At 57.4% G+C, this 42,315-nt stretch carries 40 protein-coding genes and 1 riboswitch (1 of these 41 only partly in view); of the genes, 8 read left to right on the top strand and 32 right to left on the bottom strand.

Going from position 1 to position 42,315, the window contains the following annotated elements; genetic code table 11:
* Nucleotides 1–839, top strand: an 839-nt coding sequence (locus tag ACQRC0_RS01600; RefSeq protein WP_427727186.1) for a Cof-type HAD-IIB family hydrolase, incomplete at its 5' end; no start/stop codon positions are given.
* A 118-nt stretch (nucleotides 840–957) separates the two neighbouring features.
* On the opposite strand, the gene ACQRC0_RS01595 is transcribed toward ACQRC0_RS01600, so the two are convergent.
* From ACQRC0_RS01595 to ACQRC0_RS01580, 4 genes are all read right to left on the bottom strand, one after another.
* Entirely contained in the window at nucleotides 958–1,752 is a 795-nt protein-coding gene (locus ACQRC0_RS01595; protein WP_427727183.1) for a Cof-type HAD-IIB family hydrolase, read from the bottom strand.
* A 206-nt stretch (nucleotides 1,753–1,958) separates the two neighbouring features.
* The gene (locus tag ACQRC0_RS01590) at nucleotides 1,959–3,779 is read right to left on the bottom strand and encodes an adenine deaminase (RefSeq protein ID WP_427727180.1); all 1,821 of its coding nucleotides are present in this window, start codon (nucleotides 3,777–3,779) and stop codon (nucleotides 1,959–1,961) included.
* A gap of 402 nt (nucleotides 3,780–4,181) precedes the next feature.
* Nucleotides 4,182–5,393, bottom strand: a complete 1,212-nt coding sequence (gene tyrS / locus ACQRC0_RS01585; RefSeq protein WP_427727177.1) for a tyrosine--tRNA ligase — start codon at nucleotides 5,391–5,393, stop codon at nucleotides 4,182–4,184.
* A 96-nt stretch (nucleotides 5,394–5,489) separates the two neighbouring features.
* Complete coding sequence (locus tag ACQRC0_RS01580) at nucleotides 5,490–7,448, bottom strand: U32 family peptidase (RefSeq protein ID WP_427727175.1); 1,959 nt, start codon at nucleotides 7,446–7,448, stop codon at nucleotides 5,490–5,492.
* A gap of 160 nt (nucleotides 7,449–7,608) precedes the next feature.
* Here ACQRC0_RS01580 and ACQRC0_RS01575 point away from each other — a divergent pair, with 160 nt between their 5' ends.
* Nucleotides 7,609–9,801 carry a transglycosylase domain-containing protein gene (locus tag ACQRC0_RS01575; protein ID WP_427727173.1) on the top strand — a complete coding sequence of 731 codons (2,193 nt, stop codon included), beginning with the start codon at nucleotides 7,609–7,611 and terminating at the stop codon, nucleotides 9,799–9,801.
* Between the two features lie 172 nt (nucleotides 9,802–9,973).
* On the opposite strand, the gene ACQRC0_RS01570 is transcribed toward ACQRC0_RS01575, so the two are convergent.
* The 23 genes from ACQRC0_RS01570 to yqeB all read right to left on the bottom strand — a co-directional run bounded on the left by ACQRC0_RS01570 (nucleotide 9,974) and on the right by yqeB (nucleotide 25,037).
* On the bottom strand, nucleotides 9,974–10,411 hold the full coding sequence (locus ACQRC0_RS01570) for an arginine repressor (RefSeq protein WP_154516043.1): 438 nt from the start codon (nucleotides 10,409–10,411) through the stop codon (nucleotides 9,974–9,976).
* Nucleotides 10,412–10,543: 132 nt separating this feature from the next.
* Complete coding sequence (locus tag ACQRC0_RS01565) at nucleotides 10,544–11,704, bottom strand: glycosyltransferase (RefSeq protein WP_427727171.1); 1,161 nt, start codon at nucleotides 11,702–11,704, stop codon at nucleotides 10,544–10,546.
* 35 nt (nucleotides 11,705–11,739) lie between these two features.
* Nucleotides 11,740–12,564, bottom strand: coding sequence for a tRNA pseudouridine(38-40) synthase TruA (gene truA, locus ACQRC0_RS01560; RefSeq protein ID WP_427727169.1), 825 nt, complete (start codon nucleotides 12,562–12,564; stop codon nucleotides 11,740–11,742).
* Nucleotides 12,565–12,656: 92 nt separating this feature from the next.
* Nucleotides 12,657–13,139: a 50S ribosomal protein L17 gene (gene rplQ, locus ACQRC0_RS01555; protein ID WP_427727167.1), complete on the bottom strand. Its 483-nt coding sequence runs from the start codon at nucleotides 13,137–13,139 to the stop codon at nucleotides 12,657–12,659.
* A gap of 30 nt (nucleotides 13,140–13,169) precedes the next feature.
* Nucleotides 13,170–14,111 (bottom strand): DNA-directed RNA polymerase subunit alpha, encoded by a 942-nt coding sequence (locus tag ACQRC0_RS01550; RefSeq protein ID WP_154516055.1) that lies wholly within the window; start codon nucleotides 14,109–14,111, stop codon nucleotides 13,170–13,172.
* Nucleotides 14,112–14,143: 32 nt separating this feature from the next.
* Nucleotides 14,144–14,740, bottom strand: coding sequence for a 30S ribosomal protein S4 (gene rpsD / locus ACQRC0_RS01545; RefSeq protein WP_006235275.1), 597 nt, complete (start codon nucleotides 14,738–14,740; stop codon nucleotides 14,144–14,146).
* 19 nt (nucleotides 14,741–14,759) lie between these two features.
* Nucleotides 14,760–15,164: a 30S ribosomal protein S11 gene (gene rpsK / locus ACQRC0_RS01540; RefSeq protein WP_006235274.1), complete on the bottom strand. Its 405-nt coding sequence runs from the start codon at nucleotides 15,162–15,164 to the stop codon at nucleotides 14,760–14,762.
* A 14-nt stretch (nucleotides 15,165–15,178) separates the two neighbouring features.
* Nucleotides 15,179–15,553 (bottom strand): 30S ribosomal protein S13, encoded by a 375-nt coding sequence (rpsM, locus tag ACQRC0_RS01535; protein ID WP_154516058.1) that lies wholly within the window; start codon nucleotides 15,551–15,553, stop codon nucleotides 15,179–15,181.
* Nucleotides 15,554–15,567: 14 nt separating this feature from the next.
* Nucleotides 15,568–15,681 carry a 50S ribosomal protein L36 gene (gene rpmJ, locus ACQRC0_RS01530; protein WP_006363204.1) on the bottom strand — a complete coding sequence of 38 codons (114 nt, stop codon included), beginning with the start codon at nucleotides 15,679–15,681 and terminating at the stop codon, nucleotides 15,568–15,570.
* A gap of 150 nt (nucleotides 15,682–15,831) precedes the next feature.
* Entirely contained in the window at nucleotides 15,832–16,050 is a 219-nt protein-coding gene (gene infA, locus ACQRC0_RS01525) for a translation initiation factor IF-1 (RefSeq protein WP_035137443.1), read from the bottom strand.
* Between the two features lie 232 nt (nucleotides 16,051–16,282).
* Nucleotides 16,283–17,071 (bottom strand): type I methionyl aminopeptidase, encoded by a 789-nt coding sequence (gene map / locus ACQRC0_RS01520; RefSeq protein ID WP_329738298.1) that lies wholly within the window; start codon nucleotides 17,069–17,071, stop codon nucleotides 16,283–16,285.
* Nucleotides 17,068–17,694 (bottom strand): adenylate kinase, encoded by a 627-nt coding sequence (locus tag ACQRC0_RS01515; RefSeq protein ID WP_154516064.1) that lies wholly within the window; start codon nucleotides 17,692–17,694, stop codon nucleotides 17,068–17,070. The genes map and ACQRC0_RS01515 overlap by 4 nt, the downstream gene beginning before the upstream one ends.
* An 18-nt stretch (nucleotides 17,695–17,712) precedes the next feature.
* Entirely contained in the window at nucleotides 17,713–18,999 is a 1,287-nt protein-coding gene (gene secY, locus ACQRC0_RS01510) for a preprotein translocase subunit SecY (protein ID WP_370450586.1), read from the bottom strand.
* Nucleotides 18,993–19,442, bottom strand: a complete 450-nt coding sequence (gene rplO / locus ACQRC0_RS01505) for a 50S ribosomal protein L15 (RefSeq protein WP_006235267.1) — start codon at nucleotides 19,440–19,442, stop codon at nucleotides 18,993–18,995. Before rplO ends, secY begins: the two co-directional genes overlap by 7 nt.
* A 3-nt stretch (nucleotides 19,443–19,445) precedes the next feature.
* On the bottom strand, nucleotides 19,446–19,628 hold the full coding sequence (gene rpmD, locus ACQRC0_RS01500) for a 50S ribosomal protein L30 (RefSeq protein WP_154516067.1): 183 nt from the start codon (nucleotides 19,626–19,628) through the stop codon (nucleotides 19,446–19,448).
* Between the two features lie 2 nt (nucleotides 19,629–19,630).
* Nucleotides 19,631–20,155, bottom strand: a complete 525-nt coding sequence (gene rpsE, locus ACQRC0_RS01495) for a 30S ribosomal protein S5 (RefSeq protein WP_154516070.1) — start codon at nucleotides 20,153–20,155, stop codon at nucleotides 19,631–19,633.
* A gap of 14 nt (nucleotides 20,156–20,169) precedes the next feature.
* The gene (gene rplR, locus ACQRC0_RS01490) at nucleotides 20,170–20,538 is read right to left on the bottom strand and encodes a 50S ribosomal protein L18 (protein WP_118270231.1); all 369 of its coding nucleotides are present in this window, start codon (nucleotides 20,536–20,538) and stop codon (nucleotides 20,170–20,172) included.
* A 75-nt stretch (nucleotides 20,539–20,613) separates the two neighbouring features.
* Complete coding sequence (gene rplF, locus ACQRC0_RS01485; protein ID WP_370450587.1) at nucleotides 20,614–21,150, bottom strand: 50S ribosomal protein L6; 537 nt, start codon at nucleotides 21,148–21,150, stop codon at nucleotides 20,614–20,616.
* A gap of 33 nt (nucleotides 21,151–21,183) precedes the next feature.
* Complete coding sequence (gene rpsH, locus ACQRC0_RS01480) at nucleotides 21,184–21,582, bottom strand: 30S ribosomal protein S8 (protein WP_006235262.1); 399 nt, start codon at nucleotides 21,580–21,582, stop codon at nucleotides 21,184–21,186.
* 119 nt (nucleotides 21,583–21,701) lie between these two features.
* Complete coding sequence (locus ACQRC0_RS01475; protein ID WP_022094280.1) at nucleotides 21,702–21,887, bottom strand: type Z 30S ribosomal protein S14; 186 nt, start codon at nucleotides 21,885–21,887, stop codon at nucleotides 21,702–21,704.
* A gap of 79 nt (nucleotides 21,888–21,966) precedes the next feature.
* Nucleotides 21,967–22,524 (bottom strand): 50S ribosomal protein L5, encoded by a 558-nt coding sequence (rplE, locus tag ACQRC0_RS01470; RefSeq protein WP_154516073.1) that lies wholly within the window; start codon nucleotides 22,522–22,524, stop codon nucleotides 21,967–21,969.
* 665 nt (nucleotides 22,525–23,189) lie between these two features.
* On the bottom strand, nucleotides 23,190–24,233 hold the full coding sequence (locus tag ACQRC0_RS01465) for an XdhC family protein (RefSeq protein WP_427727165.1): 1,044 nt from the start codon (nucleotides 24,231–24,233) through the stop codon (nucleotides 23,190–23,192).
* A 9-nt stretch (nucleotides 24,234–24,242) separates the two neighbouring features.
* A complete protein-coding gene (yqeB, locus tag ACQRC0_RS01460; protein WP_427727163.1) occupies nucleotides 24,243–25,037 on the bottom strand; it encodes a selenium-dependent molybdenum cofactor biosynthesis protein YqeB in 795 nt (264 codons plus the stop codon).
* A 102-nt stretch (nucleotides 25,038–25,139) separates the two neighbouring features.
* On the opposite strand from yqeB, the gene yqeC reads away from it, so the two are divergent.
* Nucleotides 25,140–25,877 carry a selenium cofactor biosynthesis protein YqeC gene (gene yqeC, locus ACQRC0_RS01455; RefSeq protein ID WP_427727161.1) on the top strand — a complete coding sequence of 246 codons (738 nt, stop codon included), beginning with the start codon at nucleotides 25,140–25,142 and terminating at the stop codon, nucleotides 25,875–25,877.
* A gap of 113 nt (nucleotides 25,878–25,990) precedes the next feature.
* Here yqeC and ACQRC0_RS01450 read toward each other — a convergent pair whose 3' ends face one another.
* A complete protein-coding gene (locus tag ACQRC0_RS01450; RefSeq protein ID WP_427727159.1) occupies nucleotides 25,991–26,581 on the bottom strand; it encodes a nucleotidyltransferase family protein in 591 nt (196 codons plus the stop codon).
* Nucleotides 26,582–26,848: 267 nt separating this feature from the next.
* Here ACQRC0_RS01450 and ACQRC0_RS01445 point away from each other — a divergent pair, with 267 nt between their 5' ends.
* From ACQRC0_RS01445 to ACQRC0_RS01425, 5 genes are all read left to right on the top strand, one after another.
* Nucleotides 26,849–27,502: a helix-turn-helix transcriptional regulator gene (locus ACQRC0_RS01445; protein WP_427727157.1), complete on the top strand. Its 654-nt coding sequence runs from the start codon at nucleotides 26,849–26,851 to the stop codon at nucleotides 27,500–27,502.
* Nucleotides 27,503–27,547: 45 nt separating this feature from the next.
* Nucleotides 27,548–28,312, top strand: coding sequence for a hypothetical protein (locus tag ACQRC0_RS01440; RefSeq protein WP_427727155.1), 765 nt, complete (start codon nucleotides 27,548–27,550; stop codon nucleotides 28,310–28,312).
* A gap of 298 nt (nucleotides 28,313–28,610) precedes the next feature.
* A riboswitch (SAM riboswitch) is annotated at nucleotides 28,611–28,701 on the top strand.
* A gap of 8 nt (nucleotides 28,702–28,709) precedes the next feature.
* Nucleotides 28,710–29,132: a hypothetical protein gene (locus tag ACQRC0_RS01435; RefSeq protein WP_427727153.1), complete on the top strand. Its 423-nt coding sequence runs from the start codon at nucleotides 28,710–28,712 to the stop codon at nucleotides 29,130–29,132.
* Between the two features lie 196 nt (nucleotides 29,133–29,328).
* The gene (locus tag ACQRC0_RS01430) at nucleotides 29,329–31,926 is read left to right on the top strand and encodes a hypothetical protein (protein ID WP_427727151.1); all 2,598 of its coding nucleotides are present in this window, start codon (nucleotides 29,329–29,331) and stop codon (nucleotides 31,924–31,926) included.
* Nucleotides 31,901–34,462, top strand: a complete 2,562-nt coding sequence (locus ACQRC0_RS01425; protein WP_427727149.1) for a DUF2357 domain-containing protein — start codon at nucleotides 31,901–31,903, stop codon at nucleotides 34,460–34,462. The genes ACQRC0_RS01430 and ACQRC0_RS01425 overlap by 26 nt, the downstream gene beginning before the upstream one ends.
* A gap of 174 nt (nucleotides 34,463–34,636) precedes the next feature.
* Here ACQRC0_RS01425 and ACQRC0_RS01420 read toward each other — a convergent pair whose 3' ends face one another.
* From ACQRC0_RS01420 to ACQRC0_RS01405, 4 genes are all read right to left on the bottom strand, one after another.
* Entirely contained in the window at nucleotides 34,637–35,851 is a 1,215-nt protein-coding gene (locus ACQRC0_RS01420; RefSeq protein WP_427727147.1) for a type II restriction endonuclease, read from the bottom strand.
* Complete coding sequence (gene dcm / locus ACQRC0_RS01415) at nucleotides 35,829–37,004, bottom strand: DNA (cytosine-5-)-methyltransferase (protein WP_427727144.1); 1,176 nt, start codon at nucleotides 37,002–37,004, stop codon at nucleotides 35,829–35,831. Before dcm ends, ACQRC0_RS01420 begins: the two co-directional genes overlap by 23 nt.
* A 235-nt stretch (nucleotides 37,005–37,239) precedes the next feature.
* The gene (drmB, locus tag ACQRC0_RS01410) at nucleotides 37,240–39,093 is read right to left on the bottom strand and encodes a DrmB family protein (RefSeq protein WP_427727142.1); all 1,854 of its coding nucleotides are present in this window, start codon (nucleotides 39,091–39,093) and stop codon (nucleotides 37,240–37,242) included.
* Nucleotides 39,086–42,315, bottom strand: the 3' portion of a protein-coding gene (locus tag ACQRC0_RS01405) for a helicase-related protein (protein ID WP_427727140.1). The gene runs 61 nt beyond the window's last position; only the last 3,230 of its 3,291 coding nucleotides appear in the window; its start codon lies beyond the right edge, outside the window — the gene reads right to left on this strand; it ends in the stop codon at nucleotides 39,086–39,088. The genes drmB and ACQRC0_RS01405 overlap by 8 nt, the downstream gene beginning before the upstream one ends.

Raw genomic sequence — 42,315 nt, 5'->3', positions numbered from 1 at the left:
TTGTTTTTTCCGATATGGATGGAACACTGTTGACGAGTGACAAGCAGATGAGCGACGCCACCTGGACGATGCTCGACGAGCTCGCACGTCGCGGCATTGAGTTTGTACCGTGCACGGGGCGTCCGCTGTCGGGCGTCTTTGAGGCCATCCTCGCCCATCCTGCCGTGCACTACGCAGTCTGCGCCAATGGCGCTAGCGTCTGGCAGCTCGACGAGGATGTGCCCACCGATGCCTCACGCGCCACGCGCATATTGAGCCGACCGCTCGACCGCGCCATCGCCCACCGCGTCCATAGCATTGCCGCCGGCCACGATGTGACCTTCGATATCTTCGCGGACGGGCGGTGCTTCCTCCCCCGCTCGCTCTACACGCGCCTGGACGAATTCTGCGGCGGAGATCCTCACATCGCGGCTTCGCTCAAGCGCACGCGAACGCCGATCGACATGGATATCGACAGCAAAATCGACGAGGCCGAGGTGCTCGAACGCATCGCCATGTACTGGCACGACTCAGCCGACCGCGATGCTATCGTGGCGGCGCTCGACACGCTCGAAGGCATTGAGGTCACGCGTTCGTACGCCATGAATATCGAGGTCATGGCCGGGGGCGCCACCAAGGGAACGGCATTGGCTTGGCTATGTGGGCATCTGGGCGAGCCTCTCGCCGACGCCTGGGCGTTCGGCGACAACATCAACGACATCCCCATGCTGCAGGTAGCGGGCCACGGTACGGCGATGATCAATGCCGAGCCCGAGGACCGCGAAGCCGCCGGCGCCATCACCGAATACGACAACGACCACGACGGCGTCGCCCGCGCCATCATGGCCGCCCTCGCCTAGCAGCAGCAACCCGGCAGGGTAGCTAATTTGGGACGGGGCTTTTTTAGCTACCCTGGTCACAGTAGTCGTTGGGGGCACTCTTCGCGGGGCGCTGCAAGGACTGTCCCCATCTGCCGAATTAGGCGAGACTCTCCAGCACGCGACGGAGCTCCTGCTGAACGGCGTGGTCGCTGTTGCAGCCTACGACGCGATCAGCAACCGCCTTGAGCGCGGGGCGCGCGTTTTCCATCGCGCAGCCCGTGCCGACAAAGCGAATGATCTCGTAGTCGTTCATCGAATCGCCAAATGCCATGATCTCATCGCGCCCAATGCCGTAATGCTCCGCGAGCTGCGCGATGCCAGAGGCCTTCGACACGCCGGGCTGCACGGCATCGATCCACGCGTTGCCCGAAGGCGCAAAGGTAAAGAACTGGCCGAGCTCGCGCTGCAGTACGTAAGCGCTGTCCATAACGGCACCATCATCGCAAAAGATACTCGCCTTGATGATATTTACGCTGGGATCGGGCAGCTCCCAAATGCGCTCGGCATTGGGAAGGTCCTTATCCACCTCGCGCACGAACTTACTCTCGTCATCGAGCAAGAAGGACTTGGTTCGGTCAAAGAGTGCAAGATGCAGATTGGGAAACGTCGCGACGGCCTGGGCTAGCTTTCGAATCGCCAGGTGCGAATACACCTCACGGCCTACCATTTTGCCGTCGGCGTAGACCTGGGCACCGTTAGCTGCGACAAAGTCCATTTTGTCGCGAACGGGCGCAAAGAACTCGCACAGGCGATCGTAGCGGCGGCCTGACGACGCGGCAAAATGCACGCCATGCTCGCGTAGTGCCAGGATCAGTTCGTAGGTCTCGGGCGGTACCTGGCTATTCTCATCAAGCAACGTGCCGTCCATATCGGATGCAATCAGCTTAAACATAGAAAAGCTCCCCTCGGGCTTGCTGGAATCGAACGTGTATCCGATTCCAACGTACCCAAAGGGAGCTCAAATAAGACCCCGCAGTCATAAACGTTACATAGACCTGGCAAATAGCTCACGCGCGCCAGAGAGCCCACGGTCGCGGCGTCAGGCGACACGCCAAAGAGTGTCCCCAGCGACTAGTCGTTTAAGAACGTCCCCGATGATTAGTCGGCGTAGGTGAAGGTGGTGACGTCGAACATGCCCTCGGGGCGGATGCGGAGCGTCGGGATGACCGGCAGGGGCAGGAAGATGATGCCCATGATGGGGTCGAGCGGCGGCTCAATACCCATGGCGCGCGCCTTGACCATAAAGTCGTCGTGCTGCGCTGCGACATCCTCGGCCGTGCCCTCGCTCATCAGGCCGCCGAGCGCCAGTGGAATGCGCGCCACGACCTCGCCGTTGCGCACCAGCACGTGACCGCCCTGGCCCACGGCCTCAACAGCAGCCATCATATCGGCGGCGTTGTCGCCCACCACGCACACGTTGTGCGAGTCGTGGCCGATCGTGGAGGCAATGGCACCACCGGTGATGGTGAAACCGCGCACCCAGCCGCGACCGATATGCTTGCCGACCAGGCCCAGGCCAGCGGGGCCGTCGCCGTCGACGCCCTCGGCTTGCAGCGACACGCCGCGGCCATGGCGCTCAATCAGCATAATGCGGCGCAGGCCCTCGGCGCTCTCGGGGCGAGCCATACCCGTGATGGCCTTACCCGGCACCACGTCAATCACAGCCTCGCCCGGCTTAAAGGCATAGTCGAACACGTCGAGCGAAAGCTTCGGCAGCTTAACAGAGGCGCGCAGCTCGTCGGCAAGGGCTGCAACCTCAGCCATCTCGGGTGCGATCTCGCCCACAAAGGTGCCATCCTGCGCCACCAGAGCACCGGCGGCATATACGCGATGCGGGGCCGTGGCAAACGTCAGATCGTTGAGCACCAGCAGGTCGGCACGCTTGCCCGGAGCGATGGCGCCGCGGAGCTCATGCGGGTCACGACAGCCGTGGTCCAGGCCAAAGGCCTCGGCCGTGGAAAGGGACGCCATAGAGATGGCGACCACCGGGTCGATGCCGGCCTCGATGGCCACGCGGCAGGCGTTGTCGATCATGCCGGTCGAAAGCGCGTCGGAGGGGGCGCGGTCGTCGGTCGCAAAGCAGCAGCGGCGAGCACGGGCGGGGTTTTCCAGCAGCATAGGCGACAGGTTGGCAAGATCATGGCTGCAGGTGCCCTCGCGCAGCATGACATACATGCCGCGGGATAGCTTGTCGAGCGCTTCCTCGGGAATCGTCGACTCGTGGTCGGCGATAATACCCGCCGCGGCATAGGCGTTGAGATCCTTGCCGGCAACAAGCGGAGCATGACCGTCAACCTGCTTGGACGGTGTCTGGTTGGCAGCATCGATGCGAGCGCAGGTCTCGGGGTCGGCCATAAAGACACCCGGCAGGTTCATCATTTCGCCCAGACCAAAGACGTCGCCCGGATGCTCGGCAAAAAACGCCTGCATATCGGCAGCGGTGATGACGGCACCGGCCTGCTCGTCGGGCAGTGCGGGCACGCACGAAGGCATCATGTACTTGATGGAGATGGGTGCGCGACAACCGTCCTCGATCATAAAGCGCAGGCCGTCTAGGCCGGAAACGTTAGCGATCTCGTGGCTGTCGGCAATAGCGGTGGTGGTACCACGCGTCGCCGCCATGCGCGCATACTCGGCGGGACGGATGTTCGAAGACTCGATATGCAAGTGTCCGTCAATAAAACCGGGTGCGAGATAGCGACCCTGACAGTCGATAACCTCAGCTGCCTCGTACGTGCCAGCAGCTTCATCTCGACCATCGTAGAGAACACCGACGATCACGCCGTCCTTGACGGCGACGTTACCGGGCGCCACGCGCTGACCGTACACATCAACGATCTGTGCGTTGGCAAACAGCGTGTCGACGGGCACGCGGCCCTCGGCGGCATCGATCACAGACCTCATGACCTCAACGGACATACATACTCCTTTAACCGTAGAAAAAAGCTGCGGAGCGGACAGACCTTCACCGCAGCAAGCCAATAGCCATTGTATGCCCAAACGATGGGCCAGCAATACGCCCCTCTGCTTAACGGCACACACCACTTGGCGCAATGGGGACAGGCTGCTTTGCACCAAAAAGAAACGTCCCTAAGTGCCAACCAGGACAACGCCGTAGGTGGAGGACGGACAGCGAGCGGACTCCAGAGCGAACAAATTGGCATGAAAAGAGGACGGCATAGACCTTCTGGTCATGCCGTCCTCTTTGAATGACAAGTTGTCGCTCTGGAGCCCGCGCAGCGTCGACCGGTCCGCCGTTCGTTAGAACGGCGGAACTGAGGGCAGCGTCGAGCTGTTACGCGGTTTGGTAAAACCGCGTAACTAAATCAGCTTAAAGCCCTTGCGCTTGCCCACGGAGAGGGTGTCGCCCAGCTTGAGGGTACTGGGGTCGATGTTGTAGCTCTTGGGAGCCACGGCCTTGCCGTTGATCTTGACACCGCCGCCATCGATGTCGCGACGAGCCTGGCCGGCGCTGGCCGAAAGACCCAGGTCCTTGAGCAGGCCGGCAAGGTAAATCTGGCCCTCGTCGTTTACGGTCAGCTCAATATGCTTCTCGGGGAAGTCGGCGAGCTGGCCCTCCTTGAACACGCGGTCGAACTCGGCCTGAGCCTCGTCGCCGGCACCGGCGCCGTGGTAGGTGTCGCACAGGTCGCGGCCCAGAGCGCGCTTGAGCTCATAGGGATCGGCAGAGCCATCGGCCAGGGCAGCGTCGATCTTGTCGACCTCGGCCGGGGTGAGCGAGCTCGCCAGGCGGTAGTACTTGCCGATCATCTCGTCGGGGATGGACATGGTCTTGCCGAACATATCCTTAGGCGCGTCGGTCAGACCGATGTAGTTGCCATAGGACTTGGACATCTTACGGACGCCATCGGTGCCCTCGAGCAGCGGCATGGTGAGCGCGATCTGCGGCTCCATGCCCATCTTCTCCATGAGCTCACGGCCGGCGAGCAGGTTGAAAAGCTGGTCGGTGCCGCCCATCTCCACGTCAGCCTTGATCATGACCGAATCGTATGCTTGCATCACGGGATACAGGAACTCGTGCAGGGCGATCGGCGTCTGGGACTGATAGCGCTTGGTAAAGTCATCGCGCTCAAGAATGCGGGCGACGGTGAACTTGGAGCACACCTGCAGCAGACCGGCCAGGTCCATCGACAAGATCCAGTCGCCGTTGTGCACGATGGTGGTCTTCTCGGGGTCCAAGATCTTCATGGCCTGGCTCACGTAAGTCTCGGCGTTGGCCTCGATCTGCTCCTGAGAAAGCTGCGGGCGGGTGGAGTTCTTGCCCGAAGGATCACCAATCAGCGCGGTACCGTTGCCGATGATCAGGGTGACGTTATGGCCCAGGTCCTGGAACTGGCGCATCTTGCGCAGGGGCACGGCGTGGCCCAGGTGCAAGTCGGGGCTGGTGGGATCGACGCCGAGCTTGATGTTGAGGGGCTCACCCTTCTCAAGCTTCTTACGAAGGTCGGCCTCGGGGACGATCTTCGCGGCGCCCGAGGTGATGATACGCATTTGCTCGTCAACAGACAGCATTGGGTATCCTCCTTTTGCTATAGCACCCTCGCCGAAAACGGCGGTGCTGGAAGTCCATAAACTCTCATATGATAACAAACTGACGCGACGCGGCACCTACGACAGGAAAATCCTCGTCCTGCCGCATGCGTCGATGGCAACTGGCAGACGTGTACCGTCACGCTCAACCAGATAGCGCGTCTGCCGGCGACGCAAGCAGTCGCGGCAACAGGCCTGTCCCGTCGCATCGGTGGCACAGACGCCCTCTGCGGTCAGCAGGCAGTGCTCGCACACCATAAGCTCGGGACGGTCGGTATCGACGGGGCCCAGGACGCCAGGACAGGCGGCAAGCTCGGCAACGCGTTTCGCATCGTGAGCGACAAGTTCGGCAGGCAAAAACACGCGCTGCGCCCCAAGCCCTCGCAACCAGGCGAGCGTTGCCCGGTTCGCACAGAACACCGGCGCTGCCACGTCAAAGACGACGCGCAGTTCGCGAGCTATCGCCACTTGTCCCAGATTACGACAGACGATGCGGCCGGCGCGCTGCATGAGCGACCGAGTGCGCTCGATATCGCCCACACGGCAGACCTCGTCGAGCACAACAGTCGCATCGGACAGGTCGAGCTCTTCGTTCGGGTCCTGGTCCATCAGCTGCCAGGCAAAGACCAAGCGAGCGGCGACAGACTCTTCAGGTTCTTCCGGCTGCGCGCCACCATCCATCAGAACGCCCGCAAACGGCAGTGTCTCGACAGCGCGTTTCGCAAGCACGACCGCATCGGCCTCGGCCCGCATGCGCTCCAGCGCCGCCGCCGTTTGCTCAAGCACGCCAGCGCTGCGAATCAGATACACTTCGCAGCCCGCGTCGACCTTGCGCTTGCAATGGACAACGATGCGCTCCCCCGCCTCGGCATCCACCGGGCAGGGAACTTGCGGCCAGCGTTTAGGTACATCGGGGCGCGCGTCGGCGCCCGGGTAAAACCTGATCTCGAGCGTATCGCCCGCCGCCACGGCGGCATCGAGCTCGACGGTCACCTCCTCGTGTCCCACGGCAACCAAACGGCCCACACGCACGCCCTGGTTGATCGCGCGTTCAAAACTCATAAGCTCCGCGCCCGAGCGGCCTCGCAGATACGCGTCGGTAAACCCGCGGTTAAACGACCTTCCCAGCTCACGTTCGAGCGCCCGCACGGCATCGGGATCCCACGCGCCATCACGCAGCATATCGAGCGCCCGGCGCCACGCCCGCACCACGTTGTAGACGTAGTCGGGGTTCTTCATACGCCCCTCGATCTTGAGCGACGCCACCCCAGCAGCAACAAGCTCGGGTAAATGAGCAATGCCCAGATAGTCACGCGGGCAGAGCAGACGATCGCCTTCGACGGCAACGACGCTCTCCCCAGCCTCATCCACCAAATCGTATGCCAGGCGGCACGGCTGCGTGCAGTCGCCACGCATCGCCGACCGTCCGCGCCGCAGGGCCGAAAACTCGCACGCGCCCGAATAGCCAATGCATATGGCGCCATGGCAGAACACCTCGATGGGCACACCGGTAGCGCAGAGCGTCGCAATCTCTGCCACGGTCAGCTCACGCGCCGTCGTCACGCGCTCGACCCCCAACTCGTCAGCCGCCAAACGCACGGCCCCCTTGCTATGGACGCCCGCTTGGGTGGACAGATGAATCTCGACCCCCGGAATTGCCGCATGCAGCGCGCGGGCTAGGCCCGCATCTGCCACGATCAGTGCATCGGCGCCTAGCGCATGCGCATGTGCCCCCAGTGCCACGGCTTCGGACAGCTCGTCGTCGAACACGAATACGTTGAGCGTCACGTACACGCGCACACCATGGGCGTGCGCCACGGCACACCCGCGCGCAAATTCGTCGTCACTAAACCCGTGCGCACTCACGCGGGCGTTAAATCCGCTCAACCCGGCATAAATGGCATCGGCACCTGCCGCGATCGCGGCGAGCATCTGATTGAGCCCGCCAGCCGGAGCCAACAGCTCGGGCAGTGCCAGACCCGATGTTGGCGTCCCATTCCCGCATTGTCTGCTAGGCTCCGTCGCCCAAATCGCCATCGGCAAACTCCTTACCAAGGTATGCAATCGCTCTGTTAATTGCCGTCAACCAGCATACACGAGGCTTCGCGCGGCTCGATTGGTTTATCGTGTAATAACTTATGTCCATCCTGCCCGACGCACACCCGCCGCCTGGCACGACATACTTGGAGGTCAACATATGGGTCCTCGCCAACGACAGGGACACGGTCGCTCTAAGACGCACGTCCTGCCCGTCATCCTGCTTTCGCTTTTGGGCTTTTTGCTCATCGCGGGCGTAGCATTTGGCATCGGCATGATCGGCAACGTCAACCGCTGGCTGTCCGACCTGCCCGACTACACCGACGCCAACGCCTATCTGGTCAGCGAGCCCACCGAGATTGTTGACTGCAACGGCAACAAGATCGCCAGCTTCTATACCCAAAACCGCAAGTCCATCACCAAGGACCAGGTCTCCCCGTACGTCCTGCAGGGCACGATCGACGTCGAGGACGAGCGTTTCTACGAGCACGGCGGCATCGACCTCTTGGGCATCGCGCGTGCCTCGGTGGCAACCCTTGCCGGCGGCCACGAAGGAGCCTCGACCATCACCCAGCAGCTGGTGCGCAACACCATCCTGCAGGAGGAGCAGTTCGACTCGACCATCGAGCGTAAGGTGCGCGAGGCCTATATCGCCATCAAGATGGAGGACATGTACTCCAAAGACGAGATCCTCATGATGTACCTCAACACCATTTACTATGGCCACGGCGCCTATGGCATCGAGGCCGCCGCCGAGACCTACCTCTCCAAGAGTGCTTCCGACCTCACCCTGAGCGAGGCCGCGCTGCTCATCGGTCTGCCCAACTCGCCTTCACAGTACGACCCCACGGTCAATCCCGACCTGGCGCTTTCCCGCCGCAATAAGGTGCTCGACAACATGCTGCGCCTGGGCCACATCACGCAGGAAGAGCACGATGCCGCGCAGGCTGAGCCCATCACCCTCAACGTGACCGAGATCTCGGGCAGCGGCGTCGATGTGTACTCACAGCCCTACTTTGTCTCCTATGTCAAGCAGCTGCTCGAGCAGGAGTTCTCCACCGACGTGCTCTTTAAGGGTGGCCTGACTGTTAAGACCACCATCGACCCCACCATGCAGCAGGTAGCCGAGGAGGCTGTGCGCTCACAGCTCGACACGCTTTCGCTCGATGGCCTGGACATGGGCATGGTTGTCGTTGACCCCAAGACCGGCTACATCAAGTGCATGGTGGGCGGCTACGACTACAACGCCGACGAGAATCACGTGAACCACGCTACGGCAAAGCGCCCCGTGGGCTCCACGTTTAAGGCCTTTACGCTGGCAACTGCCATCCAAAACGGCATGAACCCCAACGTCAGTCTCAACTGCAACTCGCCACTCAAGGCCAAGGGCACCACGACCGAGGTGCAAAACTATGGCAACCAGAGCTATGGCAACATCACGCTTAAGCAGGCAACGGCATACTCATCCAACACCGGCTACATTCAGGTGGCCGAAGCCATCGGCAATGACAAGATCATGTCGCTCGTCAAAAAGCTCGGCATCGATCCCGCCAAGGACAATATCGAGGACGTTCCCGTCATGACGCTCGGCACCGGGTCCATCTCACCGCTCGAGATGGCATCGGCCTACGCCGCTTTTGCCAACGGCGGCTATTATCGCCAGCCGATCGCCATCACCGAGATCGACTCGCGTACCGGCTCGGTTCTGTACCAGCACACCGACAATCCCACGCGGGTGCTCACCGAAGGCGAGGCTGCCGCGGTTACCGACGTTCTATCCGGCGTCATGCAGGGCAGCGGCACGGGTGCCGCCGGCGCGCTGAGCGTCAACCAGCCCTATGCCGGCAAAACGGGCACCACTGACAACACCACCAACCTGTGGTTCTGCGGCTATACGCCGCAACTGGCATGCGCCCTGTGGACCGGTTATTCCGCAGGCGAGATTCCCATCCAAAAGTACGGTTCGGACCTGCTGGGCGACAGCACCAACCTGCCTGTCTTTAAGAAGTTCATGAACACCGTTCTTGCGGGCGCCGAGCGCGAGGAGTTCCCGACCGGAACGGCTCCCACGTACAAGAACAATAACGTCTGGAAGTTCTACGGCACAAACAACAAGAAGAAGGAAGAGGGCGAGGATAAGGACGAAGACGAGGAAGAAGAGGAGGAGACCACCGGCGGGAGCGGCAGCGAGGGCGGTAACACCGGCGGCGAAGGCGATGGCGGCGGTACCACCCCTACTCCCAACCCCGACCCCAGCCCCAGCCCCGACCCTGGCCCGACCCCCGATCCCAGCCCTAGCCCGACCCCCGATCCCAGCCCTAGCCCGACCCCCGATCCTTCCACAGGTCAGTAGATAGCAAAGCGCCCGAGCAGCTCAAATGCTCGGGCGCTTTTTGTTGGGACATACATGGCATATCGCGCGCAATCGAGATGCCAAGACAGGACCGCCACAAAAAGGGCGTCGGCTCAAAACCGACGCCCCTGTATTTCTGCCGTCTTAGCTGGCGTTGTTTACGCGCGTAAAGCTATTTACGCGCGGCACTGAGCTTGTTAATCAGCGCTTCGAGGCGTTCGCCATCCTCGGCAGTCTGAGCGATAACCAAAATCGTGTCATTGCCGGCAAGCGATCCGAGCACATCGGGCAGCTCGGCCGCATCGACAGCCGCGGCAATGCCCGAGGCGGTGCCGGGCTGAGCCTTAATCATAACCAGGTTGTCGGTGCGCAACACACCGGTAACCAACTCGGAGACCATGCGCTGCAGGTGCAGGTCCTCAGCCAGAACATAGATGCCCTCGGGCAGTTTGCGCAGCCCCATATCGGCGATGTCACGCGAAACCGTCGCCTGCGTGCAATCAAAGCCCATGGCGCGGAGTTCGTCCACCAGCACGCGCTGCGTACGCACGTCTTTATTGCGCACGATATCTCTGATGGCATCCTGGCGCCCGTTGCGTTTTTTAGCCATATAAAACCTCACTCCATAGATGGCGAAGACAATCTATCAGTGATTGAATAGTTTAGCGCTATTTGAGGCTATTTGTGAATAAGAACGCATTTCGAAACAATTCTATGCAAATTATTTGCGAATATGACACAGCTAGGCTATCCTTGCGCCCGTTCTGTTCAAAAAAGCAGCCAGATGCGCATACATAACGCAGCGCATAGGCTTAACGTTGGCAATCGGCCCAAACAAAAGCCCAAGGCCTCGGCGCTCTCCCTTAAGGGCCACCGCCATCTGGCGGGTCCGCACGTCGTTGAGCATATCACGCAATCGTGCCGTGCGCTCAATTGAAGACACCCCATGGGGGCTCAGGCACAAATTCTCGATACAAGCAACCAAGCGGCCATAGTAAAACCGTTGGCAGGCCAGCTTTAGATGGTTATCGTCATCTATTGCGTCAAATGGCACGCAAAGCTCTTCAAGCGCCTTGGCGTCGTCGGAAAGTCGCGAGAACATGGTGGGGTCGAATGAATCCGCAACCGATGGCGCGGCCGTATGGAAACAAGCTTCGGCGCACCCAAATACGCGTTCCGCATGCGAAAGGGCAGGCGCCAAAAAGGCGATCGCACGATACGACTCGGCATGCTGCAGAGACAACTCAAACAGGGAGCGTTCATACATCACGCCGGAATGTTGACAAACCAGACCGCTCTCGACCAGCTTGGCCAGGCCTAAAGCCCGGTCTCCATCGTCGGCAAGGGCAATGGATTGCGCGTCCAACATACGAGAATGGCGTTCCCGATGCGTATCGTAGCGATCGAGCGACACCGATGGAAATACGATATCTGCCGAGGTCTCACAAGCGACATCGAGCATTGCCAAAAACGCGTGCGGCGCAAACCACTCATCGGCGCTCATTGCGATAATGTGGGCCCCGCGCGAAGCGGCAAAACCCTCGCGAAGGCAAGCTCCGCTCGACGGATCGTCAACGTCTATCAAATCGATGTGAATATCTCTGCCCGCGGCAACATCGAGCGAATGACGAACGCCCGGCGCAGCGTTGCGACATGCAACGACAATCTGCATATCGTAGAGGTCTTGGTTTTGGACGCTTTCGAGTGCGCGCATCGCGTAGCTGGGCGAACCCTCCACAACAAGGATCACCGAAAGTCGCGGAAGCGAGCCACGTCGAAGCAAGTTATCCATCCTCTCGACAGCAATAATCAACTGCCGTTCATGGTACACCCCGGCAATAAACGCAATGAGTCGCCTGATGCGCTGCACGCCAAGAACAGATGTTGCACACGGCTCGCCCACACGAGCAGCATACTTAGATGGCTCTCGCTTCTCCCCTATTCGAGCGCGACGAGCTCGCCGGGGTCATAATCTACGCCCATAAAGGTAAGGCCGCACGCCGGCGCCGTGGGACCCGCAGCAGTACGATCGCAAGCGTCAATCACCTCGCGCATCCACTCGGGATCGCGGCGATGCATGCCGATCTCGACGAGCGTTCCCACGATGGTGCGCACCATCGAATGCAAAAACGCATTGCCTTCGATGGTAAACGTAAGGATATCCTCGCCAAAGGCGACCTCGTGGCCAAACTCGGCACGCATCACGCAACGATGCGTTGGCTTGCCCACGGCAGAAGCGACCTTACAAAAGCTCTTAAAGTCCTGTTCGCCCAAAAGCGCTGGGCAGGCGGCTGCCATCGCATCCACGTCCAAAGGATAACGGTGCCACCATACCGCACCACGCGATAGCACCGGACGCGCATCGCGATCGGCAATGCGGTAGGTATAGGTCCGAGAACGTGCGTCAAAACGCGCAGAAAAGGCCTTACGGGCCTTGTAGACCTCATTAACGGCGATATCTTTGGGCAGCAGCGCATCCATAGCTCGCAGCCACCTGCGGCGCGTTAAAGCGAGCTCTGCGTCCGTAACGGGCACGCTGATGTATTGGGCCACCGCATGCACCCCTGCATCGGTGCGCCCGGCACACGTCAAATCGACTGAACGGCGCAAGAGCGTCTCTATGGCAAGACGCAGCTCTCCGGCAACCGTCGTCTGCCCCGGCTGCTCGGCAAATCCGCTATAGGACGAGCCGTCATAGGCAACACGAAACACCAACGTGGCATCGAGCTCTGGAGTCAAATTGAAATCAGACGGCGCGGTCATGGGCGCTCCCAACAAACAAACAACGATATCGCGACAAAAAAAGAGGGGTACGCGAACGTACCCCTCGAATATAGCCTATGCAGACGAATTGTCTACTCAGCGGTCTCCTCAGCAGGAGCCTCCTCGGCAGCGGTCTCCTCGACAGCCTCGACCTTCTTGGGAGCAGCGGCCTTCTTGGGGGCCGGAGCAGCCTTCTTGGCCTTGGGCGTGCAAGGCTCGGTGACGAGCTCCATGATAACGATGGGAGCGTTGTCGCCCTTACGGGTACCGAGCTTCATGATGCGGGTGTAACCGCCGTTGCGATCCTGCCACATGCCCTGAGCAGCCTTGTCGAAGATCTCGGCAACGAGCTGCTTATCGCCGAGCTTGGCGATAGCCAGACGACGAGAGTGCAGGTCGCCCTTCTTGGCCCAAGTGATGATCGGCTCGACAACCGAACGCAGCGCCTTAGCGCGGGTCTCGGTGGTCTTGATGCGGTCGTTCTCGAAGAGGGCCTTGGCCAGGCTCTTCTTCATGGCCTTGGTGTGGCTCGCATCGGTGCCGAGCTTCAGGCCCTTCTTAACGTTGTGACGCATGGTCTAGTTTCTCCTCAAATATGCGAAGCATTAAGCCTTCAGGCTCAGGCCCATGGACTCAAGCTTGTCCTTCACTTCCTCGATCGACTTAACACCGAAGTTGCGGATGTTCAGAAGATCGTTCTCCGAGAACTCAACGAGCTGACGGACCGAGTGAATGCTGGCACGCTTAAGGCAGTTGTAGGAACGGACAGAAAGGTCCAGATCCTCGATCTGCTTGTCCAGCTCGGCGTTGTCGTTGGTGACCTCGGGAGCGAAGATCGAAACCTCCTCCTCGACCTCGGGGGTCTCGGCAAGGTTCATAAAGGCAGCCATATGCTGGTTGATGATATTGGCAGCCTGGACCACGGCGTCGCGCGGGGCGATGGAGCCGTTGGTCTCGATCTCGAGGACAAGGCGGTCGTAGTCGGTGTGCTGACCGACACGGCAAGCCTCAACGAGCTTGGCGCAACGGGATACCGGCGAGTACAGCGAGTCGACGTGGATCACACCGATGGGATCGTTGTCGCGCTTGTTGGCCTCGCCAGAGACATAGCCGCGGCCATAGCCGATGCGCATGCTCATGGTGAGATGGCCACCCTCGGTGAGCGTAGCGATGTGCTGCTCGGGGTTGACCAACTCAAACTCGGACGGAATAAAGAAGTCCGCACCGGTGACCTCGCAGGGGCCGTCAACCGAGATGGTGGCGGTCGCCTCGTCGGTCGTGCCGAGAGCCCTGAAGACAAGACCCTTGACATTCAGGACGATGTCAGTGACATCCTCGACCATGTTAGGGATGGTCATGAACTCGTGCTGCGCACCATCGATCTGAATAGCCTCGACGGCGGCACCCTCGAGCGAGGACAGAAGAACGCGACGCAGGGAGTTGCCCAGCGTATCACCGTAACCGCGCTCGAGCGGCTCGACGGAGACACGAGCAGACGTCTCGTTGATCTCTTCGACCTGAACCTGAGGCCTAATGAATTCTGACATGTATTACCTCCAGCCTCAGCAGCCCGGATGGACTACTTAGAGTAGAGCTCGACGATGAGCTGCTCGTTGATATCACCGCTGATCTGCTCACGCGTCGGCAGAGCGAGCACGTTACCAGACAGCTTCTCGATATCGACCTCAAGCCAGCCAGGGACCTCAAAGCGCTCGGAGGAAATCAGAGCCTCCTTGATGGGGAGGAGGTCACGGAACTTCTCGCCGACAGCGACGACGTCGCCGGCCTTGACGCGGTAGGACGGGATGTCCACGCGCTTGCCGTTCACGGTGAAGTGACCGTGGCGGACGGACTGACGAGCCTCTTTACGGGTGCGAGCGAAGCCAAGACGGAAAACAACGTTGTCGAGGCGAGACTCAAGGATGATCATGAGGTTCTCACCGGTGACGCCGTTCATCTTACGGGCCTTGTTGAAGTAGCCGTGGAACTGCTTCTCCAGAACGCCATAGATGAACTTGACCTTCTGCTTCTCGCGCAGCTGCATGCCGTACTCAGATTCCTTGCGACGGCGCTTGGGCTGACGGATAGATTCCTTCTTGCTGCTGTAACCGAGCTCAGCGGGATCGATCCCGAGCTGACGGCAGCGCTTAAGAACAGGAGTCCTGTCGATTGCCATATTGATACGATCCTTTCAGTTACACGCGGCGACGCTTCTTGGGGCGGCAGCCGTTGTGCGGGATGGGGGTCTTGTCCTGAATGCTCGAGACCTCGAGGCCAGCAGCCTGGAGGGAGCGGATGGCGGTCTCACGACCGGAGCCGGGGCCCTTGACGAAGACGGAAACCTTCTTCATACCGTGCTCCATGGCCTGCTTGGCAGCAGCCTCGGCAGCCATCTGGGCAGCGAACGGCGTGGACTTACGGGAGCCCTTGAAGCCCACCTGGCCAGCCGACTTCCAGGAAATGACGTTGCCCTGGGGATCGGTGATCGAAACGATCGTGTTATTGAACGTAGAACGGATGTGAGCCTGGCCCACGGAAATGTTCTTACGGTCCGCGCGCTTCAGACGGGCAGCGCGAACGTTCTTCTTAGCAGTAGCCATCTATCTAGCGCTCCTTATTTCTTCTTCTTAGCACCGATCTGACGCTTCGGGCCCTTGCGGGTACGAGCGTTAGTGTGGGTGCGCTGGCCGCGGACCGGGAGGCCCTTGCGGTGACGAAGGCCGCGGTTGCAGCCGATGTCCATAAGGCGCTTGACGTTCTGGTTGCGCTCACGGCGGAGGTCGCCCTCAACCATGATCTGGTTCTTGTCGATATACTCGCGGATGGCGTTAACCTCATCCTCGGTGAGGTCCTTAACGCGCGTATCCACGTTAACGTTGCACTCGACGCAAATCTTCGTCGCAGTGGTGCGGCCGATGCCGTAAATGTAGGTCAGACCGATCTCAACGCGCTTCTCACGCGGGAGGTCGACACCATTAATACGGGCCAACGTAGTCTCCTCTCTTAACCCTGACGCTGCTTATGACGGGGGTTCTCGCAAATGACGAGGACCTTGCCATGGCGCCTAATGATTTTGCACTTATCGCACATCTTCTTGACCGAAGGACGTACCTTCATCGTTCTTCCTTTCGGTAGCGCTCAAACTACTTCCCTACTATCTACTCGCCCAGCCGCAGGCGTTTAAAACTATGGCTGGTCTTCACACACAATCCGACCGTAGGTTGAGCTAAGCCTGCAGTCGGAAATAGAGTGCGTGTATGCGTGCCGCTATTTGTAGCGATAGGTGATGCGGCCGCGGGTCAGGTCGTACGGGGAAAGCTCCACGACAACCCTGTCACCGGGGAGAATACGGATGTAATTCATTCGAATCTTGCCAGAAATGTTGCACAGAACCGAATGACCGTTCTCGAGCTCGACCTTAAACATGGCATTAGGCAACGGTTCCTTTACCGTACCCTCGAGCTCAATTGCGTCTTCCTTCTTCACAAGCAATCATCTTTCTCTAGAAAACGACAGCGATTGAGTATTCTACAACACGTATACACGCATCGTAATAACTTCGTAATGGCTCCACAACTACGTGGAACTTGTTACATTTGAAATGTAAAACAAAGCCGTTCCCTGATGCCCAAGATCGCCTTGAAATGAGAAGGCATAGACCTTGGGGTCATGCCTTCGAAATTGAAAGGCGAGGTTGGGCATCAGGGGGCGGCGACTTTTACATTTCTCCGCCTTGGAGCGAACACCAGGATCCTTGCGCATCGGTGGTGAGAATCACCGGACCGTCATTGGTGATGGCGACGGTGTTCTCGTAGTGCGCGGCGGGCAGGTGGTCGTTGGTGGTGACGATCCAACCGTCGGAGCCCGTGCTCACATGGTTGGAACCCATCGTTACCATCGGCTCGATGGCAATGACCATACCGGCCTGGAGGCGAACGCCCCTCCCCTTCTTTCCATAGTTAGGAACGTTGGGGTCCTCGTGCATCACGCGGCCAATGCCATGACCCACATAGTCACGAAGCACGCCATAACCGTGAGACTCGGCGAGGGACTGGACGGCATAACCAACATCCCCGATATGGTTACCGGGAACAGCCTGCTCAATGGCAGCCTTAAGGCAATCGCGCGTAACCTCGCACAGGGCCTTGGCCTCGGGCGTAGGGGTGCCGACGAAAAACGTCCATGCGTTATCGCCAACCCAACCGTCGACAACGGCTCCCGTATCGATGGAGATGATATCGCCATCGCGCAGGATCATATCGGGGTTGGGAATACCGTGGACCACGGCATCGTTGATCGATGCGCAAATGGTCCCCGGGAACCCGCCGTAACCCTTAAAGGCCGGGGTGCCGCCATGCATGCGGATAATCTGCTCCGCGAGCTGATCGAGCTCAAAAGTCGAAACGCCGGGGCGCACCATGGCTCCAACGTGGCGGAGCGCCATCTTAGATAGCGCTCCTGCTTTCTTCATCTGCTCGATTTGCGTTGCAGACTTAATCTTAATCATAGACCGAGGGCCTCTTTGACATCCCCGTATACGGTCTCGCGAGCCTGGTCACCGTTGACCGACTTGAGCAGACCCTGGCCACGATAGTAATCGACAAGCGGGCTCGTGGACTTCTCGTAGACGTCGAGACGGTTCTTGATGGTCTCGGGCTTATCGTCGTCGCGCTGATACATCTCGCCGCCGCATTTGGGGCAGGTAACATCGGCAGCAGTGCCGGTGTAACCGCAGGCGCGGCAGGTGCGACGCGAGGACAGACGATCGATGATGACCTCGGGGGCCACGTCGACCAGAAGGGCGCAGTCGATCTCGCGACCCATGGTGGAGAGCTCGGAATCGAGCGTCACAGCCTGGGCGGTGTTGCGCGGGAAGCCGTCGAGGATGAAGCCCTGCTGGGCGTCATCGGCGGCAAGGCGCTCCTTGACAAGGTCGATCACGAGCTGGTCGGGAACGAGCTCGCCAGCGTCCATGTACTTCTTAGCCTGAATACCAAGCTCGGTGCCACCCTTGACGGCAGCACGCAGCAGGTCGCCCGTGGAGATGTGGGCGACGCCAAACTCGGCGACGAGCTCCTGTGCAACGGTGCCCTTACCGGCACCCGGAGCTCCGAGCAATACGAGGTTCATGAGCAATCCTCCTCTAGCCTATTTAAAGAATCCATCGTAATCATACATCTTGATCTGGCCTTCGAGCTTGTCGACCGTGTCGAGCACGACGCCGACCATGATGAGGATGGACGTGCCGCCAAATGCCTGGATCAGCTGATTGCCCGTGAAGGAGAAGATGATCGAAGGCACGATGGCGATGAGCGCCAAAAAGACAGCGCTGGGAAGCGTAATCTTGTTGAGCGCGTTCTTGATGTAGGCCGCGGTAGCCCTACCCGGACGAACGCCCGGAATAAAGCCGCCCTGCTTCTTAAGGTTGTCGGCCGTGTCATCGGGATTGAACACCATGGAGGTGTAGAAGTACGCGAAGAACACGATGAGGACAACGTTAAGGACCCAGTTGAGCCAACCGGTCGAAAGCGCAGAGGCAACTGCCTGAATCCAGCCGATGCCGGGGAAGAACACGGCAACCTGAGCCGGGAAGTACAGCAGCGCCGAAGCGAAGATGATCGGCACGACACCCGCGGTGTTGACCTTGATGGGCAGGTAGGTGGTCTGGCCACCCATCATGCGACGGCCCACGACGCGCTTAGCGTAGGAGACCGGAATGCGGCGCTGGCCGCGCTCAAGGAAAACAATCAGCGGGATAACCAGCAGGATGATGGCGCAGATGATCACCATAGTGATGATGCCACCGCCATTGCCCTCGGTGCTGGAGAAGATCGCCTGCGGCAGACCGGCCATGATGTTCGCAAAGATGATCAGCGACATGCCATTGCCGATACCGCGCTGGGTAATGAGCTCACCAATCCACATGATCAGCATGGCGCCCGCGGTGAGCGTGCCGACGATCATGAGGTCGAAGATGATCTCGGGAGCGGCGGCGCCATTAAAGCTGATGCCGAAGCTCTTAAAGAGGAAGAGGTAACCCACGGAGTTGAGGATTGCCAGAGCCAGGGTGAGGTAACGCGAATACTGCGTAATCTTGGTCTGACCGACCTCGCCCTCGCGGGCAAGCTCATGCAGGGAAGGCACAACGGCCTGGAGCATCTGGAGGATGATCGAGCTGGTGATGTAAGGCATGATGCCCAGCGAAAACACCGACACATAGCTCAACGCGCCGCCAGAGAAAAGATTCAGGAGGGCCATAGCACCTGCGGCGACCGAATTGTTATCGGTCGAGAAAAGGCCCAGCATCCCCTGGAAGGGAATGCCGGGCACAGGAACGTGCGCACCAATGCGGTACACGACGAGCATAGCTATGGTAAAAAGAATCTTTTCGCGCAGTTCTTTGATGCGGAAAGCATTCTTAAGACCATTTAGCACGGCAGCTCGACCTTTCCGCCGGCGGCCTCGATCTTGGCCTGCGCAGAAGCGCTGACCTTGTCGACCTTGACCGTGAACTTCTTGGTAAGCTCACCATTGCCGAGCACCTTGACGGGCTCGAACTCGCTCTTGGTGATGCGAGCGGCCTTAAGAGCGGCACCGTCGATCACAGCGCCATCCTCGAACTTACGCTCGAGACGCTCAACGTTAACAGCGGTGTACTCGATACGACGGGGGTTGCGGAAGCCCGGAAGCTTGGGCAGGCGCATAGCCAGCGGAGTCTGGCCACCCTCGAAGCCGGCACCCTTGGTGCCGCCAGAGCGAGAGCCCTGGCCCTTCTGGCCGCGGCCAGAAGTGGTGCCGTGACCCGAAGAATTGCCACGGCCAACGCGCTTGCGGTTCTTGGTGGAACCGGGCGCGGGAGTAAGATCGTGAAGCTGCATTTGCTACTCCTCTACAATCTCGACAAGGTGCTTGACCTTGAAGATCATGCCGCGGACGGACTCGTTGTCAGTAATCTCGCGAACCTCGCGGATCCTGTGGAGACCGAGGGCACGGACAGTACGGACCTGGTCCTGCTTGCAACCGTTGGTGCTGCGGACCTGCTTGATCTTGATGGTGTCAGCCATGCTTAGTTCTCCTTACCGACGAACATCTCGGAGACCGTCAGGCCACGGCGAGCCGCGACGTCCTCAGGGCTGGAGAGCTCCTTGAGGCCCTCGACGGCAGCCTTGATGATGTTGAGGCCGTTGTCGGTACCGAGGGACTTGGACAGGACGTTCTTGATGCCAGCAAGCTCAAAGAGGGGACGCACAGCGCCGCCGGCGATAACGCCGGTACCCTCGACAGCGGGCTTGATGATGATGCGACCGGCACCAAAGTGGCCGATAACCTCGTGCGGAATGGTGCCCTCTTCGGTCACCGGCACGTGGAACATGTTCTTCTTGGCATCGAGAGACGCCTTGGAGATGGCCATGGGCACCTCAGCGGACTTGCCCATGCCAACGCCGACGTTGCCCTTGCCATCGCCAACGACGACGAGAGCGACGAGGCTCATGCGACGACCGCCCTTGACGGTCTTCGACACGCGGTTGATGTAAACGACGCGCTCCTCGAACTCGGAGGCCTCGCGCTGCTGCTTCTGATTACGAGCCATGTGCTACATACCTCCTAGAACTCGAGACCGGCGGCACGAGCACCGTCGGCGAGGGCCTTGACGCGGCCATGGTAGATACGGCCACCGCGATCGAAGGCGACCTTGGTGATGCCGGCCTCGATGGCACGCTTGCCAACGAGCTGACCGACCTTCTCCGCAGCCTCCTTGTTCGAGGTGTGGGTGCCCTTGAACTCGGCCTCGAGGGTCGAGGCAGAGACGAGCGTCAGGCTGGAGCCCTTGCTGTCGTCGATGATCTGGGCATAGATGTTGGCGTTGGTACGGGTCACACGAAGACGCGGACGCTCGGCGGTACCCGAGATCTTGCCGCGAACACGACGCTGACGACGCTTGAGGCCTTCCAGCTTCGCCTTATGCTTGTTCATACGTAAACTCCTAAAAAGGTTGATCTTGCCAGCACCTAACGGGGTGCTGGTCTTATGCGAGTGAGTCGGTTACGACTACTTGGCGGCCTTACCCAGCTTGCGGCGGATGTGCTCGCCAACGTAGTGGATACCCTTGCCCTTGTAAGGCTCGGGAGGACGATGGCCGCGGATCTCAGCGGCGATCTGACCGACCTGCTGCTTGTTGATACCCTTGACGTTCACGTGGGTGTTGTCGGGAACCTCAAAGGTGATACCCTCGGGAGCCTCGACGATCACGGGGTGCGAGAAGCCCAGGGAGAACTCGAGGTTCTTGCCCTTCTGCTGCACGCGGTAACCGACGCCGGCGAGCTCGAGCTTCTTCTCGAAGCCCTCGGAAACGCCAACAACCATGTTGTGGATGAGGGCGCGGGTGAGGCCGTGGCGGGCACGGGTCTCACGCTCGTCGTCGGGACGGGAAACGGTGAGGACGTTGTCCTCGATATTGATAGCGAGCTTCTCATAGACATCGAGCTCGAGCTGGCCCTTGGGGCCCTTGACGACAACGTTGTTGCCGTTGACTGCCACTTCGACTCCGGCGGGAATCTGGACAGGCTTATTACCGATACGAGACACGGTGATCTCCTTTCCTTCTACCTACCGAGCGAATTACCAGACGTAAGCGATGATCTCGCCGCCGACGTTGTGCTTGCGAGCATCGCGGTCGGTCATGACGCCATGGCTGGTGGAAATAATGGCGGTACCAAGGCCACCGCGGACGCGGGGCATGTCGGCAACGCCGGTGTACTTACGCAGGCCCGGCTTGGAAATGCGGCGGATGCCGTTGATGACCTTAGCCTTCTTGGGACCATACTTAAGCGTGATGTGCAGAGTCTTCTGGGGAACGGTGTCCTCGACATCGTAGCCCTCGATGTAGCCCTCCTCGTGCAGAACACGAGCGATCTCGACGAGCTTCTTGCTGCTCGGCATGGAGACCGTGGCCTTGTTCACAGAGTTAGCGTTACGAATGCGCGTAAGCATATCTGCGATCGGGTCTGTAAGGTTCATACAGATTCTCCTTCGTTCTTGATGAACACGTGCTCTTGGTTCTTCGCCGCCCTTAACGGCAAAGCCTAACTAGCACGTTTTCCCTGTTCCAAACGGATGCTTGAAACGCTGGTAGTGACTTACCAGCTGGCCTTCTTAACGCCGGGAAGCTCGCCCTTGAGTGCAAGCTCGCGGAAGCAGACACGGCACAGGCCGAACTTGCGGTACACAGAGTGCGGACGGCCGCAGCGCTGGCAGCGCGTGTACTCACGAGTAGAGAACTTCTGCTTGCGATTGCACTTGACGATCATCGATGTCTTAGCCACTTATATCCTCCTCACATAGAGTATTGTTCGCCCCAAGCGCCGCCCCCTTGTGGGAACGGCGCTTATAGGGCAGGTGAACCTATTTCTTGAACGGGAAACCAAAGGCGTCCAGAAGGGCCTTGGCCTCCTCATCGGTGTTGGCGGTGGTCACGAAAGTGATGTCCATACCACGCTGGTGATCGACGGAGTCAAAGTCGATCTCGGGGAAGATGAGCTGCTCGGTGACGCCCATGGAGAAGTTACCACGGCCGTCGAAGCTCTTGGCGGAGATGCCGCGGAAGTCGCGGATACGGGGGATAGCGACGGAGGTCAGACGATCGAAGAACTCCCACATACGGTCGCCACGCAGGGTAACCTTGCAGCCGATCGGCATACCAGCGCGCAGGCGGAAGGTAGCGATGGACTTGCGGGCACGGGTGATCATCGGCTGCTGGCCGGTGATGGCGCGCAGGTCGCGCACGGCACCGTCGATGGCCTTGGAATCGGTAGCGGCCTCGCCGACACCCATGTTCACGACGATCTTCTCAAACTTGGGGATCATCATGACGTTCTCGTACTGGAACTTGTCCTGAAGCTGCTGCTTGACCTCGTTGTTGTACTTGGCCTTCAGACGCGGCACATACTTCTCTTCTGCCATTGTTCACTCCTTCTTGGGGTTTTAAGCACGGGGCGTGGCCACGGTGGGTTGTCCTCGTGCCTCCTGACTGCATCCGCGCCGCTCATGGCATTTCGCGGTTTGGACTCGACGCAGCAGGAGCCGACAAAACAATCGGTACTATACGCGCATTGGGTACGTATTTCCAGAAAAACATCGTCTGCCTGCACAACTCCACAACTCCCCCGCACAAATGGGTCCCAAAAAGCCGTTGCGGTGAAATAGGGACTGTTTGACGGCTTAACCGGCTTAAACAATCCGTATTTCACCGCAACTCATATATGGGGCGTTATTTTTGGCGAGGCAGGACCAGGTTGAGGACGACGGCGACAAGTGCGGCGACGGCAATGGAGGATCCGCCAAACCTAGGCAGCGGCCCTATGCCGCCCAACGGGCGGACATTATAGGGCATATGGCACAGGTAGCATTTTGACCCGCATGCGGCAGAGGGCTGGGGTAGCTAATTTGGGACGGGGCTCTTTTAGCTACCCAACAGTGAGCGAACGCCTCGAGATGATTTTTCTGGGACGGGGATTAAAAAATCATTGCGTACCTAATGATTTTTTAATCCCCGTCCCAGAAAAATCATCGAGCAGGCAGGGTAGCTAAAAGAGCCCCGTCCCAAATTAGCTACCCCTGGGATGCGACTAGCGCTTGCGGGGGACGAGCTTGGTGCGACGCAGATGGATCATCTCGGCGGCGATGGAGATGGCGATCTCTTCGGGATCCTCGGCCTGAATGGCAACGCCGATCGGCAGGTGCAGCTCGTCGATCTGGTCCTGCGTAAAGCCCTCCTGCTCCAAGCGAGCCCGCACAAAGGCCGTCTTGCGGCGCGAACCCAGGCATCCCAAATAGGCGGGCTTGGCGCGCAAGGCCTGAATCACCACATCGATATCGGACTTGTGACCCGCCGTGGCGACGACTACCAGATCGCGCGGACCGATGGGGCATAACTCGTCCAGGTTCTTGTAGTCGACCAGACGACGGTCGTAGACGCCGGGCACCCATTCGGGCGTCAACGTGCCGGGGCGGTCATCGCACGCCACGACGGCAAAGCCCGCCGCCGTGAGCACGCGCGCCGTCGCGGCGCCCACGTGACCGCAGCCAAAGATGTATGTCAGGCCCTCGGGGCAAAGCGTCTCGATGTGCGCCGGGGGAATCTCGGAGGCGGCGTTGGTGTAAGTGACCTTACTCCCCTCTTCCGTCAGCGAAAGCCCGGGGCAGCCGGCAATGGTGCGGCGCGACTCCTCGCCATGGTATTCGGCAGCGTCGCCTTCGAGCGCGCTTGCGATAAACGGTTCAAAGTCGATGACGAAGTCGCCGATGCGTCGATACGCCAAGACGTCGGCAACCGACTGGAACAACGGCGCCTGCGATGCATCCAGGTGCAGATAGCACAGGCAGATGGCTCCGCCGCAGATCATGCCGGTATCGGAGTTCTCGCCGCCCATGGTGTAGCGGACCAGGCGCGACTGCCCTGCGGCCAACAGCTCGCGCGCCTCGGCCAGCGCAAGGAGCTCAATCTTACCGCCGCCGATGGTGCCCGCTTGGCTGCCATCGGCAAAGACGGCCATCCAGGCGCCCACACCGCGCGGTGACGACCCTGCCGTGCCGGCCACTACCACCAGCTCGCACGTCTTACCAGCCTTCAGAGCGCCAAGCGCAGCATTCACCACATCGAGCTTTTCCATCGTCGCTTCCTATCCCCTAAAAACGTCGGTGAACATGGCGAGTGCCTCGAGTACGCCGCCGCCGACCGACGTCGCCTTGTCCGAAATATAGTTGATATAGCTGGCATCGCCGCGCGGATCGACATCGGCACATTTAAAGCCCTCGGTCACCAGAACGCCGTCGGCCAAAAGGCCGCGCAAGCAGCCGTCAATCTGCGTGACCATGGGAGTGTCGCCCGCATACCCGATCACATCGCCGGCACTCACGATGTCGCCAATCACATGGTCGGACCTAAACACGCCGGCGGCGGGGCTGTGGATAACGCGCTCCCTGCCATAGCCGGCGATGACACCCGGCACGCCCGTATTGGGCTGGGGCGAGCCCTGGGTGATGACGCGGCCGAGGAAATGCCCGCGCATGGTCTCGACCACGGCATCGCAATCGACCGGCGCGGTAAAGCCCGGTCCTACGGCGATGACGACAGGCGCCATATCGCGCGTGGTGCCCAAGTTGCGCTTGGCCAGGATCGCGTCGACCACAGCAGCGGGCTTAAGTTTGCCGAGCATCTTGGCCTGGGGATCCACCACGACGGCAACATCTCCGGCCTGGGTAATTGCAAGCGCCTCTGCCGGCGTCTGCGCCAAGCGGGCGCGAATGCCCTCGACCTGAACCTCGCCCAGGCGAATGGCCTCGCAAAAACTGATTGTGCGGCGGATGCACGTGGGAACCGCGATATCGGCCATGACAACCGACACGCCGGCGCGCACCAAACGGGCGGCGACGCCCGTGGCGATATCGCCGGCGCCGCGAACATAAACGAGCATTTCCGGGGCACCTCCCTGTGCTACGGTTTGAGCAGAGCAAAAGCGGTTCGACCGCTACTCTAATGATTATTTATTATCACAGTATTATACGGCGGTGAACAGATGGAAACGGTTAGCGGCAATCTTGCCTCCGCGCTCAGGATCGAGCCGGGCATTACCGCGATTATCGGCAGCGGTGGCAAGTCGACCTTGCTAAAGGCGCTCGGCCTTGAGCTTATGCGCGCGGGCGGCCGCGTGCTCCTCTGCACCACCACGCATATGTTTCCCGTCGCCGGCGTGCCATGGGACGGGACGGGTCGTCGCCTGGACGCCGCACCTTGGAAGCCGGGCGCCGCACATGTCCCCGGTTGCACCTGCGAGGCCTGCGCGGGCATGCACCGCGGAAGTATTTGCCAGGCAGGCGTCTTGGACCCCGAGACGGGCAAGCTCTCCGCCCCCGCCGAGCCGCTCGGCGAGCTGGCACAGCGCTTTAACTACGTCTTGGCCGAGGCGGACGGCAGCAAGCGGCTCCCTCTCAAGGCCCACGCCGCCTGGGAGCCGGTGATTCCCTCTGGCACGGCCAACATCGTCTGGATCGTTGGCGCCTCGGGGCTCGGCAAGCCCATCAACGAAGCCGTCCACCGCCCCGAGCTCTTTTGCGAGCGTTGCGGCTGCGAGCCCACCGACATCGCCACGCCCGAGCACGTCGCCCAGGTGCTCAATGCCGAGATGCAGGCGCTGAGGCTCGACGCCGCGCACGTCATACTCAACCAAGTCGCCGCGCTCAGCGACCCCACGATGGCCGACCGCTTCGAGGCTGCCCTCGGCCGCCCCGTCGTCGCTACCAGCCTCCAGGGGTAGCTAATTTGGGACGGGGCTCTTTTAGCTACCCCATGTTGAGAGAAAAATCATCAGGTAGGCAGGGTAGCTAAAAGAGCCCCGTCCCAAATTAGCTACCCTGGCGGCACACCCTGCTAGCGAGGCGCGTAGCAGGACGCAACGTGTTCTGAGACGCGGCGCTGGCCCTTGGCGGTGTCGACATCCCACAGCTCGTAGCCACGTGCCTCGACCAACTGGATATCGGCACGGCCGCGCAGCAGCGACGATCCGCCGTCCTTGCCCTTAAGCCCCATAAGGTTAGGAAAGAAGCTCGCGGGGAACAGCACCGGAGAGGCCGGCTCGCCGTTCAGGGCAAGACGCACGGGCGCGACACCGCCGTTGGCCTTAAAAGCACCGGCGAGTGCCTCAAAGGAATCCGAACTCACGAGCGGCTGGTCGCCCGGCAAAAAGAGGCAGCCCCTCCAATCGCGATCGGCTCCCCAAGTAAGGCCGGCGCGCACGCTCTCGCTCCTGAGCGCGCCATCGTGCCGTACGCACGCGCAGCGCAGCTCACGGCAGATCTCGGCAACCTGGGGCCAGCGCGTCGTAACAACAACGTCAAATCCCCTGGGCACCGATTCAATCGTCCGCTGAATCAGCGGCTTTCCACAGATGTCGGCAAGCATCTTGTTAGAGCCAAACCGCTTGCCCTCGCCCGAAGCCATAATGACGCATCCAAGTTTCATGGCGATACCTCCCCAGAAGCCATCGTACCCATAACGCGCGCCGCGGGGCACCTACATCGAAAGCGCTTATCCCGCACGCCCACGATGCAAAAAGGGGGCACCCCGCCGGTTGGCAGAGCGCCCCCTTTACATGGCTTACCTCAACCCGGCTTTAGGCCTGAAACCAACGGACGGCGTTGCGCTTATAACGCTGCGACGCTTTCGTTATTTGCGAACAAGTGGGGTTTATGGCAAAGTGAGCCCAAACTAATTATTAGGAAGGCACCCATGACCCCCGCACAGATTGAGTTTTATAAGCGCCTTGCACACGGCCTGGCGCTCCAGTTTGGCCCTAACTGCGAAGTCGTCGTCCACGATCTGGAGACCGAGGACGTGGACCACTCCATCGTAGTGATCGAAAACGGCCATGTAAGCGGGCGCAAACTGGGTGACGGTCCCAACCATATTGTGTTTGAGTCCATGCACGAGGACACCACCGACGTGCACGACCGCGAGCCATACCTCACCAAAACCGCCGATGGCAAGCTGCTTAAGTCCTCGACCATCTTTATCCGCAACGACGAGGGCAAGCCCGTCGGCATTTTGGGCATTAACTTTGACATTACGCTCATGAAGGCTTTTGAGCGCTCGCTCGATGCCTTTACCGGCACCGGCGGCACGGGCTACACCGAGCCCGAGCCCATTACCAAAACCATCGGCGACCTGCTCGAAGATCTGCTGCGCGAGTGCGAGCAATACGTGGGCAAGCCCGCAGCCCTTATGACCAAAGATGAGCGCATTCGCGCCATTGGCTACCTCGACCGTCGCGGCGCCTTCCTCATTTCCAAGTCGAGCGGGCGTGCCTGCGAGTTCTTTGGCATCTCTAAGTACAGCTTCTATAGCTACCTCAACGAGGCAAAGGCTGCCGCCAGCGACAAGTAGGCAACTCGGCCGGATCGCCCTCCCCTTTTGGGCGTGAGTTCTGGAATGCACGAATCCAAGACTCGGCCGCAAGGCAAGTTCCATATAATCGAAGGACGAGACAGTTCGAAAGGATGGAACAAGATGGGGTCGAGCAACGCATCGCGCAACGACCGCGGAGGCTTCGCTTCTGCAGCCAGGCATGCGAAACGCGCGTTTGACGAGGGCGAAGACGATCTGTTTGCGTTGAGCCTCGACGACGTGATGAGCGATCGCCCCTGGACCGCCGACGAGCACATGAGCGGCAAAACCCATTCGGCAGGCGATCCTTCCGAGACGGCATCGTTTATCGCCGCGGCGCAGCATCTTGCGCCCGAACCGCCCGTTGCAGATCTCGACGACTTTGCGACCCGTCAGCTTGCCTTCGATTCCTGGGCTGATGCCGATCTGGACGAAACATCTGCCGGCGCGCCGACGCTCGGCGAGCCGGTAAATCCACTTGTCGCCGCGTCCGCTTCCGAATACGAGCCGGACGACCATGCGCAAGCTATACCCACATCCTCATACACCGATAGCCACACTGATAACGACGATTATTATGGCGACTACTACGCCGCGGAAGAGGCACCGCGCTTTTTGGATTTCAATCCAGTAGCAAAGATTATCTTTATAGCGATTGTCGTGGTGCTACTTGGGGTCATTGCGTTCGAGGGATTCCAGCTGTTCCGCAGCCCCGTCGATTCCGAATCGGCAACGCAGCAAAAAGAGGACGACAACGACTACTTGGATATCAACAACCTCAAGGGCGACCCCAACGACGGGGACGAGTAGCGGGGGCTGAGGGCGGCTGAAGCGTCCATATGTAGCACCAGCTTCTACGTGCTGTTTTGTTATCCAGTTACACTTTTCCAGATGTTGAGACCGTCAGATTCGACACTTTTCCGTACTTTTGAGGTGCCGATTTCGACACTTTTCCGTACTTTCTTACGGCCGATTTCGACACTTATCCGAATACAGGTCGAATATTCACCGCGTAATCAAGCGCCGTCTGCACATCATTTCGCAGGCGGCGCTTGATTATTGTCCGCGCGTGCTGATAGACTCCATCGTGCCCGAAAGGAGCGGGCGTGTTTTATCCAGAGTCGGGGTAGAGAGTTGGCTCCACGATCCCGACGCCAACCGGCCAAGAGGCACGGTGGCCCTGCCAACATCGATGAAAGGAGTCCGTATGGACAATTTCTCCGTGCGCAGTGAGCGCAACTTCCACAACCTGGCAGCCAAGCCAAAACGAATGCATCTTCTGGACGCACCGAGCGGCTATGCCTCGGCCATGGTCAAGAACAGCCTCTCCCACCAGATGCGTTTTACGGTACAGAAGCTCGAGGAAGAGCTCTGCGCCGCCGGCGACCCTCACGTATTACAGATCAAGCTGCTCGGAGATGACTCGCGTGAGCCGTCGAGTTGGAAGCTCTTCGCCGACGGCGTGTGCGTTGCGGACGGATCTGGCGCCTTTGCCCGCGAGTGCTTCTACGAGGAAGCCGAGGTATTCCTGGACCTGTGCCGCGACGCCGTGCGCGCGGCCGGGCTGCACCAGTGGAGCCAGAGGGAGTACGAGCTGCTGAGTGCCGCGCGCGGGATCGCGATGGTGTAGGCAACATTGGCCACCATGCCGCGCCGGTCTCGTCGAAAGCCCATGCGGCATGACGACAAGTCGATTAACTGACACCTACCTCATATAACCGACCGTTCGCGTAATCGATTTTGTTGCTCAATAAATTGGCAGGTAGCGTCCGTACAATTAATTATTAGTCAGTCATCTGTCTTGGCAGTGTTGAAAGGAACCGCTCATGGGCTTCACACTCGCATCGCGTAAAGTTACGAGTATCTCGGAATGCGTTCGTAAGGAAATGATTACCTACGTGGAGTACGACGGGCCATCTCCAAAACGAGCAATTACCTATCCTCAATACCTCGTAGACGAAGACAAGATAACGCGAATCGATACCACTACCTTCCCCGAAATCGGCGGCCTCCCGGTAACACTCGAAGGCAAAACCAAAGAAGAATACGAAGGTATTTTTGGCCGACTCGTCGTTATGAAAACCAACGTTGATGTCGACCAGTTCATGGATAACAACTACTATCCCCATCTGGAACATCATCGCTACAACTCAATTGCCAATTACAACTGGAAGCCGGGACGCAGCAACATCGACTTTGTCGAGTTCAGAAAAAGCCAAATCTCATCACGCCTTGTTCAGATTATTTCCGCAGACGACGGGCTGATCGATTTCAGCCAACCGCTCGTCAGCACCATTCATCCGTCTGTTTCGCAGGCAATGCCGCTCACCAAGTACATCATGCTGCGCCAGGAAATAGACGACCAGCCTTACCTCTACGGGCCATTCGAGATTGAGCAAAAAGCACCCGGCGTCTATTCCATCAAGGCCGTTCAGTCTTTTGACGAGTACATTTTTGCCGAGAAAGCGTCGTGCTTTACCTTTAAGCTCACCGTAAACGATGGAGAGGGCAATCCCTATGCACGCCTTCTCGACATCGACGAAATCAAAACTCGATTTACATCCAGCAATCGCAAGTATGACTGGATGCCCAATGAAACGGTTTTGAGCGCCATCGCTCGAGTTTCACGCACCACGGAAGTCGGCCTTTCGAAAAACGAAGCCCGTAATCTTAAGACGGCAATCGAGGCCTGCACCGACCTGGAAACGAAGATCGTCACGACCCCAGAGCGACGCAAGCGCATGCTCACCGCGCTGAGCAAGTACGAAGAGTGGTCGACTCTTTCCGACAACCGCAAGCGCGAAATTATCGATACCGTCTCTAGCGAGCAGCTCGCACAGTACGTTCTAGATGACGAGCACTTTGCAGAGTTCTATGACAAGGTCAAAGAGAACGAGCAAATCCGCCAAGAGGTCGCGCGCCGTCAGGCTGACCTGGAAAAACAAATCCAAAGAGCCCAAGAAGAAACTGCTCAAGCAGAGCAGCGAGCTCGTGACGCCAGGGCGGCCGCCGATGAGGCGGAAGCCAGCCGCGACGAGGTCAAAAAACGAATCGTAGCCGAGACGGAAGCGGAACTCACCGGACGCAAAGCGGAGCTCGATAAGACGCTCGAGGACCTCAGGAGCGCGAAAGCAGATCTCGAAAACCTAGAAGAAGGCAAGGTCCTTGCCAAGCGAGCCATTAAAAATGTCGTCGAGTCGTTTAAGGATGAGATGACCGCGAGCGAAAAGCTCCTCGAGTCGACCGTCGTTCGCGAGATTCTGGGAGCGGTCAATCCCGTACCGTCGGGAACCGCCCCCTTGGCAAACCCGCAACAAGCAAATGAAGTAGCCCCCACTTTGACCATGCCCGCCATGCTGTCCGACGATAAGCTTTCAGCTTCGGACCTTTTAGACCGTATGAGCGATACCGTCATCAATCGAGCTGGACGCGACTTTACCCGCAACGATATCGCCAACCTTATGATCTGCCTTACACAAGGCTATATCACTACCTTTGCCGGCATGCCGGGCACGGGCAAGACGAGCCTCGCGGGAATACTCGCCGGAGCCTTGGGGCTTACCCAGCCCCAAGCAAACCGCTTCTGCGAGGTCTCAGTCGAGCGCGGATGGACCAGCTACAAGGACTTCATCGGCTTCTACAATCCCTTTATGGAGCGCGTGGAGCCTGCAAACGCTGCCGCCTACCAGGCCTTTGAGCAACTCGATGCCGAGCAACAGCTCAAAGACCTCACCCCCACCCCCTACATCATGCTCCTAGACGAAGCAAACCTTAGCTCGCTCGAGCACTACTGGTCACCGTTCCTCCTAGCGTGCGACAAGTTTAGGAACCGTCCCACGGTGCTCTCCCTTGGCGGCGGGCACGCCTTTACGACCCCTTCCTGGCTGCGCTTTATCGCGACGGTCAACTTTGACCACACAACCGAAGAGCTCTCTCCCCGCTTCCTCGACCGAAGCTGGGTCATTATGCTCGACGCGCCGGACACTCCCCTGGATATCGATGACATTCAGAGCGAGGAGCACGACTTTTCCGACGAGCCCGCCGTCCCCCTCTCGACGATCGAATCCGCATTTGGAGTCCGCGAAACGCAGATGCCCGCTGGCCTTGCGGCGAAATTCCAGGAAGTGCTCACATGCTGCGCTACATCCAATCATCCCGTAAGCCCGCGCTCCCAGCTCATGATGCGCAATTACATCGTTACCGCGAGCAACCTTATGGATACCTCCTCGGCATCGACCACCTATGATCCGGTCGATTTTGCCGTCGCCCAAAAGGTCCTGCCTCAAATCTGCGGAACAGAGGATCGCGTGAGAAGCCTGCTCGATGGCCTGGGAGCCATAACCGGCCTTCCCAAGACAAAGCAGCGTATCGAGCACATTCTCGAGGTTGGTGGAGACAGTGGCTTCTACCAGTTCTTCGCTTAAAGCCTGCTCGATCCGGCTTATCCTGCGCGACCCCCGTAACCCTTCCGCTCCCCTGTCGTTTGAGATGCACGAGGGTCGCAGGACACCTGGCTTGGGTGAAATAGACTACAGCGCGGCGATCGTCGACCGCGCCCAGTATGAGCTGTCACTGTTTACCGACTGCAACCTGGGCGCAGTCAAGATAATGCTGCGTATTAACGAGGACGAGCACCAGTGGCGCTGCATCATGCCGGAGCAGGCTGGCAGCAGCTATATTTATAGACTGGTCCCCACCAATGAGAATAACAATTGGAGACCGTTCTCGGATACCTACGGATTTGCCACCGTCGAAGCCCGCATTCATTCGTGCCAACGCCTGTTTGAGCCGTTCGCTGTAAAGACAAAAGAAATCCCTTGTTCCAGCACCATAAGCAACCAACGTCAGTATGTCGTGAAATTGTTGGATGAACTTGCCGGACAGGAGCTTGCCACGCCTATCGGGTGGATGCTATCGGCAGGAAACACGCAGGACAGCGACTCTCTTGGCGATGCGGAGGGTTCTGAGGCGAATAGCCTTCAATCGTTCGTTTTGCTCACCGAGACGATCCTTGCTGGTATTGAAGCAGAGCTTCCCAACTTTAAAACACGACCATGCACCAAAACCGATCGCTCGGAGCAGCTCGTCGCTTCCGAAAAGCTGCGACAAATCGGTCGAAACGAAATCGAATGGCTTTACAAAAACCCCGACAGGCTGTTCCCGGTGCGCCAGAACACCGCCATCCGCATGCAGGGACGCAACTGGTATAGCCGCAAAATTCAAACGAAGCAGACCGTCCGCTCGTGCGACACGTACGAGAACAGGGCCGTCGTTTCTTTTATCTCGCATGTTTCCCGCACGCTCGCGCAGGTAATTGCGGGCATCAATCAAAAGCTGGATGCCCTTCAAGAAGCGAAAAACAGGCTGTCTGGGATACAGGGCACCGAGGGGCACCTTATACCTGTCATGATTATCGATGCGCAGATCGAACGCGACCAACCCTTGCTGTCAAAGCTCCAAGCGCAACGCACTCGTGCTCAGCGCTTTTATAGGCTTCTTTCCGAAGCCATGCCCGTCGCCGTTTCCAATACGTTCAGGATGCCCCGCAAAACCAAGATTTTCCAGGAAATACCCCATTACGCACGTCTTTTTCAACTCATGCGCATGTGGGACGCTTTTGGTGAATTTGACTTTGCGCGCGAAGGCCTCATTTTGAGCATGCATCGTGTCTCGCGCCTTTACGAGCTGTACTCGCTCGCCTCGCTGCTACGCTGGTTTGACTGTCAGGGATACACGCCGGACAGTTCGTACGAAACTCCCTTTGAGCGGGTTGAGCGAACTCAGGAATATGGAATGCCCGATAACGAAAGAGAGGTGGCAAACGTCTACCGGCTGCAGCGCGGAAGCGAGCAAGTCACGCTGTGGTATCAGCCCGTGCTTTACGGAGGCGACCAAGAATTCGCCGGCCTTGGCGCTCATCGCCTGCTGCCAAATGACCAATTTGACCAGCAGCCAAACGACTCGTATTGGACGCCCGATTTTGCGCTGAGCATTAAAGACACGGGTCGAGATTCCCTGTTTTTGCTCGACTCCAAGTTTACGTCTATCGAGAATGCAAAAGAGCAGCGCTTTGACCCCTGCCTTACCAAATACCGTCTTCGGACCATCCGCTCCAACGGCATGCCCATCGATAGCGTGTGGCTCCTCTGCGGCCAAGCGCCCGAGCCAACGTGCGTCCCAACGGGAGCGATGTCTTGGGCTCGCCAGCAGGGAATTCCCCCTATCGGAGGGCTGGCAGCGCTCTCCCCCTTTGGTAACTCTATTGACCAGATGATGCAGTGCCTGGGAATTGCGAAGGGCGCTACGATCGAGAATGTCATGCAGGCTGCCGAGAAGGTTGTTGAGGTAAGTCCTGAGCCGCAATGGGAACCGTTTGCTGCAACTACGGCGATGCCGGAGAATCCGGCGGTGCCTGTTCAGGTCGAAATTGAACAAGTGGTGGAGCCTGATCCTGCAGAGCCTGCGCGCGAACCGGAACCGGAACCCGAGGAGTCCATCGAGGTCTCGGCGGTCGTTGAAGCCGAGCCTGTGGTAGAGGCAACCGATGCGGTCAAGGCGCCCGCGGAGGAAGCTGGCGTAGCCAATCCCGCTGAGCCCGACAAACCTGCTAAGCCCAAAAAGGAGAAGAAGCGCAAACCGAAGAGCAAGGCTAAGCCAAAGCGCCCCGCTGGGCCGGCAATAGACACTGCCGAAGTTCGACGGATGCTGCTCCAGATTATCGACGGGACGCCTGACAGACATGCGCTTTACGACCAGCGGTGCTCATTCGACACCTTGGGTATTAGCCATCCGCTGCTTCGCGACAAAATACCGGCGGGCCGCGAAGGCAAGTTCTACGATGTAGAGCCCATCACCGTTGACGGAAAGGACGCTTTTATCTTTAAGGCCTGGACGCCGATGAATGTGAATCAGATCAAACGCGCCTGCGCCCGATTGGCTAAGGAGCAGGCTGGGGATTGACGACTTGTTTGAAGGCCTAATGGCAGGGAGAGGATGCGTACCATTCGTGACTACAATCTACAACGTTCCATTAGCCAACAGCGAGCAGTGTATGTAATTACCGCAGTACTACCCAACAAATTGCCCTTCGCGTAAAACTTATGAGTACGGTCAAGCAAGCGAACGGCACACAAACTATTCGCTTGCTTGTTTTTCCTCAAGCATCTCGCAAAGCTCGCTTACGCTCATCAACCATTTTTGTTGTTCGGCAGTATATGAAACAAAAACGGGACGAGGCACAACTAGTTGCAGATTGTGTTCGCGCATCGAATCCGTGTACTCCGTGCTAACCGCAGCATCGAGCGTAATTAGGTGCTTATGATCAATTCGATTTGCCTCTTCGAGAACCTGACGCCAACGCTCTTTTATTGTCGTCTTTGCCCCAAGCATCGTCAGCCGCTCTACCGGAAAACAGGCATCTCTGTACGCCTCAATGGACGGCATAATGAAATCCGGCTTCGATTTACCCTCAGTGTAGGGCTGAGCGGTATAACGAATGCCCCTTCCTTTAAACAGAAACTCGAGCTGGTGTTCAAACGCCGCACCTGCTCGCGACTTCCTTCGCTGAAATGTTGACATCGTTATTCGAAGTACCGCGTCAACATCCAGCACTCCCCTCATATAGGGAGTGAGGTCATTTTCAAGTAAGTACCTTTCGAATACCTTGAATAGAATCTCTTCTCGTTCATAGCAATCGAGTAAGCACTGGTCAGGAAATTCCCTCCAGTCAAGATCGCCAAGCGTCGAGGCAGAATACCTTGTGAAGTCGATTCCTTTGGGAAACGAGTCGCCGAACTTTTCGATCATATCGTCCAGATATGACTCGGCAGAAGCAGGTAAGGCAACCTCAACACCAATTGCCTCGAGAATAGATGCCGCAATCGATCCGATTCTAATGTCATCGGTCGTTGACCGCGAGAATCTGCCACTAGAGACATCCTCTAAACCAAACAGCCACCTCAGTTGACTTTCGGCATTTGATCCTCGGCTCGCGAACACAACCAAAAGACCGTGCTCATCAGAAATCGCCATGATCATTAGGTCGTCGATATGGGCGGCCTTAATTGCGTCATTGTCATTGTAGTAAAGCCTGTATTCAGTCCTAGTAGGATGCTTCCTGCGAGCGTCATACCAAGTTGTGAAGCCATGGTCAAACAGTGGGTTAGCATCGTCGCACAGATAAGCAAAGGTCGTCGGTATGCCCCTGATATCATTATCGCCAAAGAGCGATCGAAGCTCAGCGGTACCATTGAATTCGTGCTGATTGCTTACTTTCCCGTCGATATCAACCGCGACCAGCCTCTTTGCGACTGCGCCATCAAAGTAGCTACTCAGTACACCGTAATCCATCGAAATAAGCCTCCATCATTACCTTGGCAACCGCCCGCACTGCTGGAACAGTAACGGAGTTTCCGAATTGATGATATGCCTGCGTGTCAGACACCGGAATGATGAATTGATCGGGAAAGCCCTGGAGCCTTGCGCATTCACGCGGAGTGAGCTTGCGGGGATTGACTCCCTCGCCACGAGAAATAAGAATTTCGCTACCGTCCTTATGATATCGCGCTGAAAGGGTACGTGTGGTGTCGTCGGGGCCCACTGTGCTATAGCCAAATCCATTGCCAGCCGCCTGATGCTTTTTCTTATAAGCACGCAAATAGTCCCATAACTTATCCGACAAAATGTATCGATTATCCGGGCTGTCTTCAAGGATCTCCTTAACAGTATGACCACCAGACCCCATATCAAGCTGATTCCAGTCAAATGGAGTCTTTTTCTTGAAGCCGACAATATAGATGCGCTCACGGTGTTGGCAAGTCCAATTTTTACTGTCGAGCACTTTGTAATGGACGTCATAACCCAGTTCATCTTCAAGCGTCTGCATAATAATCTTGAAGGTTTTGCCATGGTCATGGCTCGTTAAATTCTTAACGTTCTCAAGCAGGAAAGCCTCCGGCTTCTTATCGCGCAGGATCCGAGCAACTTCAAAGAATAAAGTACCCTGAGTTTTGTCTTCGAATCCCGTCGCCCTGCCCATAGATTTCTTTTTTGACACACCTGCAAGCGAAAAGGGCTGACACGGAAAGCCTGCTAGCAGCACATTAAAACTCGGAATGTCTTCCGAGCGGACCTCGTGAATATCTCCCGCAGGGGTGTCCCCGTAATTCATTCGATAGGTCTTCTGCGCGAACTTATCCCACTCGCAAGAGAAAACGCACCTGCCGCCCAATTCTTGAAAAGGCATGCGTATGCCACCGATGCCCGCAAAGAGGTCAATATAAGTAAAGGGGGCGTCCTTGCGATCGCCTTGTGCAAATGGAGCCTTATGGCCAAAAGAGCGAATAAAAGCCAGCTCAGCTGCAGAAGGACAAGATTCTCCCGTCTCCCACCGGCGCACAGTTCTATCACCATTTGGCCCCATCCCAAGGGCAGCGGCGAACTCTTTTTGAGTTAACGCAAGCTCTTTACGCTTTGCAGTTATCTCCCCTTTTACGTCTAACATGCTATCCAATCGGAATAAACTGCGGACGAATTGTCCGCTAATTGACACAGCGAATCACAAGCTTAAGGCGTATCACAACGCATGGCAATAGTGACAGCATGACAGTAAATTAAATGCGCATGCGGACATATTTAGCCGAATAGTCTTTATGACCTTCAATTAACTAGTGGGCCAGCTTTCGCTAGCCCACTAGTTAAACAGGCGTTTGAGCAGTCTGTTTCCTGTTCCAACTTCCTCAAAGGGCATTGTAAAGATCAGCACTAAATAAACCAGTCGTCGGCATGTCGAACGTACCTACGATTAGAGCCCTATCGAGAAACCTGTTGCCGTTTTCGCAGGCGGTTTCCGGAACAAGTGCACAGTTATAACAAGCTGCCAGATTACAGGAGTCAAGCCCTTGGCCCCGCGATTCAATACAGACAGGATCATCTGAACACCAAGTAGCTTTCTGCATGGAATTGTTTAGAATCTCTTCGAACCTACCCGGCTCCCCGGATCTGACCAAGCCGCCCAGGGAACCATCTCCCGACGCGGACGCAGTGTAGATTAGAACGCCGTGCATGTCCTCGAACTCCTCGGCGCCATCCTCTAGGTACGCTTGGCAATACACTCTTTCACGAAGAGATGCGGCGGAATAACCGCAGACTTCGCTGATACCCAACAAAACTATGTGAGAAAAAGTGTGAATGGCGACGAACAGGGGATTGATCTCCCTAGGCTTAGCATTACGACTTTTTATCGCGTTATTAAGGTTTTCCTGCATTACCTCGATTCTGGCAGCAACCTCGGGCCGCGCACACCACTCTTCCAAAACGCTCTGGTCGAATTCGACAAACACTCCCTCACCAACGGTTTGGTTTGCAAGCGTCCAGTCAAGTCGTTTTCTCGAAAGCTCTCTTCGCCTTTCCTCCATACTCTTCAGATCGTTGTATTCAGGGTTCAATCTGGTGAACCCAACGAGAGCCCGGGTTACGGTCAAAGTGTCTATCAGGGATACACCCGCTATGTAGTTACGGATTAGCGGCGACTCGTATTCATTGGGGTTAACGGCACGACCGACAAATTCCCCACTCTTCCTAATTTTAGGATCTCGCAGCGTCAGATACTCGTCATGAAGATACTCAATCTCGGATTGTCCAGAGTCCCCTTCAGTTTTCTTTCGTTGATAAGCCAGACGCAAGTCTTCCGGGTCGACTCCGCCCATGCTTGCAATTAACGATAACGCTGCGTCCAAATCACCTTTTCGATCGAACTCGAGCATCGTAGTAAACTGCTCATCGGCAACTTTCTTCACCCGCTCATCCAATGCATCGGGGATGAGCACCGAGCTGACCACATCGGGATAACATACGTTCGTTGCGCCCATAATAACGACGCGCAGGTCTTTCCCGTCGCAAGAACATTGTTGTTTGGAAATACGATTAAGCCATGGCTGCCTGCCGCTGCAGTGATAACCAATCTTGTTCAGTCCTTCTGGTCTATTAGCTCCGTGGAGCGATTTACGAGCTCCGCAAGTGCACTGATAGACGATATCGCCCATGGTCGTACTTCCGCCCATGGTCCTTCTGCTTACAACATGTTCTCTTGATTTCGGATCAATGTCTGTTCCGTTATGCACCCACTGCATAACGGGAAAATTATCGATATGGCCATGTGGACACACGACGACAAAACGCTCTGGAATGAGCTTAATATCGCGCTTAAATTTTTTTGAACAAGCCTCGCATCGAATCTGTGTACTTACATTGGTCGACTCTTTGTATTGCATTTGACCGCATCGTGGGCAATACAACCAGTTGGGAAAACGAAGCGCTGGGACGAAACCGCCGTGGTGCCCGTCATCAACTGGAGGCGCATACAACCTATTTACTCCAACGTATCTTTTCAGCCTTGAATCTGCAATTGTCTCCAGGTTCCCCTTGTTTACCTGTTGCTCATAAGCATCAAGGCCGGCAATCATTACCGTAGTATTGGCATCGCACGGGTAAATTGCGCCAACGCTATACGGCCCGAACATCTGGCCCATGCGAAGCGAATAACTTTTTCCTCTTCCCTGTTTGCGAGTATTTCCAGCATTGAACCTAGGCATTACATTCCGCCTCCCTCTCGTTATATTCGCCATATGAGCCTACAATCCGCAGCTTGCATTGAGCGTCAACGCTTCTCATCGAAGTCGGAACATCAAACGTTCCCCCGCTCCATGCATCGCTCGTCTTGCTTCCCGAAGGATGCATAAGCGGAGTCGGCGGATCAAGATTATCCGGCTTAAGTTCGAACCATCGGTCATAGTCACTCTCTTGCCAAATGGCGCGAATGGCTTCTATATCCTGTTTGGCACCAGCAAGCTCATGAGGGTCAACCTTTTCGATTCGAGATAGTATCGTTTCCGCCGCAAGTGAAAAAGCCCTTTCCTCGGGGCTTCGGAACGCCTCGGAATCTTCTTCATCCACCGACCGATAAATACCGATCAAGGTTCCGAACAGAGCACGATCGCGGACCTGTCTACAAAATGAGGTGACGCTAGATGGCTCAACGTTTTGATAAAACCCATTGTGATACATTGCAAAATTCTCGTAATGCGAACGATCGCGTGGCTTCGTAGCACTATAAACAACAAACACAATGCCCTTGGCCTTACCGCGGCCAACACGACTACTTGCCTGAATGTATTCTGCCGTTGTCTTGGGCTGGCCCTCGACAACCATCAGCCCAAGACGCCCGACATCCAAGCCTACAGAAATCATATTAGTCGCAAAACAAAGGTCAACAGCCTTACTCGAAGGATATGAAATAGTGAGGCTGTCTAAGCCCTTTCTCACCTCGTCGGCATCCTTACGTCCCGTCAGCTCTTTCGCCACGTTGATATACCGCACGGATTTATCGCCAACTCGCTCCGCACGCATCTTGTGTTCGTGAAGTCGTTCCGGAATATCACCGCCCATCCAAGTGACGGCTTGTCCAAGTTCTCTCGTTGTTCCATAGTAGCCAACGATGGTCCAATAAGGATCTTTTTGTTCATCAGTAACATCATTCCATGTTGCAGGCTCCCAAAGAAGGTCTGCATAGAGGCGTATATTTGCTGAAGCAGCATTCAATGTCGGGATAAACAAACCAGCATATCGGCGACCTCGAGCTTCCTTGTCTTCATAGGAAAAGAAAGAGTCGTCGTAGTCTATTCCTGAAGGCGGAAACTGAAATACCTTGTCTTCCCCACAGGCATATAACTGATTGCACTGCTCTTTAGCCCTGCCAACCGTCGCTGTCGAAGCAACGACTTTTGGCAAAATCTTGGAAGAGTCGTCCGTACGCTCGCAAAGCGCAGAAACAAGGGTTTCGTAATGGCCCGCCATCGACCCTAACGGCCCAGATATTAAATGTAACTCATCCTGGATGATCAGTTTGGGAGGACGACCCCTTCTGCCGTTGTGAATTCCGAACAAAGCAAAGGCTTCGTGACGGTAGGGCAGCATTGCGAACTTATCAATTGTTCCGACAAGAAGTGATGGCGGGTTTTGATAAATCTCCTCATCGACGACATCCAAAGGCAGTCCGTCGCCTTTCGAATAACCGCATTCAGGATTCGAGCAGACAAACAATAGCTTTTTTGTCCGCCTTTGACGCACATAAGATGCCCTGCGGTCGTCTTCAAAACTACTCCCACACCAAGGGCACTTGCGCACTGGAAATGGATTAAGGCCTTCGTTTCTATCAACATAAGCCTGCCTCTTTTTCTCAGCTTCGTCACGCTTATTCGGACTTGCATCACCACCAACCCATAATCCAATTCTGAACTCGCGACCACCGAGTAGCTCGGGCTCCTTGCGCCTCATCGCTTCAAGAGAGCAGATAAGGGAAGAGGCGCGATCGAATTGTTGTGAAGTCAGAAGACGTAAGGTATACCGCATAAACACGGTGACGCCTTCACTCTCATTATGCGACAGACGCTCCCAAATTAGCACGAATGCTGTAAGCCCCAGATACGCCTCCGTTTTACCGCCACCAGTTGGGAACCAGATCAAGTCGACGACTTTCCTGTCTTCGCATGTCTCATCCACCATCGATCTGATATTCATCAAAATAAAGGCCAGCTGAAAGGGCCTCCAACTACGCGTGTATCCAAGGGGCTCATCAAGGCTGCCACGCTCTCCCGAGACAACGCTATAATGCAAGAACTGTTCATACATGGCCTCGTTGGCCATTATGAACGCCTTTTTTGCTATGTCATCCGTTTCCAACGTGCCGAGGCCCTCTTCAATACGATTAAGGCAGATTTCACACTGAGCCAAGTTATCCCACGCTGCCGCTCGATAGCATTCCGATAGCCCTTCAGCCTTGCCCCTCACTTCTGCAATCCACTGACCATATTTCTTGCATAAAAGCTGAATCGACTTGACAGTGTCATCCCAATGGTCAGGATTGCCAAAATCTTCAATCGATAGGGTCACGTTTTCCATAGACGGGTGAATTGGCTTCATTGAGCGCGTTTCGGCAGTTGGAATAATCTGAGTTTCAGCCCATAATACAGGCCGATTATCATCCCAACGAGTTGCACACCCATGCCCTATCGCATAGTTTCGAATATTGCGATAGATAAGTCGTTTTGTCGCTTCTTCCGCTGATGCAACATCATTTGCCTGATTCCATACCGGCGGAATAAGGCCGCTGCTAGAGCTAATTCTTAAATAAGTTTGGTAATAACACTTGAGATCATCGTCGGACCGATTGCCCGTTGCGTTGTCCGTATTACATACAGCCACCGTGAGCACTACGCCGCCGGAAATAGCACGACGGTAAACGAGCCATAGCTCGAGATGCTCTTTCCCCAACCTGTAAACGCGCTTGACATCATCATGACGTCCGCTTGGAATTGCAAGGTCTCCCGATTTGAAAACAAAGTGCACGGGAACGCGTTTAAAATGGCTCTTGTCGTCGGCTTTGATTCGGACATATTTTGCGCAACGGATATCGGCCGACAGGACGTCTCCCGGCCGAACTGCCACGGTCATGCTAATGGCAGACTGTGCACGTGCGTTAGATAGCGCGACCGGCTCTTCATAGTCCTCGTCGGGTAAAGCCTCGCCCACATCTGAGGCGTCCGCTATATCTGGCAAGCCACCGTCGCGAGCAGGGCCCTCATTGCGTTCATCCAGAGCCGTGTCCGGTTCTCTGCCGGCGCTCTCCCCTTGGGCGACATCAACGTGAGCGCCCCTTGGGTGCAAGACTCCAGCATGATACCGACCCGCCGGAGAATCACGCTCGTCAAGTATTTCTTCAGAGTCTGGGTCCATCGGCCCAACAAACTCCTCATGCA

The organism is Collinsella sp. SGI.033, assembly GCF_050315135.1.
In the GTDB taxonomy this organism is placed as follows: domain Bacteria; phylum Actinomycetota; class Coriobacteriia; order Coriobacteriales; family Coriobacteriaceae; genus Collinsella.
This window is presented reverse-complemented; position numbering and strand designations above follow the sequence as displayed.

Coding starts and splice junctions, on each gene's coding strand:
- ACQRC0_RS01595 (WP_427727183.1), bottom strand. CDS start 1,752: ATGTTTAAGCTGATTGCATCCGATATGGACGGCACGTTGCTTGATGAG.
- ACQRC0_RS01590 (WP_427727180.1), bottom strand. CDS start 3,779: ATGTCCGTTGAGGTCATGAGGTCTGTGATCGATGCCGCCGAGGGCCGC.
- tyrS (WP_427727177.1), bottom strand. CDS start 5,393: ATGCTGTCTGTTGACGAGCAAATGCGTATCATCACCTCGGGCGCCGCG.
- ACQRC0_RS01580 (WP_427727175.1), bottom strand. CDS start 7,448: ATGGCGATTTGGGCGACGGAGCCTAGCAGACAATGCGGGAATGGGACG.
- ACQRC0_RS01575 (WP_427727173.1), top strand. CDS start 7,609: ATGGGTCCTCGCCAACGACAGGGACACGGTCGCTCTAAGACGCACGTC.
- ACQRC0_RS01570 (WP_154516043.1), bottom strand. CDS start 10,411: ATGGCTAAAAAACGCAACGGGCGCCAGGATGCCATCAGAGATATCGTG.
- truA (WP_427727169.1), bottom strand. CDS start 12,564: ATGACCGCGCCGTCTGATTTCAATTTGACTCCAGAGCTCGATGCCACG.
- rplQ (WP_427727167.1), bottom strand. CDS start 13,139: ATGCGTCACAACGTTAAGAAGGGCCTGAAGCTCGGCACCGATGCGAGC.
- ACQRC0_RS01550 (WP_154516055.1), bottom strand. CDS start 14,111: ATGTCAGAATTCATTAGGCCTCAGGTTCAGGTCGAAGAGATCAACGAG.
- rpsD (WP_006235275.1), bottom strand. CDS start 14,740: ATGGCAATCGACAGGACTCCTGTTCTTAAGCGCTGCCGTCAGCTCGGG.
- rpsK (WP_006235274.1), bottom strand. CDS start 15,164: ATGGCTACTGCTAAGAAGAACGTTCGCGCTGCCCGTCTGAAGCGCGCG.
- rpmJ (WP_006363204.1), bottom strand. CDS start 15,681: ATGAAGGTACGTCCTTCGGTCAAGAAGATGTGCGATAAGTGCAAAATC.
- map (WP_329738298.1), bottom strand. CDS start 17,071: ATGATTAAGATTAAGTCTGCAACGCAAATCGAGCAGATGAAGAAAGCA.
- ACQRC0_RS01515 (WP_154516064.1), bottom strand. CDS start 17,694: ATGAACCTCGTATTGCTCGGAGCTCCGGGTGCCGGTAAGGGCACCGTT.
- rplO (WP_006235267.1), bottom strand. CDS start 19,442: ATGCAGCTTCACGATCTTACTCCCGCGCCCGGTTCCACCAAGAACCGC.
- rpmD (WP_154516067.1), bottom strand. CDS start 19,628: ATGGCTGACACCATCAAGATCAAGCAGGTCCGCAGCACCAACGGTTGC.
- rpsE (WP_154516070.1), bottom strand. CDS start 20,155: ATGGCTCGTAATCAGAAGCAGCAGCGCGAGGCCTCCGAGTTCGAGGAG.
- rplR (WP_118270231.1), bottom strand. CDS start 20,538: ATGAACAAGCATAAGGCGAAGCTGGAAGGCCTCAAGCGTCGTCAGCGT.
- rpsH (WP_006235262.1), bottom strand. CDS start 21,582: ATGAACCTTACAGACCCGATCGCAGATATGCTTACGCGCATTCGTAAC.
- rplE (WP_154516073.1), bottom strand. CDS start 22,524: ATGGCAGAAGAGAAGTATGTGCCGCGTCTGAAGGCCAAGTACAACAAC.
- ACQRC0_RS01465 (WP_427727165.1), bottom strand. CDS start 24,233: ATGGAAAAGCTCGATGTGGTGAATGCTGCGCTTGGCGCTCTGAAGGCT.
- yqeB (WP_427727163.1), bottom strand. CDS start 25,037: ATGCTCGTTTATGTTCGCGGCGCCGGCGATATCGCCACGGGCGTCGCC.
- yqeC (WP_427727161.1), top strand. CDS start 25,140: ATGGAAACGGTTAGCGGCAATCTTGCCTCCGCGCTCAGGATCGAGCCG.
- ACQRC0_RS01450 (WP_427727159.1), bottom strand. CDS start 26,581: ATGAAACTTGGATGCGTCATTATGGCTTCGGGCGAGGGCAAGCGGTTT.
- ACQRC0_RS01445 (WP_427727157.1), top strand. CDS start 26,849: ATGACCCCCGCACAGATTGAGTTTTATAAGCGCCTTGCACACGGCCTG.
- ACQRC0_RS01440 (WP_427727155.1), top strand. CDS start 27,548: ATGCACGAATCCAAGACTCGGCCGCAAGGCAAGTTCCATATAATCGAA.
- ACQRC0_RS01435 (WP_427727153.1), top strand. CDS start 28,710: ATGGACAATTTCTCCGTGCGCAGTGAGCGCAACTTCCACAACCTGGCA.
- ACQRC0_RS01430 (WP_427727151.1), top strand. CDS start 29,329: ATGGGCTTCACACTCGCATCGCGTAAAGTTACGAGTATCTCGGAATGC.
- ACQRC0_RS01420 (WP_427727147.1), bottom strand. CDS start 35,851: ATGGATTACGGTGTACTGAGTAGCTACTTTGATGGCGCAGTCGCAAAG.
- dcm (WP_427727144.1), bottom strand. CDS start 37,004: ATGTTAGACGTAAAAGGGGAGATAACTGCAAAGCGTAAAGAGCTTGCG.
- drmB (WP_427727142.1), bottom strand. CDS start 39,093: ATGCCTAGGTTCAATGCTGGAAATACTCGCAAACAGGGAAGAGGAAAA.